Origin of the sequence: Polynucleobacter sp. JS-Polo-80-F4 (assembly GCF_018881965.1) — a bacterium.
In the GTDB taxonomy this organism is placed as follows: Bacteria; Pseudomonadota; Gammaproteobacteria; order Burkholderiales; family Burkholderiaceae; genus Polynucleobacter.
In genome coordinates, this window is the sequence record NZ_JACVPI010000001.1 from 1 (window position 1) to 57,671 (window position 57,671).

The following is a 57,671-nucleotide window of genomic DNA, read 5'->3' on the forward strand; positions in this document are numbered from 1 at the left end:
AACTATCCCAGTTCACTACCGCACGTTGCGTTGTTTGATTCACTGTCATTGCTGCTGAGGTGGGGGTTTGGGTTTGGGAAATGGATGCAGAGCCGGCGATGACTTGACCGTTGGTGGGGAGTGCATTAGCTACTGGAACTGGTGACGCTGCTTGGATGCATTGAGCAAAGCTGATCAGAAAAAAAGAAACAGTGAATACCTGCTTAATCTTGGTCGAAAAAGTAGCGTACGACTCATCAGGAGTATGGGACTGGAAAATCCCTGCAGGATTAATCAAATACTTGTATTTTTAAGCATAGATACTTGATTTTACGAGGAATTATCGTAAAAAGGAGCTCATATTGGGGGAAAAATCGCTAAAAAATCGAATTTAACGAGATATATGTCTAAGAGGTGGTGCCCGAGGCCGGAATCGAACCGGCACGACTTTTTTGAGTCGGCAGATTTTAAATCTGCTGTGTCTACCGATTTCACCACTCGGGCCCGCACTAGCAATAAAGCAGTGCTAAATAAATCAAGACAAACGAAATTTTAGCACGCAAGCCCCCTACAGACCCCTGTAGCTGCTTTCGACCCTCTACTCAAGGGCGGACCTAATAAAACATCTAGAATATATGCATGAATTTACCGGCAAAATCATCAGGAATTAGCAAACTAACGCGGGTCGGGCTTTTGCTAATAGGACTGTGTTTAGTGGCTGGTTTAGCCCTTGCTGTTGCCTATTTATATTCTGCGCAATCTAATGCTTCCGGCAAAAGGTCTATTAAAGGTCTTGGTGACTCGGTTTCTATTGCTTTTGATGAAGTAGACATCCCGCATATCAAAGCAAAAAGTCAGGCAGATGCGTACTTTGCCCTAGGCTACCTTCATGCCACTGAGCGTTCCTGGCAGATGGAAATGAATCGCCGTATTGCCAGTGGACGTCTCTCAGAAATTCTAGGTAACGACACAGTAAAAATTGATCGCTTTGTGCGCACGCTCGGCGTCAAGCGCGCAGCAGAGCGTCAGTTTGATCGCTACCCTGTTGCTGCCAAGCGTCTGTTACAAGCCTATGCCGATGGCGTCAATGCAGGTAACGCGCAATTGGGCTGGGCATTACCCATTGAATATTTTTTAACAGGATCAAAGCCAGGCCACTGGTCTCCAACTGATAGCGTTGCTTGGATGTTGATGATGGCTTATGACTTGGGTGGTAATTGGCATAAAGAATTACAAAGACTAGAGCTTTCTCAATACCTAACAACCAAACAAATTTGGGAAGTCATTCCAAGCTATGAGTCTAGCGAGCCAGTTAGTAATATGGATTTTTCCAAACTGTATCGAGAACTCAAAGTCTTTCACTCCTCTCCAGGGCCCGTTGAATCTAGACCCCAAAATCTTCCCTCTACAGAGTTAAGTCAATGGGAGCAAATGGGCGGCAGAGATGGCATTGGTTCCAATAACTGGGCCGTAAGTGGCAAGCTCAGCACTACAGGCAAGCCCCTACTGGCAAATGATCCCCATCTCGGGCTATCTGCCCCTGCAGTCTGGTATTTCGCCCATCTTGAGGCTCCCGGATTAAACATCATTGGCGGCACATTGCCCGGAATACCGGCGATTGTTTTAGGAAGAACCGATAAGTTTGCTTGGAGTTTCACCAACACAGGACCTGATGTACAAGATTTATATATTGAGCAAATCGATCCAAAGAATCCAGGAATGTATCGAGGACCAGATGGTCCACTTCCGTTCAAAGTGCATCAAGAGATCATTGACATCAAAGGATCGCCCTCTTTAACATTTCTTGTTAAAGAGACTCGACATGGTCCTGTTATCTCTGATTCTTATGCAAGAGCCAGACGTACGATTGATACTGATCGTTTTGCATTGGCTTTACGTTGGACGGCTCTAGACATTGAGAATCAATCTGTTGCTGGATTACTAGATATGAATCGTGCTGCCGACCTCGACCAATTTAAGCAAGCACTTCGAAAAAATTACGCACCAATGCAAAACGTTGTAATGGCAGATAGTGAAGGCAATATTGCCTATCAAGCAGCAGGTGTTGCACCCAAAAGGATTCTGCATCATGGCTTGTACGGCGTAGCGCCAGCACCAGGCTGGGAGCGCCAATACGATTGGAATGGCTACGTGCCTTTTGAGCAACTTCCTGCCAGCAATAATCCTGAGCAAGGATGGATCGCGACGGCCAATCAAAGAATTATTGCAGCCAACGATCCGAATCCACTAACGGGTGATTGGGATTTGCCAACGCGCTATGACCGCATTGTCGATCTTATTAAATCAAAAACCATTCATTCTGTAGATGATATGAAAACCATGCAAGGCGATACCCTATCGCTTGCTGCAACACCGCTATTGGAATTGTTTAAATCAAGTCAATCCACTCACCCCTTAAGCACCAAAGCAATGGAGATTGGCAAAAGCTTTGATGGGGATATGAAATTAGATAGCGCAGGGGCACTCATTTTTAATGCCTGGGCTGATCAACTTACACAAGCCCTCTTCTCAAGATTGAGCTACCTCTTTTCTGAAAATTATGGCTCTCGCAATTACCGCTCGCCATTAATTAATCAGGTTAAAAATCCCAATAGCCCGTGGTGTGATGACCCTAAAACTGAACAAGTTGAATCTTGCCAGGAATCATCCAACAAAGCCCTTGATAAGGCTTTGGAATATTTAAGCAAGGAATATGGCAATGACCCTAAATCTTGGGCCTGGGGCAAAGCGCATATTGCGATTTCTGAGCATCGCCCTTTCAGTAAAGTTCCGTTGCTTGGCAGTTTATTTAATGTCAGCACACCTTTTCCCGGAGACAGCTTTACAGTCAACGTCGGTAGGCTTGAGCTTGCTCAATCCAAAAACCCGTACGAAACACTTCAAGCCCCTAGCTTAAGAACCGTTTATGACTTATCTGACCTTGAAAAATCCCTCTTTGTTTATCAAACGGGTCAATCTGGATGGGTGCAAAGCAAGCTCTATCGGAATATGAACTCCTTATGGGCTAATAACGAATATCTGCCCCTGAGAATGAAATCTGAAAATATCAATCGTCAGCTTGAATTAAGGACGAAGTAGACGTTAGTAACTATTGCAAAATTTGATAGAAATATCAAGATATCGGTCTATGGTGGGTAAAATGATCCCATACTGTGACTGGAAAATTTAAGGGCTATTTACATGAAAAAAACTTCTATTCTTTTGTTAAGCACTGCATTGCTATGCTCTGGAAATGTACTTGCAGAATGGCAAGAGGTTGGTAAGACCGATCTATTTACACTTTATGTAGATCCTGCAACCATTCAAACCCAGGGTAATCTGTCTCAGATTATGTCGATGCTGGATTTTAAAAAGCCTGCTCAAAACCCTAAAACTAAAGAGAATGCTAGTTCTATTATTGGTCTGAATGAATATGAATGCAGCGCTGTGAAATATCGACCGATTGAATTTAAAGTATTTTCCGGAAATATGGGCAAAGGCAAAGTTGTAGAAGAACAAAAAACTCCAAGCAGTTCTTTTGAAAATATTGAAAATGGCTCATGGCCAGCTGGTGTCTATAACGTTGCCTGCAGCGGCAAGTAAAGCGAATGTTTTAATGCTGGGTACCCTTAGGTATTTAGCATTAGCTCTAACCATTTGCATTATTAACGGCTGCGCTGCGCCTTTAGCCTTACTAAGCAGCTCAAGCACTGCAGCAGCGAGCAGTGTTGGAGCGGCTGCAGTCGCTAACCCAAGCACTGCAGTGAGTTTGGCCTCTACAGCAACCACAGGAAAGTCCCCCTTAGAACATGCGGCTTCAGCTGCAACAAAAAAGGAGTGCAGCTTCTTTAATTTAATTGGTTCCAAGCCAATATGTATCGAAGTAGTGCTACCGCCTGTCACAGACAGAAGCGAGCCGTTACTAGGACCCACGGAAATCCCAAAAAAATCTGCTCAGCAATAGATTTATGGTTTTCCCTCGTAAATAGCGCTCATAACAGTCTAAAATCGACCTTTCATTAGCAATTATTGAACGATTTCACATGGCCACAGAAAACCATTACCTCACACTTACCTGCCCCAATAAACCCGGCATCGTTGCAGCAGTTTCTACCTATATATTTGAGCTTGGCGGAGACATTGAAGAGGCGCAACAATTTGATGACAAAGCATCTAAACGCTTTTTTATGCGTGTCAGCTTTAGCTGCCCTGCAAATGTCGACTCTCTCAGATCTGGCTTTTTGGAAATCGCGAAGCGCTTTGAACTGACTTGGGATTTGCGTGCAGTCAAGGATCTCAAGCGAGTCCTGATCATGGCTTCCAAGCTAGATCATTGCTTAGTTGATCTACTCTACCGCTGGCGCATCGGTGAGCTGCCTATGATTATTTGCGGCATCGTTTCGAATCATCCACGCGATGTCTATGCCAGTATCGATTTTGCTGATATTCCGTTCTACCATTTGCCGGTTACACCAGAGACCAAGCCAGCACAAGAAGCAAAGCTTCTAGAAATCGTTGCGGAGTCTAAGGTGGATATGGTGATTCTGGCGCGTTATATGCAAATCTTGTCAGATGATCTATCGACCAAACTTTCTGGCCGCTGCATCAACGTACACCATTCATTCTTGCCAAGCTTTAAAGGTGCTAAGCCTTACCACCAGGCACATGCGCGCGGTATTAAGCTGATTGGTGCAACCGCTCATTTTGTTACTAGCGATTTGGATGAAGGTCCGATCATTGAGCAAGACGTTACGCGCGTTACCCATGGCGATACACCCGATGATCTAGTGCGTAAAGGTCGTGACTTAGAGCGCACTGTTCTTTCAAGAGCCTTACGCTACTACCTACATGATCGCGTCCTCATTAATGGCGCAACTTCTGTAGTTTTCTCTGACTAATCAGAGTCATGCGTCTGCTTAAGGCCTGACCCCTGGGGACTCCATGGGTAGGCCTCTGGCACGCCACATCAAAAATAACTCTAGCTGAGCCATTTCTGGCGAGCCATACTCAAATTGTTGAGCCCTCACACCGCTCATGCAATTCCGCAGACGCCGTTGCAATGAACCTAAGGTCTGCCACTCCAGACGATAAATAGGATAAGCATTGGGATGACCTTGCGGTATGAAGCTCCCACCTAACTTTAGACCCGCCCTATCCTCATGACATTGCGCACAAGATAAATTAAGTTGTCCCATACGCTCATTAAATGAATGACGACCTTTTTTTAAGAAAGCGGTATTAGCTGGGGTTTCACTCACGGAGATTGGCATTCCTTTTGATTGAAAAGCAATCAATGCCGTTAGTGCAAGAAGGTCTTTACTCTCATACGCCAACGGAGCAGAAGATTGATTGCTTGCCCGGCATTGATTGATCTGCCCTTCTAAGGTCTGGAGCTTACCTTTGATGACCTTCGGAAACTGTGCCGCCACACCACGCATCGATTTTTTAACATCTCCATGACAGGTGCTACAAGATTTATTCTGTGACCCCAATTTTTGCTGCCACAATGCATCGCCATCACCAACCCAAAACATGGCGGGATTCAATGAAGGATCGTCCTGCATTGCCTTGTTTTCTGGTGTCATCAAATCATAACTAGATTGTTGTCGAGGCGTTGCGGCACTTGCTACCTCACTGGCAAAGAGGTTAGCGAGTACCAGATAAATACCACTCAGAAAAAAGAATGTTTGTTTTTTCACGTAACAGTAATGCGAGCCTGATTCACGGCCTCATATCCATCATCCCCCACCCATTTAAATTCTAGGGTTCCGTTCTCTACAGCAATAGTAGTAAAGATGATTAGGGGATTTGCACCTATACCGGAGTAGAAGTCTGCTTTAAATACTTCCACAGTGTTGTAGGTACAGGTAAAGGTGCGAATAATATCGCGAGGAATAAGTTTGCCTCCCTCGGTATAACGAAAACCTGATTCCATATCGTGTTGCGCAATTGCGCGAATCTCAATAATGGAATCTTTTTTTGCCGTTGCGGGCATTGTGATGGATGTGCGGGATGTTTTACTCATACCATCTCCGTACATGCTGAAAGGGTCACCAAAGTTTCAGCAGAGCCCTGCCAAAAACTTCCGTTACTCAACTGCGCAATGGCCCAGACCTTCTGGCTATCAGCTAAACGAACACGAGTTGTAATGTTTGCCGAGCCAGATCTAGGACTAAGGTAGACGGTAAAAATATTAGGCAAAGGATTTCCCTCTGCGATGACATGAATAGTCTTTACATAATCATTGGCTGTCATTGGGCTATCAACACTAACTTTGAGAACCACTAAGTTTCCGTTCTCCACCAGTGGCGGTATGGTTAGAATCACTTTACCTTCACGGATAGCGGCACCACCAGTAATTTTTTTAATCGCCTCATCAGCCTCTTCTTTTTTAGCAAAGGCAGTTATTGGATTTAAACAAAAACCTAAAGCTAATAGTCCAAGACCTTGGACTTGCTTAAGCCAATGTCGACGATAATTGTGAGCAATTTTTTTCATCTAGATTTCGGTTAATTTGAATTATTTAAGGTCATCAAGAAAGCAATGACATCCTCAATTTCTTGGCCATTCAAAATCGTTTGACCAGCAAATTTAGGAGCCACTCGATTGAGGTGGCTTGTTTGGTAATAGGCCGGCATGATGGTCTGCGGATTAAAGTGTGCTGAATTAACGATACGAGCCCTTAATTGAGGTACGTTTAAACGCGCAACACTCGCTTTGAGCTCAGGCGCCAAGTTCCCCTGAAAACGCTCCTCAGGAAAGGGTCCGTTATGACATAACAAGCATAGCCCCGTCTGACGGCTCACCACAATAGCTCTACCACGCACTGGATTGCCAGACTCAGTAGAAAGGGATTCGAATATCGAATCCCCCGTGATTACTTGTGCATGTGCATCGTTGAAATTGAGGAAGACTAGCAATAAAGATGCTAGTGCAATCCTCTTTTTCATCGACACAGTTTCACTATGAGCTAATTCTTAAACCAACTTGATGCCGCTGTTTTTCAATGGCACTGTGCGTAGGCGTTTACCAGTCGCACGATAAATTGCATTGAGGACAGCTGGTGCGGCTACAGCAATCGTTGGCTCACCCACTCCACCCCAGTCCTTGCCGCCACCCTGAATGATGATGGTTTCGACCTTAGGCATTTGGTAGAGGCGAATCGAGTTAAAGGTATCAAAGTTCTTTTGCACAACAGCACCTTTTTCAATCGTGATCTCTTCTTCGAATAAAGCAGACAAGCCGTAAACGAATGAACCAGATACTTGGCGAGCAACTTGAGCAGGATTCACTACATAACCTGGATCAGTTGCAGCAACAATACGATGAATCTTCACTTCATTGCCATTCGTCACTGATAGTTCGCAAGCTGCGGCAACATAGCTACCAAAAGAACGCATTTGAGCAACACCACGATACACGCCTGGTGCAGCTGGCTTAGTCCAACCAATACCATCAGCCACAGCATTAAGAACGGCTACAGCGCGTGGGAACTTCTCCATATGCTTGCGACGGAACTCTACTGCATCCATGCCAGTTGCCTCTGCCATCTCATCCATAAAGGTTTCGATAAAGATCGCGTTTTGGTTCACGTTTACACCACGCCAAAATCCGGGCGGCACGTGGGTATTACGCATTGCATGATCGATATTTAAATTCGGGAAGCTATAACAGATGCCATGCTCACCAAGAGGCTCAACCCCTTGGAATGCCAAAGGATCTTTACCTTTGTTTGCTGCCACAACGGCCGGACGAACAGCAGCCAAAATAGACTGACCGGATAAACGCATATTGACCGCTGTGACATTCTTCTTATCATCTATTGCAGCAGACATTTTGCACATCATGACTGGATGGTAGCGGCCTTGAGTCATATCCTCTGCACGAGTCCAGATCAATTTGATAGGGGTGCCTGGCATTTGTTTGGCGATATTTACCGCCTGCGTTGTGTAGTCCTGGAAAGCACCGCGACGTCCAAAGCCACCACCGAGGTTTACTTTATAAACATTACATTTTTCAGCCGGTAGACCAGAGGCAGCAATCACTGCAGCTAATGAAGCTTCGCCGTCTTGCGTTGGAACCCAAGCCTCACAAGAATCAGCAGTCCATTTAGCAGTTGCAGTTTGTGGCTCTAAGGTTGCATGATTTAAGAATGGATAGAAATAAGTAGCTTCTAGTGTCTTGGATGCGCCAGACATAGCCGCTTTAACATCGCCATTGGAATTGTGTACAAATGCGTCATCGGCATTTAGCCCCTCTTCCAACATCTTCTTAATAGATGCGCTAGATACATTCACATTAGGACCACTATCCCAAATAATGCTGACTTGGTCTAACGCTACCTTTGCCTGCCAGAAAGTCTCAGCAACAACTGCTACTGCAGTGTCGCCAACTTGAACAACCTTCTTCACACCCTTCATACTTTGCGCTTTAGCGGCATCATAACTCTTTACCTTGCCACCAAAGACCGGGGACTCCTGGATAGTTGCAACCAGCATGCCTGGCATTTTCAAGTCAATGGCGTATACCTGGCGGCCAGTAACCTTGTCTGCTACACCGTCAATACGATTGACAGACTTACCAATCAGTTTCCATTCTTTAGGATCCTTCAATGGAACTTCTTTTGGCACTTCTAACTGCGATGCCGCTACAGAGACTTTACCGAAAGTGGTTTTCTTTCCAGATGGAGTATGAGTAATCACACTGTCTTTTGCCACGCACTCTGCGGCTGGAACATTCCATTGATTCGCAGCAGCTTGAATCAACATCATTCGAGCAGCAGCACCACCTTTACGAACATACTGTTCTGAAGTGCGAATACCACGGCTACCGCCAGTAGAGTAACTACCCCAAGCTAGCTTGCGCTTTAAATTTTCGCCAGGTGATGGATAGTCATAGGAGACTTTTTTCCAATCACACTGCAATTCTTCAGCAACCAATTGGGCTAAGCCAGTAATAGTTCCTTGGCCCATTTCAGAACGCACGATACGAACGACAACATCATCATTAGGCTTAACCACAACCCAGATCCCAATTTCCGGTGTAGCCAATGGAGTCATAGCAGTAGTGCCAGTACCCATTGCTGCATGTGCAGTAGACATCAATGAGAGATCAAAGCCAATCGCTAGACCAGTTGCAATTGCGCTGGTGCCGATAACAAAGTGGCGGCGGGAAGTATTTGTATTTGTAGTCATTTATTTTCCCCTTAAGCCTTGCTTACCGCATGAATTGCTGCGCGCACTTCTTGGAAGGTTCCACAACGGCAGATATTAGTAACTGCTGCATCAATTTGTGCATCAGTAGGCTTTGGTGTATTGCGTAGTAGAGCAGTTGTTGCCATCACCATTCCGGACTGACAGTAACCGCACTGAGGCACCTGGTTCTCAACCCAAGCTTTTTGTACCTTAGAAAGCTGGCCATTTTTCTCCAGGCTTTCAATGGTCTCAATTTTTTTGCCTTCGGCAGCAGAAACTGGAATTGAACAGCTACGAATAGCTTGGCCTTCGAACAAAACGGTACAGGCACCACACTGACCAACTCCACAACCGTATTTAGTACCGGTCAACCCAACTTGTTCGCGAATAACCCAAAGTAATGGGGTATCGGGATCTACATCCACCTTGTACTTTTTACCGTTGACATTCAATTCAGCCATGAGTGCTCTCCTGTGTTTTCTTAATGAATTCTTTTATTGTTTTAGGGGCACTTTGATACCCCTGCTATCGGTGCGTTTATCTTAACCAAGAAATGATTTATTGCTATGCAACATAAATTGAGCTGCCCGATCCCATACAGGGCTGGGGTCCAATTAACGACTTTGCCAATCCTGGATTAAATCTGCAAATAACTGGGTTGCATCGGTAATTTTGTCGACGTAGCAAAATTCGTCCGTCTGATGGGCCATCTCTGGCTGCCCTGGCCCCAGAATCACTGTGGCAGGGTTACCAATTGCAGGCTTTAATGCTGAGGCGTCGGTAAAGTAAGAAACAGTCTTTTCTATCGGGCGAACGCCATTGGTCTTTTCACAAAAATCAAAAACGCTTGCCATCCAAGGGTCTGACGCAGGCGTGAATACACCTTCAATATCAATAATCGTATCTAAGCGTACGGTCGGACCAAGCGCTTTGCATAAGCATCCATAAATATGAGGGTGACTCTGCCCTGCTACCGTACGAATATCTAAAGTCATTTCAGCAGCATCAGGAACTGAGTTGATATTGATGCCTGATTTCGCGGTTCCCACATTGAGGGTTCCTTGACCCATTAATTCATGGGAAGGCGTATCAAAAGTAAACTTTTCTAAAGTGAGCGCTGCTTTAGCCAATTTATAGAAAGCATTGTCGCCACGCTCAGGCATTGAACCATGTGCGGTAATGCCATCAGTAGAGGCCTTTAACCAATAAGCCCCTTTATGACCAAGCAATGGTTCATTGGCTGTTGGCTCAGCAACAATCAAGCACCCTGCAGGCCCGAGAAAATCCAATATCTCTTGACTGGCAGCCAAGTGAAATGCGCCTTCACAGCCAGTTTCTTCACCCGCAGTAATAATCAAGCTAACACCTGCATGTTGCTTAGCGGAGCCTGCCATTTTCATCGCAGCCACAATAAAAGCAGCTACACCACTCTTCATGTCGCTGGAGCCTCGGCCGTATAACTTACCATCCTCAATCACACCAGCAAAAGGTTCGTGCTTCCAGGTGCGCGCCCCTAGAGGTACAACATCCACATGCCCAGTAAAGTAAATGCTGGGTTTTTCAGCAGAACATGCGCCAATTTTCGCAACCAGGCTCATGCGATGAGGAGCAAATTCTATCTTGCGGCACTCATAACCAACAGACTCCAAGAGTTTGGCTAAATAGTCGCAAACTTGATCTTCATTGCCCGGAGGATTAATCGTATTAAAACGAATAAGTTCTTGGGTTAACGTGACTGGATCGGGAATGGCATGTGTCATTTTGATTTATCCAAAATAAGCAGCTTGAACTTCGGCATTCTCAGCCAATGCAGTAGCACTTCCCTCGGCAACTACCTGACCTTTGGAAATGACATATCCACGATGGGCAATTGCCAGAGTTTGGCGGACATTTTGCTCAACCAATAAGACGGTCGTCCCCATCTGATTAATTTCTTTAATGATCTTGAAATTTTCTTTTACAAATAAAGGAGAAAGACCCAAAGAAGGCTCATCAAAAATGAGTAACTGGGGCGAGCTCATCAGACTCCGGCTAATAGCTAACATAGCCTGCTCACCACCTGACATGGTTCCCGCTAACTGGTTAGAACGTTCAGCTAAGCGTGGGAATAAATGCTTTACATGATCACGACGCTCTTCAATCACTTTTTTATCGGTCACCAAGTAGGCGCCAGCGGATAAATTTTCATCTACAGTCATGCGCGGAAATACACGACGCCCCTCAGGGACGCATGCAATCCCTGCTTCAATAATGCGGTGCGTTGGTAAATGCGCGATATCAACGCCGTTAAAAATAATCTTTCCGCGATTTGCCGGGGTTAATCCTAAGATAGAGCGAATTAAAGTCGACTTCCCGGCGCCATTAGCACCAAGAATGCAGGTGATTTCACCCTGCTCCACTTTGATGGAAACGTCCTCAAGAACATCAATCCGATCATAAGCGGTGTAAATGCGTTCAATCTCTAATAAGGCCATGATTATTCCTGCCCTAAATAAGCGACTTGTACTTCACGATTATTCACAATCTCATCATAAGTGCCCTCAGCAATCTTCTTGCCGTAGTTCAGCACGATGCATCGCTCAGTCATACGTTGAATTAAACCCATTTCATGCTCGATCAAAATAATGGTAAATGGTTTTATCTTGCTGCGGACCTGCAAAATGTCGTCCATTACTTCAGCAGTCTCATCATGCGTCATACCAGCAGATGGCTCATCCAATAGCAGCAGATCTGGCTGGCTGATAAGTGCTCGGCAAATTTCAATACGGCGGCGATCAATCATGGGGAGGCTGGCAACTGGCTCAAATATTTTGTCAGCCAACTTAGGATTAAACGTCAGTAGCAATTGCCTTACCTGCTCAACCAAACCTTCATACTCTTGCTTGAACTTTGCTCTTTGAAATAGATTAAAGATGAGTCCGGTATTTAATCGACGGTTATCGCCAATCGCAATGTTATCGAAGACGGTTAGCGGCAAGGATAAGCGTGAGCGCTGAAAGGTGCGAGTAATCGCGTGCAAATATACCTGCTGCGCAGTGGCGTCCGTCAAATCTTCACCGCGGAACGAGACACGGCCTGAGCTTGCTCGGTAAAGGCCAGTAATCACATTGAAGAAAGTTGTCTTCCCTGAACCATTTGGCCCTAGCAAACCTAACACTTCACCTTCATTTACATGAAGATCCAATGAGTCTAACGCTGTCACACCACCGAAACGCATCGTCAGTTTTTCAGCGACCAAAATCTGTTTTTTAGGAGAAGTTGAGCTCATTTCTGACCTCCCGCTTTATTGCCAGGAAAATATTCACGAATGCGTCTTGGTAATAGACCGTCTGGACGGAAAAGAAGAATCAAAATCACCACAATGGCATAGAGCAAAAAGCGGTACTCCTGAATAAATTGCAGCTTCTCTGGAAGGATGACAACAATCGCTGCTGCAGGAATAATTCCCCATGGGTTACCTATACCGCCCAAGATCACAATCGATACCAATATCAAAGAGTCGGCAAAAGTAAAGTTATTGGGAGCAACATAGGCAGTCATCATTCCGTAGAGTGCCCCTGCCATGCCGGCAATAAAGTTACCCAAGGTAAATGCCACTACTTTCCAGTGGGCAATATTGACACCAAAGGTAGAGGCAGCGATTTCATCAGTGCGAACCATGTCCATGCTTAAGCCAATCCATGAGCGCTCTAGATTACGAGTAATTCTGAAGCTAGCAATTAGCAGAATTAATGCAATCAGCAAGTAAGGGATATAAAAAGAGATCTCAAAGCCACCAATATCGAGGCCTTCAGATAAATTCCAGCCAAAAATAGTTAATGGGGGAATCTTCAGGCCCTGCGGTCCACCCAAGGTGTCATTCACTTCTAAGAAGTTACGGAATAGGATGCCAAATGCAATAGTCACCAGGGCTGCATAGTGCCCTCGCGTTCTTAGTACAGGGTAAATAAGGATCGACCCAATTAAGGCAGAAATACCCGCCGCAATAAACAATACGAGCAAATGCGGAACTGCAGTGTGAGTAGCCAAAATTGCCGCTGTGTAACTGCCAATACCAAAAAAGGCAGCGCCTGCGAAGTTCACAATACCTACATAACCAAATTGAATATTTAAGCCAAGGCAAACGATTGAATAAATCAACACTGTTGCCAGCATTAAAAGTGCAAAGTGGGAGTTGTGGAAGACCAACATGGTTACCAGCACACCAACAATGGAAGCATAAGCTGGGAATTTAGGATGCTGCCTTACAGCAACTGCCAGCTTTTCCATCAAGCCCATTTTCTTGCCAACTAAGCTCACCACAAAAGCGAGCACAACAAGAGCGCCAACCTCTAACTGATTTTCCGAGCCGAGTAAGAGAATGCTGTAAACCAAACATGCTACGAACGTTGATATTAATAACTTCATACTTAAACTCGCTCGCTGGATTTTTCAGAAATCAAGCCTGTAGGCTTTAATCCCATAATGATGATAATTACGGCGAAGGCAAAGACATCTTTGTATGCGCTGGGAACATTTGGCAAAATAGCCGGCAATAAAACAGCGCCAACAGTTTGTAAGCCCGCAAACAGAAAGCCGCCCACAATCGCGCCATAGAAATTACCCAGCCCGCCCACTACAGCAGCTGAGAAACCGATCACACCGAGCAATAAGCCCATACTGAAATTCACTTCGTTGTAGTAAAGGCCATTCATTAAGCCGGCTAGCGCAGCTAATGCTGAGCCCAACATGAAAGTGATTAAAACCACCCGATGAAAGTTAATGCCCATAATTCGCGCTGTTTCACTATCTTGCGCAACTGCACGAATGGCTAAGCCGATCTTGCTTTTAGTGATGAGGCGTTGAACAGCAACAATCGTCAGCACTCCAGTAATTAGCAAAATGAGGCTGTCTGAACGTAAGGTAAATTCGCCCATAGCAATACCATCGACTGGCAATAGCTTCGGGAAAGGCTTTGGATTAGATCCATTTGGATAAAACAAGCGCACCATTTCCCGCAACGCCAGACCCAGCATCAAAGTCACTAACAAGGTGTTGATGGGAGGCGCCTTTTGCAAAGGCAGAATGAGATAGCGCGCAATAACCGCACCAAGAAAGGCTGCCACGGCAAGACTTACTAGGATTAATACCAAAAGCTGTAGCCAAGGCGAAGTAAAAGTCTCGGCTATGCCAATGTAGGTGGTGAGACCCGCAAAGGCCCCCACCATAAGGATGTCACCGTGAGAAAACTTAATGACATCCAGAACACCGAAGTAGAGGGTAAATCCAACAGCCACGATTGCGTAAATCACGCCCAACATCAAACCATTGAGCAAGTACTGCAAAAAAATATCAAATGACATGCAAAGTTACCCTCTTCTACTACGTTTTATTACTGACCTAATTTACGCTGCTTCTTAGCATAGAGACTATCTTCCCAGAGAACCCATTTGCCATCTTGCGCAACATATTTAGAAATCAAAGGAACGATGTTTTGACGATGATCATCAAAACTTACCTTGCCAATAATGGTTTCTACGTTTTGCGTGTTGTTCAAGACTTCCATTACCTTCTTGCGATTTGGGCCTGCTTTTTCAATCGCTGCCATGATGAGGTTAGCAGCGGTATAAGCGAAAGGACCATAGGCTTCAGGCGCATCAGGATACTTCTGTTGTGCGTACTTAGCAGTGAACTCTAATCCGCCTGGGAGCTTTTCCCATGGAGCACCTTCAATAAAGGACAAAGAGCCTTCGGACAATTTACCCAAGCCCTCGATATAGGCATCAGACTTAATTCCAGAGGTACCTTCGAATACAGCTTTAATACCTAAGCGATCCATCTGCGTACGAATACGAATACCAATTGGAGTCAAGCCGCCAAAGTAAACCACTTCAGGATTGAGTTGCTTAATTTTGGTTAATTCGGCAGTGAAGTCTTGCTGATCAGCGGTTACACCAAATGTGCCGAGAATCTGGCCACCATTTTTAGTCAAGAATTGAGTGAAATACTTGTTATGACCTTTACCGTAATCGGTTGTGTCATGAATGATGACCCACTTCTTGTAGCCTAAACCGGTTAAAAATTTAGCGGCAACTTCATTTTGGTTAATCATCGTGCCATTCACACGATGAATTTCTTTATAGTCATTGCCATAGGTAATCTCCGGGAGAACCGCGCCCCAAACCATCACTGGCAAACCAAACTTGTGATAAACGTCAACAGTACTCATGGCCACTGCTGAGCAGTAGTGAGTTACGCCAGCAATGATGGAACTATCAGAAGCGATTTTTGTGGCTACCTGCACACCCACATTCGGCTTGCACTCATCATCGGCTGTAACCAACTCATATTTATATTTAGCGTTGGGGTCTTGGTTTTTGAGGCGAACTGCTAAGTCAGCAGAATTTCGGCCTCCAATACCATTGGCAGAAACACCTCCGGTCAAAGGCCCAATGTAGGCAATCTTGACAGTATCTTTAGCCGATACAGAGAAAGAAAGGCTGGAACACAAAGCAAGAAGCAAGCCAGATACGAGTGACTTCATGTTGAATCTCCTGTTTATTAATATGAACTGCTATTTTCAGACCAGTGTAGCAAGGTTTTGTAGGCAAGATATTGACTCAGCTCATCTGCCCGTTACCGCACGAACCAACTTTATCTTAGGACACCATAGCGGAGTGTCCAGGAAACCCCTTCTTTGGTGCCTAGAGCACTAAGATGGTCAGTTATACGCACCATTCAAGCAGGCGGTAAGATAGGCATATGATTTTCGGACTTGTTCAAATACTTCTCTTTCAATGTCTTGGCGAACTCATCTCCAAGTTTCTGCTACCCACTCTTCCGGGCCCAGTCATTGGATTGGTGCTTTTAGTTCTGTGGCTTGTTCTCCGTAAGGGGCTTAATGCAGAGTTAGCTATGGTGGCAGATGGTTTTAGTCAATATCTAGGTCTACTCTTTGTCCCTGCAGCAGTCGGCGTGGTGCTTTTCTTGCCTCAACTCAAGGCCAATGCTCTAGCCATTATTAGCGCCTTAATTGGCAGCGTCATCCTCACTATCGCAACCAGTGCTCTGGTTGCACGCTTTTTGAGCAAGAAAGAATCTCATGGGTGAAAAGCACTCCATTGTCGAGATTTGGGTCTATTTATCAGGCAGCCCCCTATTTGCTCTCTTCATCACGCTAGCCGCCTATCAAATTGGATTAAGTATTTACAAGGCCAGCCATCAAAATGCATTGGCTAACCCTGTGGCAATAGCCATCCTGATTGTGGCAACCACCATTCAATTGATAGAAATGCCCTACTCAACCTATTTTGAGGGCGCTCAGTTTATTCATTTCTTACTAGGCTCAGCAACAGTCTCACTTGCCATACCTATCTATCGAGGGTTAAGCAGTCTTAAGGGGCGATCCTTGCCATTAATTGCCTCGCTCTGCACCGGCGGTCTAGTCTCGATCATGAGCGCAGTAGGAATTGCCACCATGCTCGGTGCAGACTCCAGCATTACTGGTGCCATGTATCCAAAATCAGTTACGGCACCGATCGCCATGGGTATTGCTGAACGTATTGGAGTCTCACCTACTCTTACTGCGATCTTTGCAGTGAGCACCGGAATACTTGGGGCGATTTTGGCGCCTTTTGTTCTCAATGCATTAGGCATGAAGGCTTGGTGGCAAAGAGGTTTTGCCATTGGTATCGGCGCGCATGGTATCGGCACATCACGCGCCTTTAGCATTCACCCAGAAGCAGGCACCTATGCCAGCCTAGCCATGGGAATGAACGGTGTGGTGAGCGCCGTAGCCATTCCTATCATCTATCACCTGTTTAATAAGTAAAGTAACCCCCTTATTCAGACCTAACATTTGCAGCCTTTACGATAGGTGTGAAACGAATTAAGTCACCCTTGATTTGCTCTCCAAATTTCTCCGGCGTTCCAGGGGTTGGCGTGATACCCATAGCAAATAATCTAGCCTTGCCCTCTGTTGAATTAAGGATCTCATTGAGTGCTTGATTCAATTTCATGATGATAGGCTTTGGCGTTTTTGCAGGCGCTAATAACCCCACCCAATCATCAATGACAAAGTCTTTAACGCCACCCTCAATAAAGGTCGGCACATCGGGCATACCTGGACTTCTTTTTGCACTTGATACCGCTATAGCCTTAATGCGTCCAGAGCTTACATACTGATTTGCCCCGGCAACAGCTGTGTATACAAGGGGGATATTGCCACCCAACAAATCTAGCAATGCCTGACCCCCTCCCTTGTAGGGAATGTGAACCAAGTTTGCGCCTGATTTTTGTTTAAACAGTTCACCGGCAATATGTGGGGTACCCCCAGCGCCCGATGTTCCATAAGACAAGCCATTTGGATTCTTTTTGGATATTTCAATCACATCAGCCAAGCCCTTGCCAGCAAAATCATTGTTAGCAACCAAAATTAATATGGCATCACCAATTTTTCCGATGGGAGCAAAATCTTTAACGCTATCGAATGGAATCTTATCCGATAGCGTTGGGTTAATCGCTAGAGTGCCGGCGTAACCTAACAACAAGGTGTAGCCGTCTGGCTCTGCTGTAGCAACCATTTGAGTGCCGATATTTCCGGAGGCGCCCGGTTTATTATCTGCGATCACTTGCTGCCCTAACTTAAGGGAAAGCTGTTCAGCAATAAAACGTCCAGAGGTATCGGTAACACCACCCGGGGTAAATGGAATAATTAACCTTATGGGTCGATTGGGGTAATTAGATTGGGCGTATCCAAGCGAAGGAGTCAAAAACGCAAACGAGATAACGATGCATGCTAGCCAACGATGCAATTTCATAAATACCCCTTATTTAGTCTCGACAAAACGTTTTTCAAACTCCCATACATCCTCAAAACCCATCAACTTAGAGAGCTCACCAAAATCATATAAATCTACTGGATTGTTGATTGAAGAACCGGAATCTTTGAAATGCTCATAGACTTTCGTCATTGCCTGAACTGAGGCCAGCAAGGCTGTGACTGGAAAGATTGCAATCTTGTAACCCAATTCTTCTAGCTCAAGTTTTGATAGCACAGGCGTTCTACCCTTTTCAACCATATTGGCAATCAAGGGATGCTCAGGAAAGGTTTGGCCAATCCGCCTCATTTCATCCTGGTTCTCTGGGGATTCAATAAATAGAATATCTGCACCAGCGCGAGCATAAGCCTCGCCGCGTCGAAGTGCTTCATCCAATCCCAAGGTTGTCCTTGCATCAGTTCGAGCAATAATTTTGAACTGGGGATCAGTGCGAGTTGCTACCGCTACTTCAATTTTCCTCACCATATCTTGCATAGGAATGACTCTTCGTCCAGGTGTATGTCCGCATTTCTTTGGAAACTCCTGATCCTCTAGCTGAATTGCTACAGCACCTGCAGCCTCATAACCCCGGATGGTGTGGCGTACATTCAATAAACCCCCGTAACCGGTATCACCATCTGCAATTAAAGGAGTCTTTGCCATTCCTGCCATCGCAGTGACTCGGCCAACCATTTCCGTATAGGTTGCCAAGCCTGCATCTGGCAAGCCCAATAAAGAGGCAACAGTTCCATAGCCTGTCATGTAAAGGGCATCGAAATTCATGCGATCTGCAAGGCGTAATGAAACCATTTCATACACACCCGGCGCAACGATCAATCCAGGTTTAGCAAGTCTCTCTGAAAATAGTGTTCTTTGAGTAGTCATGTCTCTTCCGTTTTGGAAATATTTATTCTAATAAATGCTTACGCATTCATTTTCATTGCAGCATCAATAGCATCACCTAGCACGCTACACAAAAATTCCACTTCTTCGGGCTTAGAAATAAATGGCGGACCTACTGCAATGGCATCGCCTGCTACCCTCACCAGCGCACCTCTTTCGATACAGGCTTCTAAGACCTTCATAGCGCGAAGACCGGGCTTTCCAGGGACAGGATCAAGCTCAACAGCGCCGGATAAACCAAAGTTACGAATATCCAAAATACCTGACTTACCTTTTAAGGCATGCAGTCCATTCTCCAGAACTGGTTCAAGCGCCTTAGCCCGATTAACCAAATCATCAGACTCAAAAATATCGAGTACGGCATGACCTGCGGCTGCTGGTATGGGGTGCCCCGAATAGGTATAACCATGGAAAAATTCAATAGCTTGCTCTTGTCCACCGTTGGCAATGATGTTGTCATAAATATCGCCACGTACAATCACACCACCCATTGGAATGATGCCATTGGTGATTCCCTTAGCAAACGTAATCATGTCAGGAGTAACACCAAAGCGATCGGCACCAAAGTTTGCACCTAAGCGGCCAAAGCCCGTAATGACTTCATCAAAAATGAGCAAAATCCCGTGCTTAGTACAGATCTCACGAATCTTTTGCAAGTAACCATCTGGAGGAACAATCACTCCGGTCGATCCTTGTACTGGCTCCATGATGACGGCAGCGATTGTGTTGGCGTCATGCAAAGTAACAATTCTCTCTAACTCTTCCGCTAAGTGAGCGCCCCACTTTGGCTGACCTCTTGAGAAAGCCATTTGAGAAAGATTCAGGGTGTGAGGCAAATGATCCACTCCTGGAATCATCATGCTGGCAAACATTTTTCGATTGGCGACCATGCCACCCACTGATATGCCTGCAATACCAACGCCGTGATAAGCACGATCTCGCCCAATCAATCGAATACGAGATGCATTGCCCATGACGCGGTGGTAACCGATTGCAATCTTCAAGGCAGTATCGACAGCCTCTGAACCAGAGTTTGTAAAAAAGACTTTATCCAAGCCCTTTGGTGCCATTTTAGCAATCCGAGCAGCCAAGCTAAAAGTTGTTTCGCTGGCCATCTGAAACGCAGGGCAATAATCCATGGTTTCAAACTGTTTCTGAATGGCTGCACCAATACGTGGATCTGCATGCCCCAATGGTGAGCACCAAAGCCCTGATAAACCATCAAATAGCTTACGCCCCTGATCATCAAAGTAGTAAGCTCCTTTGGCGGATTGCATAATCTTTGGGTGATGCTGGAAATAGCGGTTTGGAGTGAACGGCAGCCAATAGGCTGACATATCAATTCCGCCTGATGTTTTATTCATTGTTGTCATATGTCTCTTTGGTTGATCTTTGCAAACCAGATTCTGAATTTCTAATACTATAGTACCCATCTTACATTTGGATCCATAAATGAACCTCGTTAAATCTTTACTCCTTGGCGCAATTGGCGCAGTAGCCTTTAGCAACTCAGCTCTGGCAGCTCCCGAAACAGATTGGCCTAAAAAACCGATTGTTGCGATCGTCTCATTTCCAGCGGGTGGCTCCACCGATATCTTTGCACGCAGCGTAACTGCCCCATTAGCTGAAGCCTTAGGTCAATCCATTGTTGTTGAGAACAAACCTGGGGCTGGCGGCATGATTGGCTTGCAAGCCGCAGCTAAAGCGGCGCCTGATGGCTACACTATCCACATTAGCGCATTGACTAACCAGTCAATCTCTTTAGCCTTATTTAAAAATCCGCCAGCTGATTTGCAAAAAGACTTTGCACCAGTTGCATTAATTGGAACGATTCCACACCTAATCGTTGTGAATCCAAGTGTTCCAGCAAAAAATCTCCCAGAGCTTATTGCCTTCATTAAGTCGAAAAAGGGTGACTTTAATTACGCATCACAAGGTAATGGCAGTCTCTCGCATTTAGAGTCCACTTTATTCATGCAACGTATCGGCGCAACTGGTACTCACATTCCATACAAAGGAAGCAGCTTCGCCTTGCCTGATTTGATTGCAGGCAACACTCTGATGATGTTTGACAGTGTGACAGCATCGCTCCCCCATATCCAAAGTGGCAAGCTACGTCCAATCGCCATAGCTGCTGCAGAACGCTCTCCTTTAATGCCAAACGTTCCTACCTTGGGGCAGGATGGCATGAAACAGTTTGATGTTGAAAATTTTTATGCCGTTTACGTGCCTAAGGCCACATCTCCTGCGATTATTGCTAAATTAGAAAGAGAGATCCGGAAGATTTTGACTAATCCAGATTTCAAAGCACGCATGGCAGCCCAAGGCATTCATCCGCAGTTTGCAAACTCTGAGAAATTATCTGAAATCACCGCAAGTGAGGCCAGTAAATGGGATAAGGCTGTAAAGTCAGCAAATATTAAGATTGACTGATACTAATCATTAGCCGCATTGAATAAGCAGAAAAATACTATGTTGATATCCCCACCCTTTGGCGGCGGTCGCGCGCCTGTTCTAGCCAGAAACACTGTTGCAAGCTCTCAACCACTTGCTACACAAGCTGGCATTGAAGCTTTGCAGAATGGGGGTAATGCTGTTGATGCTGCACTAGCAACCGCGATCACACTCACTGTTGTTGAGCCCACGATGAATGGTCTAGGTGGAGATGGTTTTGCAATTCTTTGGGATGGCAAGAAAATACATGGCTTAAATGCTTCTGGTCGCGCGCCAGCAGCCTGGAAGCCAGAATATTTTTCTGGTAAATCTGAAATGGATCTCATTGGCTGGAATACAGTCACCGTCCCCGGCATGGTTGCAGGCTGGATTGAGCTCTCCAGAAAGTTTGGCAAGCTACCCTTCGCTCAATTATTTACACGAGCAATCGACTATGCAGAAAATGGCTTTCCAGTCTCCCCTGTAATCGCCCGTCAATGGCGCGAAGCGATTCCAATTCTGAAAAATCAACCGGGCTTTACAGAATCTTTTTTGATTGAAGGTAAGTCACCTCAAGCAGGTCAGATCTGGAAATATCCTGCGCAAGCTAAGACCTTGAGAGAAATTGCTGCCACAGAAGGCGAATCCTTTTACAAAGGCCCCCTGGCACAGAGTATGGTGGACTTTGCGCAAGCTACTGGTGGTTGCTTCACCATGCAAGATTTTGCTGATAACAAGCCTGAGTGGGTAGAGCCTCTTGCATTTGACTATGGTGATTACACTCTGCTTGAGATACCACCCAACGGCTCAGGTATCGCTGCGCAAATTGCTTTAGGAATTTTGCAAGCAGCTAATGTGAAGCAATATCCAGCCAATTCAGCGCAACGTATCCACCTGCAAATTGAAGCGATGCGGATGGCATTTGCCGATGTCTATGCTTATGTCTCTGATGCGCGCTCCATGCAAATGCCAGTGAGCTCCCTATTGGATCGGGATTACTTAGCTAGTCGCGCCGCCCTCATTAATCACAACCAGGCTGGTAGCTATGGTCCAGGCGATCCGCACTCAGGAGGCACTGTTTATCTTTGCGCCGCCGATGCATCCGGCATGATGATTTCCTATATTCAGTCAAACTTTAAAGGCTTTGGTTCTGGCGTAGTAGCGCCAGGAGGTATTGCTTTTCATAATCGTGGCATGAGCTTCAGACTTGAAGATGGTCACCCCAATCAAGTTGGTCCAGGTAAACGCCCTTTCCACACCATTCTCCCTGCTTTCCTGACTAAGGACGGTAAACCGACTATGGCATTTGGTGTCATGGGCGGCAATATGCAGCCTCAAGGTCATATTCAGTTCGTGATGCGCTTTGTGGATGAGTACCTAAATCCACAAGCCTGTTCTGACGCGCCACGCTGGCGTATTGATGATGTAGGCAAACTCACCGTTGAAGCATCCATGCCATCCAGTGTTGTAGAGGGATTAAAAGCGCTAGGTCACGAAGTTGCCGTGCAACCTGCTAACAGTTTGGATTTTGGCAGTGCGCAAGCAATTGCAAAGCTTACTGAAGATACTGATTCAGCATTCATTGCTGGCAGCGATCACCGCAGAGATGGATTGGCGGCTGGGTTTTAGTTCGTGGATATAACTTCTATAGAGTGAATGCCCCTTGAAGAATACTCAAACTAGCGCCTAATATTTTACTGTTTACTGAGCCTAATCGCTTTACTAGGCGACCTTTATCAATCGTACGTATCTGATCAAGCATTACCAGTCCTTTTTTGCCGTCATGAGTGATGGGCAAACGAAAAGGTGCTGGGCGACCTTTTGTGGTCATTGGCGCAATGATGACTGTTCGCAAGAAATCATGCATCTCTTGAGGAGACACAATAATGCAAGGTCGAGTCTTTTTAATCTCGCTTCCTTTCGTTGGATCCAAATTAATGAGCCAAATATCTCCGCGTGTAACGATACTTTTTACCAAATCCAATCCTCATCACCCTCGTTCATGAAGTCGCCTAATACTAAGTGATCTTCTCCAGCCTCAGCGATTGCTTTTGAAGCCTCAGCCCAGCCTTCACGGGGATTTTTTTTGGGCTTACTTAACACCAGTCTGTTGTCCTCAACAATCAAATCCGCTTCATCCTCAAAACCAACTTGCTCAAGGATAGCCTTTGGAATAACCACTCCACGAGAGTTACCGATTTGGCGAATTTGGAGGTGCAACTGTTTTTTCATAGTAATAACAATGTTATTACATAAACAGACGAGCGTCAAATAGGGATGAATAACCCTATTTAGAGGGCAAACAGTTCATGTAGAAACGTTTGATCTCTTGATCGCAACTTACGTCCCTGGGCTCAATCGGTCGCTGCAATGTAATTCCCTCAATCGTTTTACAACGACTCAAAGCAACATAGACTTGGCCTGAGGCAAATGCACCCGATGAGAGATCGACCTTCACCTTATCAAGCGTCTTGCCCTGGCTTTTGTGAATTGTTACAGCCCAAGCCAACATCAACGGTATCTGCACATACGTTCCAATGATGCTCGGGGAAATCTTTCCTGACATCATGTCGTGATCGTATCGATACGATTCCCATTGATGGCCCGTCACTTCAACGGTGTTCGAGTAAGACCCGTTCTGAACCATCACTTTCACCTTGTCCGGCAGCATCTCTCGAACTACACCGATAGTGCCATTAACCCAACGCTTCGGAAATCCCGGATCTGTTGCTGTAAACATTACCTTGGCACCAACCTTGAGCACTAAGTTATTCGGCGAAGGCAAATTGCGCTCATCAATATTGAACTTGCCGGTCGACTTACCCGCGTAGACTTTGCCTTCAGTCGTAATGGCGCGTAGCCCCGCCCCATTAATCTGATCAGCACGCGCATTAGTCGTTGTCAGCGTAATGGTTTGCTCATCTACTTCAGCATCTTTTTGAAAGCACTGGGCATTCAGGATATCGATAGCCTCATCGACATCCTGATTAATCCGAATGCGATTAAGCAATCCCGCAAAGTGCTCATCTTTTTGGCGAAAGATCTTTGAGAGCTCCACCATCGTGACATCTTTGCGATGCAGCGCCATGGCACAAAAGAAATAAGGTCCTTCGTACCCTCTCTCCGATAACACTTGCATATCAGAGCTAGATACCACAGGAGGTAGCTGGAATAAGTCCCCCACAAACATTACCTGAATGCCGCCGAAAGGTTTTCCTTTCTGGGGACCATTCTCGCGAAGGAATAAATCCATGGCATCAACCACATCAGCGCGCACCATCGAGATCTCGTCAATGATCAACAGGCGAATATCTTTATAGAGGCGTTTATCACGTAAGGGCTTGATATCTTCTTCTGGAAAGATGAGTCGAGGAGGCAATCTAAAAAAGGAATGAATGGTCACCCCCTTAACCTGAAGTGCAGCTACACCAGTAGGGGCTACCACTACGACATTACCTGGAATGGTTTCCCGCAAATAGCCGATTAAGGTGGTTTTGCCTGTGCCCGCTTTGCCACTGACAAAGATATAAGGATCGTGGCGCTCAATGGCCTCAATTACCGCTTGGTAATCGGGGGTAATCTCAATTTCGGAGGAATCTACAACAGGACTAGTCATCCCCTATTGTTTCACGGCATCAGCCACGCACCGAAATCCGATATAAACCACCGCAATATCAGCGGGTTTATATTCCACATCGCCTTCTTGCTGTCGCTCAGGGCCATACCACCATGATGCGCCACGAGTGATGAAGCTGCCATTTCGCTCAGTAGAGGTCCACTCCCATACATTGCCACCCATGTCATACATGCCATTCACACCCGGCTTGGTACTTCCTGTGATGACATGCCCTGTGCCGCGATTGAGTGCTCCTGCTGGTGCCAAACCTTTGTAGTCGCCACAACCACTCAGGCAATGGGATGGCGAAGGATTAGCGCCACCTGGATAGGGATAGCGTTGCCCTTTTGTATACCCGGCTGGAGGATTTGCTCTTTGCTCTAAGAAAGCAGCATTGGCCCACTCTGAATCCGTTGGTAGGCGCTTGCCATAAAAACGACAGATAGATTCCGCCTCCTTTTGATTTAGCTGAACTGCTGGCTCAGTATCTTTTGCTGGCACACCGTATGGCGTTTTCCAAGTCCATCCTGGCTTTTGCACAAAGCCAGACTCATATGACAAGCCGCCACCCTTCTTTTCTGCTGCGCTGACAAAGCCTGTTGATGATGCGTAAGTCTTAACGTCAGCAATATTCATCTCAGTTTGATCCCAGATCAGGTTGCCGATTTGTACTGTGGGAATGGTTAAACTGGGCGCACTTTGGCTTGGCGTAGATCTGAGCATGAAATACAGCGCAATGGCAGAAAGTAGTAAACCAAAAAGAATGGTGGAAAAATCAAATTTTTTCATAAAAAAGTAACGTGTATCAAAAACTCAGCACCACATGGATCTTTAGATAAGGTCTTTAAGAATGGTTTTTACCGTACGATCGCCATAAATCACGATAGCATTTTTGCCCTTAGATTTGGCGGCATACATGGCTGCATCCGCGTTATTCATTAAATCAGTAGCATTAAGACCGTGGAACGGGAAAATGGCAATACCAATACTGGCGCTAGTGGTCAAGCTATAGCCATCAGCATCGATTGGATCCATCAGAGCAGAGCGAATTTTTTCTGCCACGATCATAGCCGCTTCCTCGGTTCCAACATCGGGCAATAGGACTATAAACTCATCCCCGCCGATACGCGCTACGGTATCCGATTCACGCAGACAAAGCTGCATGCGTTTTGCAACCTCAAGCAATACCGCATCTCCAGCAGTATGGCCACTAACGTCATTAATTGTCTTTAGGTTATCCAAATCGATAAAGAGCAAGGCTAGTTCAGACTGCTTACGCTTACATACAGTAAGGGCTGTTGAAAGGCGATCTGAAAATAATGTTCTATTCGGTAGCTGGGTTAATGAATCATGATGGGCACGGTACTCGTTCTCAGCACTCCTTCTGTAGGACAGCAGAAAAGTATAGGCCCCAATAAAAATAATGATGATGCTCAATACGCTGGCTATTAAAACGCCAAAGGCATTCTTATACCAATTGGATAAGTACAAAGTCTCCGGAACTACTACACCCACAATAAAAGGATATTGATTTACTTTTCGATAAGAAATCATCCGCATTACTGGCTCCGCATTCTGCCTAGAAAATCCGGTTTCAGATGAAAATACAACTCCATTGCCCTCCACTGCTGCCGCTAGGGATTGGTCAATAAACGGGTTGGTATTAACTTTGCCAATGAGGCTTTCAACCAAAGGCCAACGAGTCAGCAAGGTCTTATCAGTACGATAAAGTGTGATCCCAACGCCGTCACCAATATTGATGCCAATTCTTTCATAGAGCGATGAAAACACCTCGACAGAAACACCGGTCAGGATTACTCCTAAAAACTCATTATTTTTGCCATTAACTCTTTTCGCTAGATAGAAAACCCACTTGCCATTACCTTTATTGCGAACCGGAACACTATAAAAAGTTTCATCATCGTCATGAGTTTTTAAATAGGTGAAATAGTCACGATCTGATAAATTGATTTCTGGAGCGGGGAAGGAACGGGAAAAGTTAAGAACTTTGCCATCGCTACCAACAAATGTCGCAACATCCAATATGGGATTTGACTTAGTCTTTTCCGCTAGTAATTCGAAACTTTTTTTGCTTGAGGCAAATTCACGATAAGCTTTTTCATTCTGAATTCGCTCTAAAGCAATAACATCTTCGATACTTTGCAAAACGGTATTAGCTGAAAAAATGATCTGGGAAGTATGCTCGGCCAATATTAAAGAAAGGGTTGCTATTTGCTCCGCCCTATCGTCCACAGTGTTGCGGCGTAATAAGTATCCAGAAACGACTGCGTTAATGGCAAAGATGATTGCCAAAATAAGTGCGCCACCGACAATAAAGAAAGAATTACGTCGAATGATCGACTTTGGCTCAAAGCTAACACTCATCACGAGTCTCCATATAACTCGGAGATCTTCAAGAAATGATCTTTTTCCTGAATAAACGCCTCAACAATGCGTGGATCAAAACGTATGCCTTTTAAGCGAGTAATCTCTAAACAAGCTTCTTCATGGGTCCACTTCTTTTTATAAACCCGCTCATTAACTAAGGCGTCGTATGTATCAGCCAGCGACATAAGTCGTGCTGCCAAGGGGATTTCCTCACCCTTTAGACCGCTGGGATATCCAGAGCCATCCCAATTCTCATGATGTCCTCCGGCAATCCCAATTGCAGCATCCAAAACATGGGTATGCTTTGCATCCTTGAGTTTTGCGGCACTAAGGACATCCCGACCTAAATTGGCATGGGTTTTCATGATCTGCCACTCATCATCCGATAACGATCCGGGCTTTTTCAGGATGGTATCTGGGATACCCACCTTACCAATATCGTGTAATGGCGCAGCTTTCACAATATCTTCTATTGCTTTGAGAGTTAGCTGTTCTGTGTAGGCTCCGCTTGACCGTAATCTTTCAGCTAAAGCACGCACATAGTTTTTTGTGCGGAGGATGTGATTACCGGTTTCGTTATCTCGCACCATCGATAACGCATTTAGGCTGTGAAGCATTCCATCCTCAATGGCATGCGCGCTCCGGCGATATTCATGCCAAAGCTTTTCCATATAGTAATTGGTAATTAATATACAAATAGTGACAATCGACAGAATTGCAGCGATACGCATTGCAAAAGCCAAACCATCCTCCTGATACAAGGTTCCAGGATGATTCATTTCGTTTAGCGCTAAAAGTGATCGAATAATACGAGCGCAGAGTTGAAAAAACTCAACCCCAAGCAATAATTTAATTTGATAAGCATTATCTTTTTTTAATAGCTGGCCTAAAGAAATAATCTGCCAAACGCAAAAGAGACTGAGGGCAGTATTCATCAAATGAATACGATCTTGTGTTTGCCCAAAAAAATGCAGGTAGATGTAAATGGTGGAGGCAAATGCGAATATAACAAAAGCAGTCAGCTTGCTCGACTGTCTTAAGGCGCCGTTCCATACGCTAAACAATAAAGAAATATTCGCAACGCCTGCGATAAGGAAGATATTAGCCAAGGCCAATACAATCTTTCCACCCCACGGAGCAGTGGCATAACCCAACATGGAGGCCGCCAAAAAGCTTAGGCCGATTGGCCAGTAAATAACCCTAAATTGTGCGCGATCGTCATCCTTATTCGCCAGGAAACGGCCCATTAAGCCGACTAGGACGATGAATATGGCAAAGTAAAATGTTTGATTTGCTAACTGCATGAAATACCAAATAAATTGGGCTAATTAAAAGCCGTTACTCCATAATGTACTCTATTCCTTGATATTACAAATCATAATCAATTGCCAGCATATTATTTAACTAGATTCAATAATCCCATGACTTGGCATACCCTTCTTCGATATTGGCTCTTGAGTTTTATTCTTGGGTTGACCTGCGCGTCGACTGCCTATGGAGGCGAAGATTGGACACAATTTAAAGCCACCTATATTGAAAATGGTCGGGTGATTGATAAAGGCCAAAATGGTATTAGCCACACCGAAGGTCAAGGCATCGCTCTGCTGTTAGCGGTGCAAAACAACGACCCAGAAACTTTCTCCCAAATTTGGAATTGGACACAGCGCAATCTACAAGTTCGCGACGATAAATTGTTTGCCTGGAGCTGGTCACCCACGGTAGGCATTAATGACATGAATAACGCCAGTGATGGTGACTTATTTATAGCCTGGGCTTTATCGCGTGCCTATTCCAAATGGAATGAGCCTAGATACTTATTTGCCGCCATTCAAGTAAGTCAATCTATACGTGAAAAGCTCTTACGCAAAACCAATAAAGGAATTGTTTTACTCCCCGGAGCAATGGGTTTTGAAAAGACGGATGGCTTAAAACTCAACCTCTCCTACTGGGTCTTCCCGGCCATTACGAATCTTGCCAACCTTAATCCCGCTCCAGAGTGGGAAGAGTTGAGAGCAACAGGTTTGCAGCTCATTCAAGAGGCTCGATACGGACAATGGCAACTACCGCCCGACTGGGTAAAGCTTGATGGCGACAAACTGACACCCGTAGATGGAGAGCAGTTTGGATATGATGCAGTTCGAATTCCCCTGTATTTGATTTGGGATAAACAAGCCTCGCTATCCTCAATAAAGCCTTTTCAAAACTTCTGGGGCTCTTTTTCTGGCAAACCGCTTCTACCGGCCTGGGTAAACGTCAATACCGGCGAAATGGCAACGTACAATGCTTCTGCAGGCTTTTACAGTGTTGCAGCGATGACGCTTGCTTATCCCGATGTAGATTCAACCCAACTACCCAGCTTTAGTCCATCCCAAGGTTATTACTCCTCTATGCTGTCTTTATTTACCAAAATAGCTCTTGAGGATCTAAAAAAATAATATGGGAATTTGGAATTTTTATTTCCTCATCAAGATTATCCTGTTCTATACAGGCTATATTCACTTCCATTTTTTTGTAAACGCTGCCTTTGCGTTATTTCTGATTTTTTCCCATGCCAATCCGACCTTACTGCGAATTCGCAAATGGGTAGCGCTACCCATTGGTATCGTCATTCTGTATTTTGATAGTCCGCTACCGCCCCTTCGCAATATCATCCCCAAGATTAGTCAGCTACTTGATTTTAGTTATCAGTATTACTTGGAGCTCTTAACCCGAATTTTTGATTGGCGAGTCATTGCCATCTTGCTAGGTCTGTATCTTATTTACTTCCTGCTTTCTAAGAAGCTAAGAATGACAACCATTGCTTCTTTGGCAATCTTAAGCACCTTGCTCCCCTTGGGGGAAAATATGGCCCCCTTGGCCTACGACGCAGATGGGCAAGTTATTGGTCTGCCTAGCGATACAGCACTTACTGAATCTCTTGATGGCTTCTTTATAGAAGAAGCATCCCGCACCGCCTTTAATCGCTCACAAAAAGCGAGCGGAGCACCATTTGATGTCTTGGTGATTAATGTCTGCTCACTGGCTTGGGATGACCTGAAATACATCAAAGAAGATAACAACCCACTGTTCCAGCGCTTCCATTATTTATTCACCAACTTTAATTCAGCCTCTTCATATAGTGGCCCTTCGATTATTCGTTTATTGCGTGGTAGTCGTGGGCAACAAGACCAGCGCGATTTGTATAAGCCAGCCGTTGAAGATTCTCTGCTGTTTAACAATCTTAATAAAACCGGCTTTCAAGTACAGCTTGCCCTAAATCACGATGGAAAGTACGGCGACCTCTTAAAGGAAATCCGTAATGAAGGTGGAATGTCCGCCCCGCTATTTGATAACACGCAAGCCACTCCTTACTTAAGAGGCTTTGATGGCTCACAGATTTATGATGACTACTCCGTCCTATCCAACTGGTGGGATGCACGCATGAAGTCACCTAATGAAAGAGTTGCTCTCTTCTACAACACAATCTCTCTACATGATGGCAATCGCGCCTTAGACGGCAGTCGACTGGAAAACAGTGTCGAGACCTACTCTCGTAGAGCCCGTAAATTACTAACGGATATTGATCGCTTTTACACCAAGGTAAATAGTTCTGGTCGTCAAGTAGTAATTGTCTTCATACCTGAGCATGGTGCAGCAATACGCAGAAACAAAAATGAAATCGTTGGTATGCGCGAAATACCAAGTCCGAATGTGACTAATATCCCCGTGGGAATCATGTTTACCAGCAAAGCAGATACCCCAGTGAAAACAAATATCATCGAACAGCCATCGAGCTATCTTGCCGCCTCCGATTTGATCTCTAAGTTTGTAGGTAAGACTCCTTTTGGCGCCAACACCCCAAGCGCTGAGACTTATCTAAAAAATCTTCCGAGTACGCGCTTTGTTGCCGAGAATGAAGACTCTGTCATTATGAAATTTGGCTCCTCGTACTACTTCCGCTCCAACGATATCAACTGGAACCTCTTCGAAACCAATAACTAAGGTTTTGATTTGCTTGATGAGTCCGGCCATAGTGCTGGTATATCCACTAGTCGATCTGGGCTCACTGTATTGCCCAGGGCATCCAAGTAAATAACCTCACCACTCACCTGGATGGGGGATTTTTCTAGATCAATCTTCCGAACTAGCTCTAAATTCGCCTTGATATCAGGGCTGTGCGGATTTAATCGATACGCTCGCTCCAGAAGAATGACCGCTGTAGAGATATCGTTCTCTTTCAATGCGTAAAGCGCTCGTTCGTTTAGCTCTCCCGGCAAATAGGGATCAAACTGAGGAGCCATCGTCGAGGGCTGAGCTTTCAGCATCGAGCAAATAAGCAAGCTCATCACAAGCAGCAAGATAGAGGCGTAGGTACGATGAGTCATTATCTATAGCCCATTAAAAACGAGATGTCGGTATTACCGGCTGCGTTTGCAAAGGTACAGGATTTGGCGCTGTACCATCCAGCGCAATCCGGACATACAAAACAAAACTATTCGGAGCATAGTAAGGCGAGCGCTCCAACTTTAATCGGTTGCCAACAAAGACGGATGGCGTGACTTGATACTCCCAGGCACCCAATAATGAATAAGCACTGCCGGGACCTGAGCTTGCAGTGTAGGTATTTGTATTGCCCAATGAGGCTGCAGCAGCTTGATAGCCACTATTTGTTGGAAAGTATGGCGCAGCATCAGTGCGAGACCAGTTGGTTGAAACTGAACCGCCAAGCACATAAGAGAAGCGAGCAAAACGTTGCGCGTAATTTAGTGGTAGTGTCACAGAGCGGTAGCTTTGCGGACTGTAGTAACCACCCTGCCCATAAGTAAACTCACCAGCATTTCTCTTGAATCCCCAAAGCATGCCAGTCAGACCACTGGAGAGTTGGCGATCAGTCTCGTTAATGATTCGATAGTTCAGACCAGCCATAAACTGATTATCACTATTGCTCTGTACATTTGTGCCAGTGAGGCTGCGCGCTCGATAGTATGTCCAGCCTCCAAAGGTGCCACCCTGATCCAGACTTAAACCCACCGTTCCGCCAGTGGCAACCATGCCACCCCAGACTGAACCAGTAACAGGATCACGAGTGCCCGCATAAGAGAGCAAAGTACTTGTCATTGGGCGACGGGCTAATTCTAAGGAGACGCCCACGGGACCGAGATCCAACTTCTGCTTTACTCCGCCAATCCAGTTTTGAGTGAGGAAACCTAATGGAGTGGTACCAATATCAGCTTTAAAGTTTTGCTTCTCATACCCGATGTTCAGGGCGGTGCCGGATGCAGATTGATTTGAGTAACCAGTCGGGCATTTTCCGGTGCTAGCTGCACCTCCACAGACGGTGGCCATAGTGCCAAATGTTTTGACTTGATAAGAATTACCTGCATCAATCGTGCCGGCATTGATATTGACCTGGTCAGCCCTGAAAGTCACCCTTTCATCTGAACGCAATGGCATTTTCCATTCCAAGGGAATCTCAGTGGCGCGGTAATATGACTGTCCTTGCGTACCGTTCAGGGATAAATAATCGACAGCTGTATCAAGCCAATTAGTCCGCATATCAATCATGTCAGCCATCTGCTTATATTGGTATGCGCTGCCTGATGCGACAGCTGATGGCTCCAAGATTGGTGGCTCGATCTGAAATACAGAAACGCCTGATGGGCTTGCGACTGGCTTGAGTGTAGATAGGCTATGGTAGCTAGAGAGCGGCACTGGGGACTGGGCAAGTGCACGCTGTTCAATGTCGATTGCTTTATCTAGGTAACCTTCTCTTCTTTGGATCTGACTATCCAAATACATCATCTTGTAATTATTCGGCGTTACAGAAATCAGCGGTTGTAGCTTTTGTTTGGCTAACTGAATATCGCCAGACTGAATATATTGACCAATTGCCCTAAGCTCTGCTGCCTCCTGAAGATCGTCATAGTCTTGTTTTTGGCCTGGACTTAATTTTTGAGCGGCTACAAGTGCCATCTCCCTCTGAAATGCTTCTGGCTGATCATTATTGAGGAGGTAATTGGCATAACGCAAATGCCATTCAACAGAAAGATTTGGAGTGGATTGCTCTATCTTCGAAAAGAGCGCATTAGCCTGCTCTACTTTAACGATTTTGCCCCACATCAGCGCAACTAAGGAAGAAAGGTCGGGATCATTGGAGACTTCGATTTCGAGCGCGCTGAGCTGAGCGATTGCTTTTGCTTTATCTCCCTGGGCATTTAGTCTATTTACCTGGGTCAGTTGTAAATCAACCCACACACCCCTTTGAAAGCGGATGATTTTAGGGGTACGGTCTGCCGCTGGAATGCGCTCCAAGACCTTTAATGCTGGTTGATTTTGTTCGAGGCCAGACAAGAACAAAGCATAAGCGTATAAACCTTCAACACTATTGGGATGAGTCTTCAGAAAAGCATCAAATATTGCGATACCCTCTTTTGGGCGATGCAGCTTTGCGTATAAACGCGCCAAATCCAAGCGCAACCAAATCTCATCCTTGTCTAGTGCGATTGCCTGCTTTAGAAGAACGATGGCTTTTTGAGTATCGCCCGCTTTGAGCGCTTGGCGAATATCAAAATCAAGACGTATCTGAGTAAATTTGAGCTTATCACCAGCTGATAACTGGGCTTTGGCAAGTTGTTGCAGTACAGGGTTTAACTCATCATCACGTTGCAGGCGATTAAGTACGTTGGCATATGTTAAGCGGAGTGAATTTACATCTGCGGAAGGTTTGGATAGCGCACTGCGCATGAGACTTAATGCTTCTTCTGCCTTATCCGCACTCAATAAGAACAGTACGTTCGCATTTGTCATCTCGGGATCATTGGGGGCAAGTCGTAAGCCCTCTTTCATCACGGCTAAGCCCTTGTCGACTGATCCCAATCCCTCATATACTCCAGCCAATTGAAAGCGCAGCCAGGGGTTTGGTGGGTCCAGCTTTAATGCACGCTGTAGATAAGGAATAGCGGCCTCTCCTTGTCCCTTGCTCACCAATTCATCTGCCTGAGAACTCAAAATCTTGATTCGCAAATAATCATATCCTTTGCCAGCAGGGCTATTCTCGGGAGCCTGAGCATTAATCAAAGCTAGTGCTTCATCGCGTTTGCCAGCATTAATTAATAACTGAACCAAGCCTCGTAATGCAATGCCGTTATCTGATTCAATGGCTAAGGCTTCTCGAAATTGCTTTTCAGCTTCCTTGCTATTGCCACGATCAGCCTCAATGGTTCCTAATACAGCGATCGCCTCTGCACCTTGCGGTTCAAGATTGATGGCTGCACGGATTTTCTCCATTGCTAAGGAGTAATTCTTTTTATCTCTTGCGTCCTCAGCTTGATGAATTTGTCCCCAGTACTGACTCGTAGATATAAGACTCTTCCACTTGCCACTATTTTCAGGATTGAGCGCCAAGGCTTTCTGATAGTAAGCGGCGGCCTCTTCGTAGTTACCTTGCCTCATCCGAATGAGGCCCATGCCTCCTAACGCCAGATAATCTTTTGGACGCGCTTTAAGCGTATCCATCAGCGGCGCTTCCGCCCCTACGATGTCACCCTTGTCCAATAGATCTAGGCCAACTTGACGACGTCTGAGCAAAGGATCATTTGCAATACGTTTACGCTCTTCAAGCGCATCCTTCTCAAGAATCCAGCGACCGGTAATTTCTTGGTTATGAGGATCTAACTTTAGATATTGCTCATAAAGCGGAATCAGGTCGGGACCAATCTCTTGTGCATTGAGCACTTCTCGCCACACTTGAAGCACGCGCTGCTTATCCACTTTGCGAACTTGATAGGTTTCAGCCAAATTATGAATGGCAAGATCACGAGTCTCTCGCTTAGATCCCAATAAGGTATCTAAAGCTAAGGAGTACTGCAAGTTTTTTGGGTCGGATTTAACCAAGCTCTCTAACCCCGAACGTGCCTCATTCCAGCCGCCCGGCAAGCTAGCAATAATTTTGTAATATCCAACTGCTAGATCACCCGCAGGCGGTCCATTCGGGAACTTCTCTTTTAGAAATGCATTTGCCTCAGCTGGCTTGCCACTTTTTTGAAGAATAGTAGCTTGGGTCAATGCCCTTCTAGCCTCTGCAATCTCTTGCCTACTGAGGGTTGTTTCTGAAGCATAGACAAACTCTCCCACCCCAACTGAAGCAAGCAATGTAAGACTTAAGCAGAGATGAAGGACTTTAATTTTCAAAAGAATTATTTACTTATTTACTTGCTTAGGGACTTAGAAGATGAAGCGAGGCTCTTGCGCTCATCCTTTAGCTCGCCTGTGAAAAAGAGATAAGCCAGAATGCGCCTTAAATTCTGAATCGCCAAAGAAAATACCATTTTCGATCCTTGGCCATAAACAAAGCTCACAATCCTGAAGAAATTACTGTTGTCCACAATAAATTCAGCGCCCAAAATGACTTCGTCGCCCTCTTTTATGACGCGGCGAATCATGCAATCCATGCGCTGCTGTGTCTTTAATACACCAGACACAGAAACTTCTATCAATTCATTGTCATCAATCAGAAAAGGTAGGTTCACTTTAATGCCCACACCCGTTAGGGAGATATCAAAGAGCCAACCCTCCAAAGTAGCGTCCAACTTAGGAAAGTACACCGTCATCTTTTGGCCAGCCTGCAAGCGGGGGAAGGTTCGCGCCTTCTCATGGTCAACTAAGCCAATGGTATAGACAGCAAATAAATAGAATAGATAAATAATCCAATTGACTAGACCAGTGATTGCGTAAAACCAAAAGTAAGGGTTAAAGAGCATCGCGATAAAAATGCCAATGCTTTTTGTTATATACGCAAAATAACCAGCGGAGTTTTCGCGAATGGCACGAAAACCTAACTTGGTTAATAAGTACAGCTGAAGTTTTGAGTGCTTAAGTTCTGCGCTAGCATCCCATATCCGTTGCCAGCGGCCACTATCTCCATAGACATAAGCAATCGCTTCAGGACTACCAATTTGCTCAGGAACAAACTGGGTTCCACAAAAATAATGGTCGACTTCGCGTTGAAGTCGAACTACCTTTGCCTTGAATGAATATCCATTTCCATAACTATCATTTACGGCTAATTGAATAGATTCGCCAACTTTGAGATCCGTATTGAATGGAAGAACAAACCCAATGCCGCTTACCGAAACATCCTCCAAATTTGCTTCGATAACAGGTAGTCCGTTACCACGAAGCACTGTGACCGTTCCGCCTCCACCAATTCGGTAATAAGCTCTGACTTGGCGCTTTTCCCAAAATGCGCCCAGGGACATTAAGCCCAACCAAATATTGATGCAGCACCATATTGCGGTGATAACGATGTTGTCATGCCAAATGGGTTCGTAATGCCAGCGGAGGGCGGCAATAAGAATTGAAACGACATTGATGGTTACCAGGATAAATAATGGGAAGGCATCCCAGCTGAGCTGCTCTTTTTCTAAGGTGATTCCCTTTGGAGTTACCAAGAACTTTTGCTTCCAAGGATTTAAAAGTACGGGCATGAGCTCTCGAATCATCCTGAATCCTTTAACGGTTTCATAAATTTCTGAGAAGAAAAGTTGTCGCGAACCAGCAAAGAAGTAAGAGATCACCACCAAAATACTCAAGGCATAAGGAACTGTGAAATCCACCATCTCATGCCAATTGGCCGAATAAACATTAAGGCCCAAAATCAAGAATGCTGAAGGCGCCAAGAAAAAGATGTAGCGCGCGAATCCAAAAAGCCAAGAATACGATGAAGAAAAATAGGCCAAACGTTGCGGCAGACTCAGTCCGCGCATAAATAAGGGGTTGTAATGCATCAAGATCTGGAGCATCCCCTTGGCCCAGCGAGAATGCTGGGTTAGATAGTCAGACGGAGTCTCTGGGGAAAGACCGCAGACCATGGGCTTATTGATATAGCTGCTGTTATAGCCATGCGCATGCAGAATAAGTGAAGTCTCGCAATCTTCCGTAATTGTCTTAATGGCAATGCCACCTACTTCCATCAGGTAATTACGGCGCAGCAACGCTGCGGAGCCACAGAAAAACGCCGAATTCCAAAAATTCATGGCTGGCTGTATTTTGCGATAAAACATCTCGCTCTCATCCGGGCGATTAGAAACGCCAGTAATCACGTTATTGACTGGAGTTTCATTGATGAAGAAATGCGGTGTTTGCACCAAGAACATTTTGGGATCGCTTAAAAACTGCCCTACTGTGTTGTGCAAAATATCTTTTGTTGGTATTTGATCGCAATCCAAAATTAAAATCAGGTCGCCATTACTATGCTGCAAAGCGTGATTGATATTTCCGGCTTTAGCCTTCTGATTGGTGTCCCGCGTGATGTAATGCACACCCAGCTCTTTAGCAAGCTTTCTTAAGTTGTAATGGCGTCTCCAGGCTTGGTGCCCCTTTTCCTTGCTGCGACGCTTAGCATGAGTCCCGCCGTCGTCCAGGATATAAATATTGAGCTTTTCTTTAGGGTATTGAATCTGGGTGGCGGCTGTCACCGTCATGCGAACAATGCTTTCAGACTCATCGTAAGTAGGAATAAAGATATCCACTGATGGATAAGAAGACTCATCTTGAGATAAGGGAATAACTTCGCTAGACATTGGCGAGAAGTTCACAAACATATCTAGCAGGAATAAGGTGAATCCATATAGCTCCGCCAGGAACAACAGAGCGGTGCCGATAAAATCAAAGAAACCGGTATACGTTAAGGTGTCGAAGATCCGCCAGGCGATATATCGACAGCTAACGAATAGCGCCAGAACAATAAATAAAGAACGCCAAGGTTGATTGCGGAAATACTTAACTTTCGACATTAAGAAGATGACGAAGAAAGATCCCCAACCTAAATAGAGCTGGCCACCAAGATTGAGCAATTCCTCGGCAAAGTAAATCATGACACCAATGCCGAACGCAAACATGAACAAGCTTGCGGTAATCCTAAAATGACGATCGCGCATAAACATTAGCGATTCACCAAATATAAAAACCAGGCCCATAGCGCTTCATAGCCCACGGTAAGGAGGAGCACCCCAAAGAAGAGCAGCAGAATTCCCGCAACCAATTTCAAACCAAAAGAGCGAATAGGCTGAATCTCCATATCGATTGCATTGGGATCTTTATGCAATTTTCCAGGGTCAACCTCAGTTGGATTCCAAAACACTTCATAGGCATTGAGGGCTCTATCCTCGCCTGTCCTGAGCAATTGCCGCGTAAAGCGACAGAGAAGTGAATCTGGGTTTTTTAAGGAATCATGCGCGCCCTCAGATAGATAAAGTTCTCCAGGGCCAGCAGCCTCAGCCATGAACGATGCCAATTGGATCGAGCGCTCCTCTTCCCTCAAGCCAGTAAATGGATTAATCAGAGAAACAATCCCAATCGACGCCAAGCCAATGGGGGCTAAATGATTTTTTGCATTTAAGGCATCCGCCTCTATTTGAATGGCCATAGCAGCCTGGACCGCGAAACTGACTTGCTCAAATCCATAAATCAAAGTGTCTTGGGATTCTTCAGAGGCAGTGCCACGAAAATCTTTACAAATTTTTGCAATCAGAAGAATCAGCTTCTCGCGTTCAGCATGATTAGTTGTTTCATCCGATGACTCCACATCCATTCTAGGAATGATGTGTATATGAAAGGCGCTTAAAAAATTGCCCATTAAAAATATGGCGATAGGTAGCGGATAAAAATTAAGCCGATTGCGACCAAGATGATCATGACTGCTGCCGCACCAAGATCTTTAATCTTCTTAATCTCTGGATGCTCTTCTGGGGAAATCAAATCACAAATCTTTTCAATTGCAGTATTGAGGGCCTCAACCGCTAGTAGAACTAGCGACAGCACCGCAATTAATACTGTATATACATTGGGGCGATAGCAGAAAAAAACGATGGCAATGAGAACTAAAAGCAGTTCTCGGCGAGCCGCTTTTTGCAAGATGAGCTCTTTGATGCCATCAACTGCATTCATAGTGACATCAATAATGTTTCGCTTTTTTTGCATTGCTATGGGAATTAGAGGGAACAAAGCCTATTTTAGAGGTCTATTAGCTCCAAAGCTCAGTTCTATTGCGACCTTTTGACTTGGCTGAATACATGGCTTTGTCTGCCTTGGCATAAAAATCCCTCAAAACCACGCCTGCCTTGGTTTCACCATGGCTTATGGGGTTAAAGCTTGCCACCCCAATACTGATTGAAATAAAGATTTCTTTGCCTTTAGTAATAGCGCAAGGGGATAAAAGCACTTTTTTCCTTAAACGCTCAGCAACTTCAAACGCCGAATCAGCTCCATCACCAGGCAAAACCACGAAGAATTCCTCTCCCCCAACGCGCCCAAAGATATCAATTACACGGAGTTCTTCTTGGCAGAATTTGACCAGATTCGTCAGAACAATATCCCCCAATGGATGACCATACTCATCATTGATATTTTTAAAGTGGTCGATATCGAGCATGAGAAAGGCGACGGGGCCGCGATTACGAAGCGCTCTTTCTATTTCCAATTCAGCTCGCACAAACGTTTCTGATCGACTTAAGGCTTGCGTCAAAGAATCAGTTTTTGCATCACTATCGAGCATGAAGTTCTTCAACTCCAGTTCAAAAATAATTTTTTTGAACTGTGTTACACCAAGATATATAGACAGGGAGATAGCTAAGGCCAGTAGAGCATCCCAGACGTTGTAATAGGCATCAGCATAAAAATGCAATAGCGGTGAAATTCGCCTGCCGATCATAAGAGCAAAGGCAACAGCCAATGCGCCACTAGCTAAACGATAACTTTTTGATTTAAAAAATAGACTGAGTGCGCAAACTGCAGCGCAAATTTGAGCGACTACTGCCAAGACATAGGCGGCAATCGCTATATATTGAGAACTAATCATTGGTTTTCAACGATGTTTTGCAGCTCATTGTCATTTTCAATCAGCTTCAAAGCAGCTTCTACTACCTTGACATCCAACTTATCTCCAGACTCAGCTTTGATTTCCTCTAAAGCGGCATTCAACCCCTTGGCCGGGCGATATGGACGGTGCGTAGCCATTGCCTCGATGGTGTCGGCAACAGCCAGAACACGAGCCTCTTCGCAGATTTGTTCGCCTACCAGCTTGTTTGGATATCCACTGCCGTCTAAACGCTCGTGATGCTGATACACCATCTCAGCAATTGGCCAAGGAAAAGGAATATCTTTCAAAATTTGATAACCAGCTTCTACGTGACCTTGCACCAATTGCATTTCTATATCGTTTAAGCGCGATGGCTTTGTCAAGATTTCGGAAGGGACTGCCATCTTGCCAATATCGTGAACCATCGCGGCCATGTATAAGGCTTGGATACGCTCGTCATCCCAGCCTAATTGACGGGCAATCGCCATCGAGATCATGGCTACCCTCTTTTGATGGCCAGCTGTATAAGGATCGCGCCACTCCATGGTTTTAGACATCGCTTCAATCGTGGCTCGCAACGCTCCAGCGAGTCGCTCTTGCGTTAATTCCTTTTCGTGGATTTGATCGTCTAATTTATGCTGCCGCTCAATCGAGCGAAGACCAAAGCCAATCTCTTTCGCTAAACCTTCAAACAATTTAATTTCTGAATCCCCAAAACTATTAGGCAGTGTTGAATAAACCAATAGAGATCCATATGGAATGTCATCTTGGCCATCGGGTATGGGGCAACCGATTACAGAACGAATGCCAAACTGTTTTGCACGCTCACGCCAAGTAATAAATCCAGGATCCAATTCACCATCAACCACTACATAAGTTTGATTACTGCGAATGGATTTGCCTGCCGGTCCACTACCCGTAGACTCAGTCTCAGACCAACTAACAACAATATTCTCGATATAACCAACCGCAGAGCCAGCTGCTCCTACAACCCGAACGGTTTTAAATTCATCATGTACAGCCTCTCCTACCCAAGCTAGTTTATAAGGGCCTAGCAGCGCGATAGCATCACAAACTTCTTGTATTAATAACTCGGTAGAGGTTGCTCGTGCGAGGGTTGCTGCTGCCTCTGAAAACGCAGACAAAGCCCAACCACGCTTTTCCAGCTCCTCGCGCACAGACGCATCGGAAGATAGATCGGAGTCAATTGTGGACTTTGCATTCATATCTTAATTATGGATCTAAAACCTATAAAAACCTTGCTATTAATCATAAATAAGCGGACTATAAAAATGAAATTTCATCATTAAGGATCCATGAAAGACGATATAGAGAAAATTTACTCAAAGCTGATTAGCCTTGAGACAGAGGTCAGCAATCTAAGGCAGGGCTACATTACGGTAAACGCCCGCTATGCCGAGGCCTTGGGGACTTTAAAGGAACTGACCTCTAGCGCATTAGAGGCGGCTAAAAGAGCAGCTGTTTCTGCCGAAAAGGCTTCTCTCTCCGCAAAGAATTGCGCCACTGCCGCTAAGTTAGCTGCATCCGAGGCAATAGTAGATGCAGCAGAAGCTGCTGCTGATGCTGCTGCCGCCTCTGCTGAGGCTGCCATTGAGGCTGCTGCCGCTGCCTCTGCAGCAGCTGCTGCTGCTGCCGCCGCAGTCGCTCATCAGGCTGAAGAGTCATCTATCTTGGCTTCTGCCGAAGCAGCCGAGGCGACTAAACGAGCCGCGATAGCAGCCGCTGAAGCCGTGAAGATGTCTAATCTTGCTGCCGAGTCTGCAAGATCAGCTCGCAATAAGAAATAAGCGCTTATTGCCAAAAAGCAAAAAGCCCCAATTTAGGGGCTTTTTGCTTTAATACTGTGGGGCGAACGACGGGGCTCGAACCCGCGACAACCAGAATCACAATCTGGGACTCTACCAACTGAGCTACGTCCGCCACTGAAGACCTAGATTATAGCTTTTTGCCCAAAAACCTGTCAAAAACACCCCTTTACAGGCTGTGTTTAGGCACTTTCATAGTCAAAAGCGGCCCAATCCCCAAGACATAAGCTCGCATCTATGAAAAAGTCGGTGATCGCCGCCTTGCTCTGGACTTTGGCCAATGCATGATGATCCGAGAGGCGTTGACGCCAATACCGTGATCCTGCCCTGCCATGAGCTAGACCGAGAATGTGTCTTGTGAATGCGCCGATATAAAAAGGCTTACCTTTGGCCTGGCACTCATCAAACCAAGCGTGAACTTGTTTCACCAATGCAATTTGAATGCGGTGCCACTCGGTTTCACTAAAAAGATAACCAGCAGCATCGCCATCCGTGTTGATCATGTCATCCCAACCTAAAAGCAGCGCCGGAAAATGATATGCAGCTCTTCCAACCATGAAACCATCAAAGTCATTCCAGTGACCGGCAATTTGCTCATTCGTTTCTAAGCCACCGTTGAGCAACACTTTGAGATTTGGAAATTGCTTTTGTGCATCTAGCCTCAGTTTTGCAGCCACTTCATAACGTAATGGTGGTTTACTACGATTCTCTTTTGGCGATAAACCTTTAAGCACAGCATTACGAGCATGAATTGTTACTTGGCTTGCACCGGCATCTGCAACGGCCAGAATAAAGTTCAGCGCAAATTGATAATCGACCTCAGAATTCTCAGCATCCATCGAATCCAAGCCTAGACGATGCTTTACGGAAATTGGAATGTCTACTGCGCTTTTCATTGAGCGGACACACTCAGCCACTAAATTAGGCTCAGCCATTAAACATGCGCCGAAGGCCCCACGTTGCACGCGCTCTGATGGACAACCACAATTGAGATCAATTTCATCGTAGCCCCACTGCTGCGCTAGCTCGGCAGACTTTGCTAAATCGGAAGGCTCTGATCCACCTAACTGCAAAACGACTGGGTGTTGATCTTGAGAATAATCAAGATGACGCGGGACGTCCCCATGCATCAAGGCACCAGAAGTCACCATCTCCGTATAAAGAACGGCTTCTTTAGTAAGCGTGCGATGAAAAGAACGGCAATGACGATCCGTCCATTCCATCATGGGCGCTACTGCAAGACGTTTCTTTGGGGTATTGGTCATGAACTTCGGATAAATAAATATTGACCGTCATTTTAAATGCATAAGGGCAACCAAAGTTGCCCTTACTGTAAAACAAAAAAGCTACTTGATTAACGCAATTTAGCGAGTTTAGCCTCTAACTCAACCGCGAGATCCAAAGCCCCCATATAGCCGGATTTCAGATGATTTGGTAGATCAGGATCACCCACCATGGCGCCCAAGGTTTCCACCAGACTAAAGATGATTCCTTTGGCTGCCCCAGCCGCAATCGTATTGTTCGCAACAGCTTCATCAATATGATTTACTGCATCTAGAAAGTAATCATGTCCAGGGAGTCCATCTGGACCCAATTCTTCTTTAGCTGCTTTAGTCATTTGCAATTTCCCCTCATCTAACTGTTTGCGAAATTTAATCTATAACCAAATCATTACTATGAATTTGTAGCACGCCATTATGACTGTGTCCCTGAGTAATTTTGGCTTCAGCAACGGAAAGTAGTTTCAGTTGATGCTTTATAAAATGATCCAATGGGTCACCCAAGATACTATCGGGATCAACATCCTCCAGGGCCTCATAACTAAATTGGCACTCAAGATCCTTGCCATCGAGCTTTGCAAGATAACTGATGCCTAGATCAGCCATTAAAGTTGGCGGACCAATAAATTCAATTTTCATAACATCTGATCTGCTTTATAGAAAAACTTGCGTGCATAGGCAAGAATTTCTTTATCGCTCGGATGATCAACCGTTTCAATACCAACAATATTTTCAGCAATCTTGGCATCATGCTTATGCGCGTGTTTAATTAATTCTAATTTTGCAGAGCCTGGGCCAAGAATCAAAATTTCTTTAGATTCATTCACAGCATTAATCACTGAATGTAGGTACTTATGATCTAGAGCTAGTTTGCCACTGCCCACTTCATTTGCCTTATGGTGCAAATGCGCATGGGTAGTTTTGCTACGAATGATTTCGGCTTCACTAGCCTCTGCGCTCAAAAACATGACGTGAGCTTCTTTATGGTCAATCCAAATAACTGCGTGATTTAATGACATATTCTTCCTATTATTAATATGAACTACTCCTTTGAGAATACTCCTGCAATGCTTGAGAATCTCCGGAAAATCACTAATGAAGCACTATTTGGCTTGATTTAAGTCAAAATGTTTGGTTAGTATTCAATTCATATACTTAGTCCATCTACATTTAAGCTCATTATGGCCATATCCCCCAATAAATATCTACCGATTCGTTACATTCCTTTTGGACTTTGTATTATTGGGGCCGTAGCGAGCTTTGCCTCTATAGAGTTACACCAACAAGCCTATCGCCTCTTCATACTATTTGGTTTTCTAACTGTCGTCGGAATCTACGACCTTGTTCAAACCAAAGTCGCCATTCTTCGCAACTACCCCGTTATCGGTCACTTGCGTTTTATGCTGGAATTCATCCGCCCAGAAATTCGACAGTACTTTATCGAGGGTGATAACGATGAAACTCCCTTCTCCAAAGAACAGCGCACCTTAGTCTATTCACGAGCCAAAGCAGTTCCTGATCAAATTCCATTTGGCACTACATTAGATGTCATGGCCCCTGGCTATCAGTGGATTAATCAATCCTTAGCCCCAACCCACATTCCTAACCATGATTTCCGCATCGATATCGGCGGCAAGGATTGCACACAAAAATATTCAGCCAGCATCTTCAACATTTCAGCGATGAGCTTTGGCTCACTGAGTGCGAATGCTATTTTGGCTTTAAATCTTGGCGCCAAAAAAGGTGGCTTTGCTCATGACACCGGCGAAGGCTCGATTTCTCAATACCATCGCGTACATGGTGGTGACCTTATCTGGGAAATTGGATCTGGCTATTTTGGCTGCCGCAATTCTGATGGTAGTTTTAATGCAGAAAAATATACTGAGAATGCTCTAGATCCCCAGGTCAAAATGATCGAGATCAAACTGAGCCAAGGGGCTAAGCCTGGGCATGGTGGCATCCTACCCGGATCAAAGGTAACGGCTGAGATCGCCGCTGCAAGGGGTGTAAAGGAAGGTGAGGCTTGCATATCCCCAGCTTCACATAGCGCCTTCTCCACCCCGCTTGAACTCATGTACTTTGTAAAGAAATTACGTGATTTATCAGGCGGCAAGCCGGTTGGATTTAAGTTTTGCGTGGGTCACCCTTGGGAATGGTTTGGCATTGTTAAAGCAATGCTTGAGACGGGCATTCATCCAGACTTTATTGTGGTGGATGGCTCCGAAGGCGGCACTGGTGCATCACCAGTCGAGTTCACCAATCATGTGGGGACCCCGCTTCAAGAAGGTCTGCGCCTGGTTCACAACACCCTAATGGGTGCAAATTTACGCGATCAAATCAAAATTGGTTGTGCAGGAAAAATCATTAGCGCATTTGATATGGCAGTCGCTTTTGCACTGGGCGCCGATTGGTGTAATAGCGCCCGTGGTTTTATGTTCTCGATTGGCTGTATTCAGGCGCAGGTTTGCAATACGGGCAACTGCCCTACTGGCGTCACCACGCAAAATCCATTGCGTCAGAAAGCTTTAGTGGTCCCCAATAAGGCTGAGCGTGTTTATAACTTCCACAATGAAACACTCAAGACCCTAAAAGAGCTGGTCGAGGCAGCGGGCCTAAATCACCCCGGTGAAATTGATGCTCCTCATATCATCCGTCGTATTAATAAGCATGAGGTACGCCTTTTATCCTTTTTGCTACCTGAAATGCCTGCAGGCCTTCTACTCAAAGCGGAACATATAGATCCAAGCCTGAATCTACCAAGGGTATTTGAGTTGTATTGGCATCGCTCCCAAGCCCAAAGCTTTGCTGCCCTGAAAGCCTAAATCTGTAGAGCCTCAATGGATAACTCTATTTGAAGCATCTTATTGAGGATTTTTGCCTTCAGTTTTATGGCGATACATCTCTAAATCTACTTCATGCAGGATTTCTGAGACGGTTCGCGGTGTATCGCTGTATGTGGCCATACCGATACTTAAGGTTACCGGGTATGCAGAGTCATGCATCGTCTGGTTGACTGTTTTAACGATATCGCCACACATGCGATTCACTTCTTGCTCATTTACCTTTAATGCAACAATCAAAAACTCATCGCCACCCAGTCGGAAAAACATAACATTCTCAGATGAAAATTTCATCAAGGTATGCGCAATCTTTGTGAGCACCTGATCACCAACCAAATGCCCTCGAACATCATTAATCTTTTTAAAGTCATTAACATCAATCATCGCAACAGAAAATATCTCACTACGCCCCTCTAGACCTGCGATAGCCTGCTCTATCACGATACGAGCCCAGCGCCTATTCCATAAACCCGTTAATGAATCCGTATTTGCAAGCATGTTCACGCGTAATTGACTGCGCCTAAGCGACCTGGCTAGCCACATGATTAATAGGGTGGCCAGGAAGCGGATCAAGATGTTTAATACCTCTATCTTCGTAAAGTAGATGGGGAAATAGCCATCTCTAAGAAGGAAGTAATTTTCAAATAAGGTAGTGATAATTAGAGCTGCAATAACCACTTTCATTGACTTTGCATTCAATGCAATGATTGCAGCAGGAAATAGATAGAGCAAAACTAATCGATAATCATCAGGGGATAGAACATCGATCATTAAAATTAGAAATAGCGAAACAAATCCAAGTTGTACCGCTAATTTTGGCTTGATCCCAAATAGACTATCAATACTGTTCATTTGCATCATTCCCGATCAACCCAAGTAAGTGAATTTGCAGACACAGGCGTTAACCGATATACGTATGTTGCTCTTGGAGCCACCATAAATCCGTTGAGGTCATATAGAAATGATCTTTTGCGTGCTGCTAATTTATGCTTTACGAGCTTATCAAAATCACGACTTAATTGTGGGCAGCGAGGATAGTCATTGGTGCGGTAAAAAACTTTTGCTCCAGTTGCCCTGGAATACTCAACAATGAGATCGGGGCTGCACTCTTCCAGACCTGTTGGCTGGTGCCTCAAGCGATTCAACAGCCAGCGGTAACGGGGTTTAGACAACATGGCTGGCATATTAGCTTAAGAGCTAATACTTTACTAGAATCTATGCCTATTTTTGGTGCAATACCCTCTCCAAAGCCCCCAAATCAATGGTCTAGCGAACTAAAGTACTAGCTCTTGAGCGCTGCTAAAGGTCCTGTTTAGCCCATCTATGGGGTCTACAAAGGCTATTTCTTTTGCTAGCAGCTGTAAGGGCTTAGAAAAATCTAAGTCATATTCTTGATAAGGTGTCAGAACAGGATAGATCTGATCATTCTTAATCGGGACCTCAAGCACATTAAGGTGGCAGCGAAGCTGATGCTTTTTGCCACTACCAGGAGTGAGTCTGTATCTAGCCCATGGATTTTTTTCTTGAACGAGTTCAATGAGCGTATCCGTGTTTGAATCACCCTCCACTTCTTGCATTTGCAAAAAGTGTTCCGACTCTTCAATGCGGCTTTGATACGTCATTGGTAACTTCTTAGCTAGCGATTCAGAATATGGCGCTATAGCTTCATAGACTTTTTTAACTGCTCTATCTCTAAATAGGTTTTGATATTGAGCGCGTTCAGTTGGATTTACGGAAAAGATTACTAAGCCAGCAGTATCACGATCAATTCGATGAATCGGACTGAGTGTTTGTATGCCTGTTTTTTTCTTGACTCGACTTAACAAGGTCTGATGAAGATAAAGACCACTTGGTGTGACCGGTAAGAAATGGGGTTTATCCGCCACTAGGATATGTTCATCTTGGTAGAGGATCTCTTCTTCAAATGGAATCTCAGGCTCACGGGCAAGACGCCTAAAGTACAGTAGATGACTATTTGGTAGATAAGGGCTACTTGCCGTTAATGTTTGGCCATCTTGATCAAGAATAAGCCCTTCATTAAAGCGATTCACCCACTCATCTTCGGCAATGTGTGGAAATTGGGTAACAAAGAATGCCAGCAAGTTCAAATGAGCTTGATCAGCAGGCAAATATACCCGTGATGCTGAGACCCCTTCTGAATTGACTTTCATAAACTCCATTAGCAAATTACTGTATTTAGTTAGTTTAAATTACACCCTAAGTAGAGCAATAAAAAACCGCCCGAAGGCGGCTTTTATTAATGTGGGTCATTGATGCTTAGTCTGCGTAGATGCCAGCATTCTTAATGATTGGTGTCCACAAATCAATCTGCGCCTTCAAGTGCTTTTTAAAGGCCTCTGGAGTTGCATTTGCTTGGGATGGGATTTCTACACCCAACTCAGCCATGTGTTGCTTATAAAGCGGATCTTGAATAGCACCTTGCAATGCTTTAGCTAACTTATCCATCTCTGCCTTAGGAGTGCCTTTTGGTGCATAAACGCCATGCCAAACTTTCACTTCAAAGTTCTTCAATCCTTGCTCATTAAGCGTTGGAATCTTTTCAAAAGCTTTGATGCGCTGCATCGTAGTTGTTCCGTACGGCTTCACCGCGTTGGTTGCTAGCTGACCTGACAGGTTAGTTGTCTGGTCGCACATCAATTGCACTTGGCCGCCGATCAAATCGGTCAATGCAGGTGCAGTGCCTTTGTAAGGAACAGTTGTCAAATCCAACTGAATACGGCTCATGAACAACAAGCCGCACAAGTGACTAGCAGAACCTACGCCAGCATTGGCATAAGCAATCTTGCCTACGTTTGCCTTCATGTACGGGAGAAGCTCTTGATAGTTTTTCGGAGGCAAATCTTTATTGCCAACCAAAATCATGGGTACGTCAGCAACTTGACCAACATACTCGTAGTCATTCATTGGATCAAAGCCCAAGTTCTTATACAAAGCTGGGGCAGTAGACATACCAATGTGGTGAATCAATAATGTGTAACCATCGTTCTTGGAATTAATCACTCGCTTAGCAGCAATCGTACCGCCAGCACCTGGACTGTTATCGACAATCACCTGGCCTTTAAGTTGCTTACCCATTGCCAGAGCAAGTTCACGAGCTACCTTATCGGTTGGACCACCAGCAGAGAATGGCACCACCAAAGTGATTGGACGATCGCCAGGGAAATCAGCTGCTTTTGCAGCAGAAATACTAACGCCTAATGCGCACAGCGAAATTGCTGCAATGCGGAAAATAGATTGGGACATTCTCACGGTAATCCTTGTATTTTGTGATTAAACATTCAAAGTAGTAGTTTAGAGAATTTACTGGCCCATAGGGAGAAATTCTCTAAAAAGTACTATTTCTTAAGCTTCCCAAATGCAGCTGCCATTGCATTATTCATAGGAGGCGCCTGTCTTCTGTCTTCTTTTGGTTTTCTGGGTTCAGCTGACTTAGGACGATTGGAGGATCTTTGCTCTGGCTTTACTCCTGCTTTAGCGCCCTCCCTTGGAGCCTCATCACTTAAGCGCATCGTTAATGCAATGCGCTTGCGCTTTTCATCTACCTCCAGCACCTTAACCTTTACTACCTGCCCGGCCTTAACCACGGTATGAGGATCTTTTACGAAAGTATTGGACAGCGCAGAAATATGAACGAGGCCGTCTTGATGCACGCCAATATCAACAAAGGCGCCAAAGGCAGCAACGTTCGTGACTACGCCTTCCAAAATCATATCCACTTTGAGATCGCTAATTTTTTCTACGCCATCCTTAAAGGTTGCGGTAGTAAATTCTGGACGCGGATCACGACCTGGCTTTTCTAGTTCTTTAATAATGTCAGTCACTGTAGGAAGGCCGAACTGACCATCAGCATATTTTTCTGGCGAGAGTGATTTGAGTAAATTAGCATCGCCAATCACTTCTTTCACCCCCTTTTTAATATCCTTCAGAATCTTTTCTACCAAAGGATAGGATTCTGGATGAACTGCGGATGCGTCTAGTGGATCGTCGCCATCCATGATGCGTAAGAAGCCAGCAGCTTGCTCATACGTTTTTTCGCCGAGGCGTGGAACACTCTTGAGATCAGCCCTCGATTTAAATGCACCCTTGCTGTCACGGTACGCTACGATGCCCTCAGCAACAGTAGAGCTTAAGCCTGAGACCCTTGCTAGCAAAGGAGCAGAGGCTGTGTTGACATCTACACCTACCGCGTTCACACAATCCTCCACCACCGCTACTAATGATTTTGCTAATTGGGTTTGCATCACATCATGCTGATACTGGCCGACGCCAATCGATTTCGGATCAATCTTGACTAACTCTGCAAGCGGATCTTGCAATCTGCGTGCAATGGATACAGCGCCACGTAATGAGACGTCCATGCCTGGCAATTCTTTTGAAGCATATTCAGAAGCCGAGTAAACCGAAGCACCCGCTTCAGAGACCACGATCTTGGTGAGTTTGAGCTCTGGCTTGGCTTTAATGAGTTCTTGCGCCAATTTATCTGTTTCACGAGATGCGGTGCCATTACCAATCGAGATCAAGGTGGCATTATGTTTCTCAGCCAGCTTTGCCAGAGTATGTAATGAACCAGCCCAATCATTTTTGGGTTGATGTGGGTAAATGACATCGGTATCCACCACTTTGCCAGTGGCATCTACTACTGCTACCTTCACACCGGTACGCATACCAGGGTCAAGGCCAATGGTCACTCTTGGACCGGCAGGTGCCGCTAGAAGAAGATCTTTTAGATTGCGGGCAAATACGTTAATTGCCTCGGTTTCTGAGCGCTCACGCAGTGCTGTCATCAGCTCTGACTCTAAATGCAAAGAACACTTAATGCGCCAAGTCCAGCGGACAGTATCTGCTAACCAGGCATCAGCTGGACGACCGTCATTTTTAATCTTGAAATGATTAGCAATGCGGTTTTCACAAGGATTATGAGGGGCATCCCACTTGAGTTTTTCTTCTTCGGTATCTAAGCGTAGATTGACCATCAACATCTGCTCGCGACGACCTCTAAATAGGGCTAAGGCACGATGTGATGGAATCGCTTTGATTGGCTCGGAGTAATCAAAGTAATCAGCGAACTTCTCACCCTCTTGCTCTTTACCAGCAATCACCTTGGAATCTACTACACCATGATCTTGCAAGTAGATGCGAAGGGATTGCACTAATGCAGCATCCTCAGCAAAGCGCTCCATCAGAATTTGACGGGCACCTTCAAGGGCAGTTTTAGTATCCGGCACCCCAGGATTATCAGTGCCATCTACCTGAAACGCTTCCTTAAGATATTTAGCAGCCTCTATTTCTGGATCGAGATTCGGGTTATTGAGTAAATCATTTGCTAATGACTCCAAGCCAGCTTCTAGTGCGATTTGTGCCTTAGTTCTTCTCTTAGGCTTATATGGCAGGTAGAGATCTTCTAGACGTGTCTTATCTTCTGCCAGCATGATGGCCTTAAGTAAGTCTGGCGTCATCTTGCCCTGCTCTTCAATCGAAGCAACAATCGTTTTACGACGATCCTCTAGTTCGCGAAGGTAGCTAAGTCGCTCCTCTAGTAAACGTAATTGCGTGTCATCCAATCCGCCAGTAGCCTCTTTACGGTAACGAGCGATAAATGGTACGGTCGCACCCTCATCCATCAGGGCTATAGCTGCAGCCACTTGAGCAGGTTTAGCAGAAAGTTCTTGGGCAAGGCGTTGTTCTATCGATGGCAGCATGAGGATCTATTTTTACTTAATTTATTGATAACTATTAATAGTTAATTTGTTATTTTGATTTCAATGAAGAACAAAAGCCACCCTGAGGTGACTTTTGTTGTGTAGCCTGAGTGAGATTACTCGCGTGACGCTTTTTTACGCTCATGCTCCTTGAGGTAGCGCTTACGAATGCGAATGCTCTTCGGCGTTACTTCAACCAATTCATCATCATCAATAAACTCTACTGCGTATTCCAAGTTCATTGCGATTGGGGTAACAAGGCGAACCGCTTCGTCAGTACCAGAGGCGCGAACGTTGGTTAATTGCTTGCCCTTAATTGGGTTCACAACCAAGTCATTATCACGGCTATGAATACCGATCACCATACCTTCGTATAAAGGATCTCCAGGACTCACAAACATACGACCACGGTCTTGCAACTTCCACAATGCGTACGCAACTGCTTCACCATCATCTTGGCTAATCAATACGCCGTTATGACGCTCACCCAAGATACCGTCTTTGGCTGGCGCATAAGAATCAAATGTGTGGCTCATCAAACCGTTACCACGGGTCATGGTCATGAAATCGCCTTGGAAGCCGATCAAGCCACGCGCAGGGATACGGTACTCAAGACGTGTACGACCTTTACCGTCGCTCACCATGTCGAGTAATTCGCCCTTACGCTTACCCAAGTCTTCCATGACGGCGCCTTGAGTTGTATCCTCTAAGTCAACCGTTAAGTTTTCATACGGCTCCATCTTCACGCCATCTTCCTCATGGAACACAACGCGTGGACGAGAAACTGCTAATTCGTAACCTTCACGACGCATTGTTTCTACCAAGATAGTGAGATGCAATTCGCCACGACCAGAAACTTCAAATACAGTGTCGTCGTCAGTTTCTTTTACACGCAAAGCCATGTTGGACTTGAGTTCGCGATCAAGACGCTCACGAATCTGACGGCTAGTAACAAACTTACCTTCACGACCAGCCAATGGGCTTGTGTTCACCATGAAGTTCATGGTCAAGGTAGGCTCATCGATCTTCAGCATTGGCAATGCTTCTGGAACATCTGGTGCGCAGATCGTTGTACCGATTGCTAAATCTTCAATACCGTTTACCAATACGATGTCACCCGCTTGAGCTTCATCTACTAACTCACGCTCTAAGCCGCGGAACTTCAATACCTGGTTAATACGGCCCTTACGCTGAACGCCATCAGGACCATCCATAAATACTACGTCCATCAAAGGCTTCACAGTTCCGCGGTTTACACGGCCTACACCGATCTTACCAACGTATGTGCTGTATTCAATCGAGGTAATCTGTAATTGCAATGGGCCTTCTGGATTGTCATCACGAACTGGTACGTGCTTTAACACTGTGTCAAACAATGGGCGCATGTCGCCTTCACGAACGTCATCAGTCAAGCCAGCGTAACCGTTCAAACCAGATGCGTACACCACTGGGAAATCTAACTGCTCTTCAGTTGCGCCCAATTTATCGAACAGCTCAAAAGTAGCATTGATTACGTAGTCAGTTCGTGCGCCTGGACGGTCAACTTTGTTAATCACCACGATTGGCTTCAAACCTAAAGCCAAGGCTTTCTTAGTAACGAAGCGAGTTTGTGGCATTGGACCTTCAACCGCGTCAACCAAGAGCAATACGCCATCAACCATGGAGAGAACGCGCTCTACTTCACCACCGAAGTCCGCGTGTCCTGGGGTATCAACGATGTTGATGTGTGTGCCGTCATACTCAACCGCACAGTTCTTGGACAAAATAGTAATGCCACGCTCTTTTTCCAAATCGTTTGAGTCCATGACACGTTCGGTCATTTTTTCATTGGAGCGGAATGTGCCAGATTGGCGCAGAAGTTGGTCAACCAAAGTAGTTTTACCGTGGTCAACGTGGGCGATGATAGCAATGTTACGAAGTGCGCGTTTAGTCATGTGAAGCTTCTAAAGTTAAGAATATAAATTCGGGTTAATTAAGATTAGTGGGTGAATAAGTCAAATTTGTTTAATGGGCAGAAGAGATTAAGCGCTTGGGATGCAAAACGCCAGACCGCCAATCAGCAGTACCAATAAAGTTATGGGGAGCAGCAGTAGCGCGATAGATGCGTACTAGTGCCTCGATGGAAGGTAAATTGAGAGGAACACGCTGCCCCATCTCAAGACGTTTTGCTTGTTGCTCATCCACCGTTAAGTGGGGCAATGTTTGTAACAAGGCGTCAACAGGCAATATGTAGTTAGCGCTATTTTGCAAACCGCTTTGAATCGATTCAATCGTAAAGGACTGCTCCAAGTTCAAGTGTCCTACTTCAGTGCGGCGCAAACCTACTAAATGAGCACCGCAACCTAGAGTATTACCAATATCTTCGGCTAGCACACGAATATAAGTGCCTTTGCTACAGCTCACTTCTAAAGTGGCTTCAGGCCAAGCAATATTGGTCCAACGAATGGAGTGAATCGTAATATCTCGTGGAGCGCGCTCTAACTCAACGCCAGCACGAGCATATTCATACAAAGGCTTCCCATCACGCTTGAGCGCGGAATACATTGGTGGCACCTGAGAAATCGGGCCAGTAAATTTCGGGAGCAATGCTTCTAAGGCGATTTTTATTTCTGCGTCACTTGCAAATGCAGGCAAAGGCAGCTCTTCAATGATTTGACCTTCAGCATCACCAGTATCAGTACGCGAGCCAAACTTCACTTGTGCAATATAAGTTTTATCGGCCTCAAGCAAATCTTGTGAGTACTTCGTTGCTTCGCCCAGACAAATCGGAAGCAAGCCAGTTGCCATTGGGTCTAAGGTTCCAGTATGGCCAGCTTTGTCAGCATTAAAGGCACGCTTTACAGCAGTAACAGCACCCTGTGAACTCATTCCAGCGGGTTTATCTAGTAGCACTACGCCGTCGATCCGAATAGACATGAATTACTTGGTCTCGCCTACTTGATCACTGCTGCTGCGGTCACTATCCACAGCTTGATCGATCAATCGAGACATTTCTATGCCATGCTCAACTGAGCTGTCATAGTGAAAATGTAATGTAGGAACGGTATGGATATGCAAACGCTTAAACAATAGTGAGTGCAAGTACCCTGCTTTTTCTTGCAGCGCCTTTAAAGCATGCTCAGGTTCAGCACCCAAAACAGTAAAGAACACTTTAGCGTGAGCCAAGTCAGGGGTGAGTTCGATACTTTGTAAAGTAATCAAACCCAAGCTCGGACTACGCAATTCACGCGGAATAAGCTCGGCCAGGTCTCGCTGAATTTGATCTGCGAGACGCTGGTTACGATGGGGACTAGTCTTATGCATATTAATTAGAGTGAACGTGCAACTTCAGTGACTTCAAACACCTCAAGCTGATCACCCTCTTTAATATCGTTGTAGCCTTTCAATGACAGGCCGCATTCAACACCGGCACGAACTTCTTTAGCATCATCTTTGAAGCGCTTGAGAGAGTCCAGCTCACCAGTCCAAACAACAACGTTGTCACGCAAGAGACGGACACTAGATGTGCGTTTGATGATTCCATCAACAACCAAGCAACCAGCAATTGCACCAACCTTAGATACCAAGAAGACTTGACGAATCTCTACGAGACCAGTGATTTCTTCTTTCTTATCTGGAGTCAACATACCGCTTAAAGCTAACTTCACTTCATCTACTGCGTCATAGATGATGTTGTGATAACGAATATCTACGCCATTATTCTCAGCCAATTTGCGAGCTGCCGCATCTGCACGAGAGTTGAAGCCGAAAATAACAGCCTTCGAAGCAACAGCTAAGTTTACGTCAGTTTCAGTAATGCCACCAACGCCCGCGTGAACAATTTGAACCTTCACTTCTGGAGTGGAAAGCTTCATTAATGATTGAGCCAAAGCTTCTTGAGAGCCTTGCACGTCAGCTTTAATGATCAACGGCAATAACTTAGCTTCAACCGCACCCTCTTCCATGTTTTCCATCATGGTTTCAAGCTTGAATGCTTGCTGTTTAGCCAACTTCACATCACGGAATTTACCTTGACGGAAGAGTGCGATCTCACGAGCCTTACGCTCGTCAGGAACTACTTGCACTGACTCACCAGCAGCAGGAACATCGCCTAAACCTTGAATCTCTACCGGAATAGATGGGCCTGCTTCATTACATGGTTTACCGTTTTCATCCAACATGGCGCGGACGCGACCATAGGTTGAACCCGCCAACAACATATCGCCACGCTTTAATGTACCTGACTGAACCAAGATAGTTGCCACTGGGCCCTTACCTTTATCCAAGCGTGCCTCAATGACCAAGCCTTGTGCTGGCGCATCTTTAGGTGCTTTCAGTTCGAGAATCTCTGCTTGCAACAGAACGTTCTCAAGAAGCGCATCAATGCCTTCACCTGTTTTTGCAGATACTGGAATAAATGGCACATCGCCACCGTATTCTTCAGGAACCACTTGTTCTGCTACTAATTCAGTTTTAACGCGCTCTGAATTCGCTTCTGGCTTATCAATTTTGTTGATAGCCACAACAATAGGTACACCACCTGCGAGCGCATGGTGAATCGCTTCTTTTGTTTGCGGCATAACGCCGTCATCAGCAGCCACTACCAAGATCACAATATCGGTCGCCTTAGCACCACGAGCACGCATTGCCGTAAAGGCTTCGTGACCCGGAGTATCAAGGAAGGTAATCATGCCGCGTGGAGTTTCCACGTGGTATGCGCCGATGTGCTGAGTAATGCCACCAGCTTCACCAGTAGCTACTTTGGCAGCACGAATCTTATCGAGCAAGGAAGTTTTACCGTGGTCAACGTGACCCATCACCGTTACAACTGGAGGACGTGGCAATAACTCTGCGTCATGACCATCTGTACCGAGATCTAGATCTGGATCATCCAGTTTTGCAGCAAAGGCTTTGTGACCCATTTCTTCAACGATGATCATCGCCGTATCTTGGTCCAGCACTTGATTGATAGTGACCATTTGGCCCATACCCATCAGGAGCTTAATCACTTCTGCGCTCTTTACCGCCATTGCATGAGCTAACTCAGCAACAGTAATAGTTTCTGGTACGTGAACATCACGCACAATAGCTTCTGTTGGCACTTGGAAGTTGGTATCAACGTTCGCTTCTGCGATTTGACGTTGCTTCTTACGACCGCCGCCTGAGCGCCAACCACCGACACCACCAGATGAATCTCCACGAGTCTTTAAGCCTCCAGGTTTCTTAGCACCTTCTTCTTGCCAAGTGGAGGATGTCTCAGCAGATTTGATGGTCTTGCCGCCAACTTTAGCAACAGCCTTCTTCTTATCATCAGCACCTTCAACTTTGGCAGGCTTATGTAGAGTACCTTTTTTGGCTTCTTCAGCAGCAATTTCACTAGGCGCTTTGAGAACTCGAGCTGGAGCACTCATCATGTCGCGAATCGCTAATGCCTCAGCTTCAGCTGCAGCACGACGAACACGAATATCTGCCAATTCTTTTTCTTTGCTTGCAGCCAAATCTTTTGCAGCTTTATCTGCGACTGCCTTTTTCTCTGCAGCAGCTGCAGCAGCAGCTGGGGCTGCATCTAAAGGCGCTTCTTCTTTAACTACCGGAGCGGCAACTTCTTTTTGACGCGCCTCTTCGGCTGCTTTCATTTCCGCTTCTTGACGAGCCAATAGCTCGGCCTGGCGTGTCGCTTCAGCTGCGCGTTTCTCTAATTCTTCTTCAGAGATAACGGGTTTAGCTGGCGCAGCTTTAACTTCTGCTTTTTCTGGAGCAACTTCTGGTGCTACCTCAGGAGCTTTATCACCCGCTTTTACTAGTACACGCTTCTTACGAACCTCAACCTGCACTGTGCGAGTACGTCCAGCAGAATCTGCTTGACGAATTTCTGAGCTC

The 57,671-nt window shown here is 45.4% G+C and carries 54 protein-coding genes and 2 tRNA genes (1 of these 56 running past the window's edge); 11 read left to right on the plus strand and 45 right to left on the minus strand.

Annotated elements, in window-relative coordinates:
* Both ICN20_RS00005 and ICN20_RS00010 read right to left on the minus strand, forming a co-directional pair.
* The coding region (locus tag ICN20_RS00005; protein WP_216237068.1) for a hypothetical protein at nucleotides 1–277 on the minus strand (277 nt) is incomplete at its 3' end.
* Between the two features lie 117 nt (nucleotides 278–394).
* A tRNA-Leu gene (locus ICN20_RS00010) sits at nucleotides 395–483 on the minus strand.
* Between the two features lie 135 nt (nucleotides 484–618).
* Here ICN20_RS00010 and ICN20_RS00015 point away from each other — a divergent pair.
* Both ICN20_RS00015 and ICN20_RS00020 read left to right on the plus strand, forming a co-directional pair.
* Complete coding sequence (locus ICN20_RS00015; RefSeq protein ID WP_216237070.1) at nucleotides 619–3,078, plus strand: penicillin acylase family protein; 2,460 nt, start codon at nucleotides 619–621, stop codon at nucleotides 3,076–3,078.
* A gap of 102 nt (nucleotides 3,079–3,180) precedes the next feature.
* Nucleotides 3,181–3,582: a surface-adhesin E family protein gene (locus ICN20_RS00020; RefSeq protein WP_216237072.1), complete on the plus strand. Its 402-nt coding sequence runs from the start codon at nucleotides 3,181–3,183 to the stop codon at nucleotides 3,580–3,582.
* Here ICN20_RS00020 and ICN20_RS00025 read toward each other — a convergent pair.
* Complete coding sequence (locus ICN20_RS00025; protein WP_216237074.1) at nucleotides 3,538–3,912, minus strand: hypothetical protein; 375 nt, start codon at nucleotides 3,910–3,912, stop codon at nucleotides 3,538–3,540. The two genes, ICN20_RS00020 and ICN20_RS00025, sit on opposite strands and share 45 nt — an antisense overlap.
* Nucleotides 3,913–4,022: 110 nt before the next feature.
* Here ICN20_RS00025 and purU point away from each other — a divergent pair, with 110 nt between their 5' ends.
* A complete protein-coding gene (purU, locus tag ICN20_RS00030) occupies nucleotides 4,023–4,877 on the plus strand; it encodes a formyltetrahydrofolate deformylase (protein ID WP_216237076.1) in 855 nt (284 codons plus the stop codon).
* Nucleotides 4,878–4,895: 18 nt separating this feature from the next.
* On the opposite strand, the gene soxA is transcribed toward purU, so the two are convergent.
* The 12 genes from soxA to ICN20_RS00090 form a co-directional block, all read right to left on the minus strand.
* Nucleotides 4,896–5,678 carry a sulfur oxidation c-type cytochrome SoxA gene (gene soxA / locus ICN20_RS00035; RefSeq protein ID WP_216237078.1) on the minus strand — a complete coding sequence of 261 codons (783 nt, stop codon included), beginning with the start codon at nucleotides 5,676–5,678 and terminating at the stop codon, nucleotides 4,896–4,898.
* Nucleotides 5,675–6,004 (minus strand): thiosulfate oxidation carrier complex protein SoxZ, encoded by a 330-nt coding sequence (locus tag ICN20_RS00040; RefSeq protein WP_216237080.1) that lies wholly within the window; start codon nucleotides 6,002–6,004, stop codon nucleotides 5,675–5,677. Before ICN20_RS00040 ends, soxA begins: the two co-directional genes overlap by 4 nt.
* Nucleotides 6,001–6,477 (minus strand): SoxY-related AACIE arm protein, encoded by a 477-nt coding sequence (locus tag ICN20_RS00045; RefSeq protein WP_216237081.1) that lies wholly within the window; start codon nucleotides 6,475–6,477, stop codon nucleotides 6,001–6,003. The genes ICN20_RS00040 and ICN20_RS00045 overlap by 4 nt, the downstream gene beginning before the upstream one ends.
* Nucleotides 6,478–6,488: 11 nt before the next feature.
* Nucleotides 6,489–6,929 carry a sulfur oxidation c-type cytochrome SoxX gene (gene soxX / locus ICN20_RS00050; protein WP_216237083.1) on the minus strand — a complete coding sequence of 147 codons (441 nt, stop codon included), beginning with the start codon at nucleotides 6,927–6,929 and terminating at the stop codon, nucleotides 6,489–6,491.
* Nucleotides 6,930–6,956: 27 nt separating this feature from the next.
* Nucleotides 6,957–9,173, minus strand: coding sequence for a molybdopterin cofactor-binding domain-containing protein (locus tag ICN20_RS00055; protein WP_216237085.1), 2,217 nt, complete (start codon nucleotides 9,171–9,173; stop codon nucleotides 6,957–6,959).
* A gap of 11 nt (nucleotides 9,174–9,184) precedes the next feature.
* Complete coding sequence (locus ICN20_RS00060; protein WP_216237087.1) at nucleotides 9,185–9,634, minus strand: (2Fe-2S)-binding protein; 450 nt, start codon at nucleotides 9,632–9,634, stop codon at nucleotides 9,185–9,187.
* Nucleotides 9,635–9,787: 153 nt separating this feature from the next.
* The gene (locus tag ICN20_RS00065; protein ID WP_216237088.1) at nucleotides 9,788–10,933 is read right to left on the minus strand and encodes a M20 family metallopeptidase; all 1,146 of its coding nucleotides are present in this window, start codon (nucleotides 10,931–10,933) and stop codon (nucleotides 9,788–9,790) included.
* Between the two features lie 6 nt (nucleotides 10,934–10,939).
* Nucleotides 10,940–11,647: an ABC transporter ATP-binding protein gene (locus tag ICN20_RS00070; protein ID WP_216237090.1), complete on the minus strand. Its 708-nt coding sequence runs from the start codon at nucleotides 11,645–11,647 to the stop codon at nucleotides 10,940–10,942.
* Between the two features lie 2 nt (nucleotides 11,648–11,649).
* A complete protein-coding gene (locus tag ICN20_RS00075; RefSeq protein WP_216237097.1) occupies nucleotides 11,650–12,441 on the minus strand; it encodes an ABC transporter ATP-binding protein in 792 nt (263 codons plus the stop codon).
* Complete coding sequence (locus tag ICN20_RS00080) at nucleotides 12,438–13,580, minus strand: branched-chain amino acid ABC transporter permease (protein ID WP_216237099.1); 1,143 nt, start codon at nucleotides 13,578–13,580, stop codon at nucleotides 12,438–12,440. The genes ICN20_RS00075 and ICN20_RS00080 overlap by 4 nt, the downstream gene beginning before the upstream one ends.
* 2 nt (nucleotides 13,581–13,582) lie before the next feature.
* Nucleotides 13,583–14,515, minus strand: a complete 933-nt coding sequence (locus ICN20_RS00085; RefSeq protein ID WP_216237102.1) for a branched-chain amino acid ABC transporter permease — start codon at nucleotides 14,513–14,515, stop codon at nucleotides 13,583–13,585.
* Between the two features lie 29 nt (nucleotides 14,516–14,544).
* Complete coding sequence (locus ICN20_RS00090) at nucleotides 14,545–15,696, minus strand: branched-chain amino acid ABC transporter substrate-binding protein (protein WP_216237103.1); 1,152 nt, start codon at nucleotides 15,694–15,696, stop codon at nucleotides 14,545–14,547.
* 218 nt (nucleotides 15,697–15,914) lie between these two features.
* Here ICN20_RS00090 and ICN20_RS00095 point away from each other — a divergent pair, with 218 nt between their 5' ends.
* Nucleotides 15,915–16,262: a CidA/LrgA family protein gene (locus ICN20_RS00095; protein ID WP_216237107.1), complete on the plus strand. Its 348-nt coding sequence runs from the start codon at nucleotides 15,915–15,917 to the stop codon at nucleotides 16,260–16,262.
* A complete protein-coding gene (locus tag ICN20_RS00100) occupies nucleotides 16,255–16,983 on the plus strand; it encodes an LrgB family protein (protein ID WP_216237109.1) in 729 nt (242 codons plus the stop codon). Before ICN20_RS00095 ends, ICN20_RS00100 begins: the two co-directional genes overlap by 8 nt.
* A 10-nt stretch (nucleotides 16,984–16,993) precedes the next feature.
* On the opposite strand, the gene ICN20_RS00105 is transcribed toward ICN20_RS00100, so the two are convergent.
* Genes ICN20_RS00105 through ICN20_RS00115 form a run of 3 tightly spaced genes read right to left on the minus strand, consistent with a single transcriptional unit; the run spans nucleotide 16,994 to nucleotide 20,238 of the window.
* Nucleotides 16,994–17,971, minus strand: coding sequence for a tripartite tricarboxylate transporter substrate binding protein (locus ICN20_RS00105; protein ID WP_216237118.1), 978 nt, complete (start codon nucleotides 17,969–17,971; stop codon nucleotides 16,994–16,996).
* 9 nt (nucleotides 17,972–17,980) lie between these two features.
* On the minus strand, nucleotides 17,981–18,856 hold the full coding sequence (locus ICN20_RS00110) for an oxaloacetate decarboxylase (protein ID WP_216237120.1): 876 nt from the start codon (nucleotides 18,854–18,856) through the stop codon (nucleotides 17,981–17,983).
* A 38-nt stretch (nucleotides 18,857–18,894) separates the two neighbouring features.
* A complete protein-coding gene (locus ICN20_RS00115; RefSeq protein ID WP_216240092.1) occupies nucleotides 18,895–20,238 on the minus strand; it encodes an aspartate aminotransferase family protein in 1,344 nt (447 codons plus the stop codon).
* A gap of 88 nt (nucleotides 20,239–20,326) precedes the next feature.
* On the opposite strand from ICN20_RS00115, the gene ICN20_RS00120 reads away from it, so the two are divergent.
* Both ICN20_RS00120 and ICN20_RS00125 read left to right on the plus strand, forming a co-directional pair.
* Entirely contained in the window at nucleotides 20,327–21,307 is a 981-nt protein-coding gene (locus ICN20_RS00120; RefSeq protein ID WP_216237121.1) for a tripartite tricarboxylate transporter substrate binding protein, read from the plus strand.
* 39 nt (nucleotides 21,308–21,346) lie between these two features.
* A complete protein-coding gene (locus ICN20_RS00125) occupies nucleotides 21,347–22,936 on the plus strand; it encodes a gamma-glutamyltransferase family protein (protein WP_216237124.1) in 1,590 nt (529 codons plus the stop codon).
* 16 nt (nucleotides 22,937–22,952) lie between these two features.
* Here the strand turns inward: ICN20_RS00125 and ICN20_RS00130 are convergent, their stop codons facing one another.
* The 6 genes from ICN20_RS00130 to ICN20_RS00155 are packed head-to-tail and all read right to left on the minus strand — an operon-like array spanning nucleotide 22,953 to nucleotide 28,615.
* Entirely contained in the window at nucleotides 22,953–23,273 is a 321-nt protein-coding gene (locus tag ICN20_RS00130) for a type II toxin-antitoxin system PemK/MazF family toxin (protein ID WP_216240094.1), read from the minus strand.
* Nucleotides 23,274–23,278: 5 nt separating this feature from the next.
* Entirely contained in the window at nucleotides 23,279–23,539 is a 261-nt protein-coding gene (locus tag ICN20_RS00135; protein WP_370624511.1) for an AbrB/MazE/SpoVT family DNA-binding domain-containing protein, read from the minus strand.
* A 55-nt stretch (nucleotides 23,540–23,594) separates the two neighbouring features.
* On the minus strand, nucleotides 23,595–24,923 hold the full coding sequence (locus ICN20_RS10315) for an ATP-dependent RecD-like DNA helicase (protein WP_216237126.1): 1,329 nt from the start codon (nucleotides 24,921–24,923) through the stop codon (nucleotides 23,595–23,597).
* 3 nt (nucleotides 24,924–24,926) lie between these two features.
* On the minus strand, nucleotides 24,927–25,712 hold the full coding sequence (locus ICN20_RS00145) for an SUMF1/EgtB/PvdO family nonheme iron enzyme (protein WP_216237127.1): 786 nt from the start codon (nucleotides 25,710–25,712) through the stop codon (nucleotides 24,927–24,929).
* A gap of 42 nt (nucleotides 25,713–25,754) precedes the next feature.
* A complete protein-coding gene (locus tag ICN20_RS00150) occupies nucleotides 25,755–27,308 on the minus strand; it encodes a sensor domain-containing diguanylate cyclase (RefSeq protein WP_216237129.1) in 1,554 nt (517 codons plus the stop codon).
* Nucleotides 27,308–28,615: an HD-GYP domain-containing protein gene (locus ICN20_RS00155; protein WP_216237132.1), complete on the minus strand. Its 1,308-nt coding sequence runs from the start codon at nucleotides 28,613–28,615 to the stop codon at nucleotides 27,308–27,310. Before ICN20_RS00155 ends, ICN20_RS00150 begins: the two co-directional genes overlap by 1 nt.
* Before the next feature lie 117 nt (nucleotides 28,616–28,732).
* Between ICN20_RS00155 and ICN20_RS00160 the strand changes: the two genes are divergently transcribed.
* The gene (locus ICN20_RS00160) at nucleotides 28,733–29,746 is read left to right on the plus strand and encodes a glycosyl hydrolase family 8 (RefSeq protein WP_216237135.1); all 1,014 of its coding nucleotides are present in this window, start codon (nucleotides 28,733–28,735) and stop codon (nucleotides 29,744–29,746) included.
* A gap of 1 nt (nucleotide 29,747) precedes the next feature.
* The gene (gene bcsG, locus ICN20_RS00165) at nucleotides 29,748–31,292 is read left to right on the plus strand and encodes a cellulose biosynthesis protein BcsG (protein WP_216237144.1); all 1,545 of its coding nucleotides are present in this window, start codon (nucleotides 29,748–29,750) and stop codon (nucleotides 31,290–31,292) included.
* On the opposite strand, the gene ICN20_RS00170 is transcribed toward bcsG, so the two are convergent.
* From ICN20_RS00170 to ICN20_RS00200, 7 genes are read right to left on the minus strand one after another with little or no spacing between them, the layout of a single operon-like run.
* Nucleotides 31,289–31,675 (minus strand): tetratricopeptide repeat protein, encoded by a 387-nt coding sequence (locus ICN20_RS00170; protein ID WP_216237146.1) that lies wholly within the window; start codon nucleotides 31,673–31,675, stop codon nucleotides 31,289–31,291. The two genes, bcsG and ICN20_RS00170, sit on opposite strands and share 4 nt — an antisense overlap.
* A gap of 13 nt (nucleotides 31,676–31,688) precedes the next feature.
* Entirely contained in the window at nucleotides 31,689–35,480 is a 3,792-nt protein-coding gene (locus ICN20_RS00175; protein ID WP_216237148.1) for a cellulose synthase subunit BcsC-related outer membrane protein, read from the minus strand.
* Nucleotides 35,481–35,497: 17 nt separating this feature from the next.
* Nucleotides 35,498–38,227: a UDP-forming cellulose synthase catalytic subunit gene (gene bcsA, locus ICN20_RS00180; protein ID WP_216237150.1), complete on the minus strand. Its 2,730-nt coding sequence runs from the start codon at nucleotides 38,225–38,227 to the stop codon at nucleotides 35,498–35,500.
* 5 nt (nucleotides 38,228–38,232) lie between these two features.
* Nucleotides 38,233–38,925: a hypothetical protein gene (locus ICN20_RS00185; RefSeq protein ID WP_216237152.1), complete on the minus strand. Its 693-nt coding sequence runs from the start codon at nucleotides 38,923–38,925 to the stop codon at nucleotides 38,233–38,235.
* On the minus strand, nucleotides 38,925–39,269 hold the full coding sequence (locus ICN20_RS00190; protein ID WP_216237154.1) for a diacylglycerol kinase: 345 nt from the start codon (nucleotides 39,267–39,269) through the stop codon (nucleotides 38,925–38,927). Before ICN20_RS00190 ends, ICN20_RS00185 begins: the two co-directional genes overlap by 1 nt.
* Before the next feature lie 43 nt (nucleotides 39,270–39,312).
* On the minus strand, nucleotides 39,313–40,146 hold the full coding sequence (locus ICN20_RS00195) for a GGDEF domain-containing protein (RefSeq protein WP_216237163.1): 834 nt from the start codon (nucleotides 40,144–40,146) through the stop codon (nucleotides 39,313–39,315).
* Nucleotides 40,143–41,372 carry an HD domain-containing phosphohydrolase gene (locus ICN20_RS00200; protein WP_255534568.1) on the minus strand — a complete coding sequence of 410 codons (1,230 nt, stop codon included), beginning with the start codon at nucleotides 41,370–41,372 and terminating at the stop codon, nucleotides 40,143–40,145. The genes ICN20_RS00195 and ICN20_RS00200 overlap by 4 nt, the downstream gene beginning before the upstream one ends.
* 90 nt (nucleotides 41,373–41,462) lie before the next feature.
* Between ICN20_RS00200 and ICN20_RS00205 the strand changes: the two genes are divergently transcribed.
* Nucleotides 41,463–41,954: a hypothetical protein gene (locus tag ICN20_RS00205; RefSeq protein ID WP_216237165.1), complete on the plus strand. Its 492-nt coding sequence runs from the start codon at nucleotides 41,463–41,465 to the stop codon at nucleotides 41,952–41,954.
* Nucleotides 41,955–42,011: 57 nt separating this feature from the next.
* On the opposite strand, the gene ICN20_RS00210 is transcribed toward ICN20_RS00205, so the two are convergent.
* The 5 genes from ICN20_RS00210 to ICN20_RS00230 all read right to left on the minus strand — a co-directional run bounded on the left by ICN20_RS00210 (nucleotide 42,012) and on the right by ICN20_RS00230 (nucleotide 44,271).
* Nucleotides 42,012–42,087, minus strand: a tRNA-His gene (locus ICN20_RS00210).
* 67 nt (nucleotides 42,088–42,154) lie between these two features.
* The gene (dusA, locus tag ICN20_RS00215; protein ID WP_216237168.1) at nucleotides 42,155–43,237 is read right to left on the minus strand and encodes a tRNA dihydrouridine(20/20a) synthase DusA; all 1,083 of its coding nucleotides are present in this window, start codon (nucleotides 43,235–43,237) and stop codon (nucleotides 42,155–42,157) included.
* A gap of 89 nt (nucleotides 43,238–43,326) precedes the next feature.
* Nucleotides 43,327–43,590, minus strand: a complete 264-nt coding sequence (locus ICN20_RS00220) for a hypothetical protein (protein ID WP_216237170.1) — start codon at nucleotides 43,588–43,590, stop codon at nucleotides 43,327–43,329.
* A 34-nt stretch (nucleotides 43,591–43,624) separates the two neighbouring features.
* Nucleotides 43,625–43,891 (minus strand): DUF1488 family protein, encoded by a 267-nt coding sequence (locus ICN20_RS00225; RefSeq protein ID WP_216237171.1) that lies wholly within the window; start codon nucleotides 43,889–43,891, stop codon nucleotides 43,625–43,627.
* Nucleotides 43,888–44,271, minus strand: coding sequence for a translational machinery protein (locus ICN20_RS00230; RefSeq protein ID WP_216237173.1), 384 nt, complete (start codon nucleotides 44,269–44,271; stop codon nucleotides 43,888–43,890). The genes ICN20_RS00225 and ICN20_RS00230 overlap by 4 nt, the downstream gene beginning before the upstream one ends.
* Before the next feature lie 162 nt (nucleotides 44,272–44,433).
* Between ICN20_RS00230 and ICN20_RS00235 the strand changes: the two genes are divergently transcribed.
* Nucleotides 44,434–46,074 carry an FMN-binding glutamate synthase family protein gene (locus tag ICN20_RS00235; RefSeq protein ID WP_216237183.1) on the plus strand — a complete coding sequence of 547 codons (1,641 nt, stop codon included), beginning with the start codon at nucleotides 44,434–44,436 and terminating at the stop codon, nucleotides 46,072–46,074.
* A 39-nt stretch (nucleotides 46,075–46,113) separates the two neighbouring features.
* Here the strand turns inward: ICN20_RS00235 and ICN20_RS00240 are convergent, their stop codons facing one another.
* The 9 genes from ICN20_RS00240 to infB form a co-directional block, all read right to left on the minus strand.
* Nucleotides 46,114–46,953 (minus strand): GGDEF domain-containing protein, encoded by an 840-nt coding sequence (locus ICN20_RS00240; RefSeq protein ID WP_216237184.1) that lies wholly within the window; start codon nucleotides 46,951–46,953, stop codon nucleotides 46,114–46,116.
* On the minus strand, nucleotides 46,950–47,267 hold the full coding sequence (locus ICN20_RS00245) for a hypothetical protein (RefSeq protein ID WP_216237186.1): 318 nt from the start codon (nucleotides 47,265–47,267) through the stop codon (nucleotides 46,950–46,952). The genes ICN20_RS00240 and ICN20_RS00245 overlap by 4 nt, the downstream gene beginning before the upstream one ends.
* A gap of 99 nt (nucleotides 47,268–47,366) precedes the next feature.
* The gene (locus ICN20_RS00250; RefSeq protein WP_216237193.1) at nucleotides 47,367–48,263 is read right to left on the minus strand and encodes a pseudouridine synthase; all 897 of its coding nucleotides are present in this window, start codon (nucleotides 48,261–48,263) and stop codon (nucleotides 47,367–47,369) included.
* A gap of 106 nt (nucleotides 48,264–48,369) precedes the next feature.
* Nucleotides 48,370–49,356 carry a tripartite tricarboxylate transporter substrate-binding protein gene (locus tag ICN20_RS00255; protein ID WP_216237195.1) on the minus strand — a complete coding sequence of 329 codons (987 nt, stop codon included), beginning with the start codon at nucleotides 49,354–49,356 and terminating at the stop codon, nucleotides 48,370–48,372.
* Nucleotides 49,357–49,448: 92 nt separating this feature from the next.
* Nucleotides 49,449–51,812 carry a Tex family protein gene (locus ICN20_RS00260; RefSeq protein ID WP_216237197.1) on the minus strand — a complete coding sequence of 788 codons (2,364 nt, stop codon included), beginning with the start codon at nucleotides 51,810–51,812 and terminating at the stop codon, nucleotides 49,449–49,451.
* Between the two features lie 116 nt (nucleotides 51,813–51,928).
* On the minus strand, nucleotides 51,929–53,746 hold the full coding sequence (gene typA, locus ICN20_RS00265) for a translational GTPase TypA (protein WP_216237206.1): 1,818 nt from the start codon (nucleotides 53,744–53,746) through the stop codon (nucleotides 51,929–51,931).
* Nucleotides 53,747–53,816: 70 nt separating this feature from the next.
* Nucleotides 53,817–54,728 (minus strand): tRNA pseudouridine(55) synthase TruB, encoded by a 912-nt coding sequence (gene truB / locus ICN20_RS00270; protein ID WP_216237209.1) that lies wholly within the window; start codon nucleotides 54,726–54,728, stop codon nucleotides 53,817–53,819.
* Nucleotides 54,729–54,731: 3 nt separating this feature from the next.
* The gene (gene rbfA, locus ICN20_RS00275) at nucleotides 54,732–55,115 is read right to left on the minus strand and encodes a 30S ribosome-binding factor RbfA (protein ID WP_216237210.1); all 384 of its coding nucleotides are present in this window, start codon (nucleotides 55,113–55,115) and stop codon (nucleotides 54,732–54,734) included.
* Between the two features lie 5 nt (nucleotides 55,116–55,120).
* On the minus strand, nucleotides 55,121–57,671 hold the 3' portion of the coding sequence (gene infB, locus ICN20_RS00280) for a translation initiation factor IF-2 (protein WP_216237213.1). 209 nt of this gene lie beyond the right edge of the window; 2,551 of the gene's 2,760 nt are visible here — the last part of the coding sequence; its start codon lies beyond the right edge, outside the window; its stop codon occupies nucleotides 55,121–55,123.

What these genes read in the sequence shown, in the direction of transcription:
- ICN20_RS00110 (WP_216237120.1), bottom strand. Translation starts at nt 18,856, where the DNA reads ATGACTACTCAAAGAACACTATTTTCAGAGAGACTTGCTAAACCTGGA.
- ICN20_RS00075 (WP_216237097.1), bottom strand. Translation starts at nt 12,441, where the DNA reads ATGAGCTCAACTTCTCCTAAAAAACAGATTTTGGTCGCTGAAAAACTG.
- ICN20_RS00085 (WP_216237102.1), bottom strand. Translation starts at nt 14,515, where the DNA reads ATGTCATTTGATATTTTTTTGCAGTACTTGCTCAATGGTTTGATGTTG.
- ICN20_RS00150 (WP_216237129.1), bottom strand. Translation starts at nt 27,308, where the DNA reads ATGAGTGTTAGCTTTGAGCCAAAGTCGATCATTCGACGTAATTCTTTC.
- truB (WP_216237209.1), bottom strand. Translation starts at nt 54,728, where the DNA reads ATGTCTATTCGGATCGACGGCGTAGTGCTACTAGATAAACCCGCTGGA.
- ICN20_RS00245 (WP_216237186.1), bottom strand. Translation starts at nt 47,267, where the DNA reads ATGTTGTCTAAACCCCGTTACCGCTGGCTGTTGAATCGCTTGAGGCAC.
- ICN20_RS00225 (WP_216237171.1), bottom strand. Translation starts at nt 43,891, where the DNA reads ATGAAAATTGAATTTATTGGTCCGCCAACTTTAATGGCTGATCTAGGC.
- bcsA (WP_216237150.1), bottom strand. Translation starts at nt 38,227, where the DNA reads ATGCGCGATCGTCATTTTAGGATTACCGCAAGCTTGTTCATGTTTGCG.
- ICN20_RS00090 (WP_216237103.1), bottom strand. Translation starts at nt 15,696, where the DNA reads ATGAAGTCACTCGTATCTGGCTTGCTTCTTGCTTTGTGTTCCAGCCTT.
- ICN20_RS00220 (WP_216237170.1), bottom strand. Translation starts at nt 43,590, where the DNA reads ATGACTAAAGCAGCTAAAGAAGAATTGGGTCCAGATGGACTCCCTGGA.
- ICN20_RS00170 (WP_216237146.1), bottom strand. Translation starts at nt 31,675, where the DNA reads ATGACTCATCGTACCTACGCCTCTATCTTGCTGCTTGTGATGAGCTTG.
- ICN20_RS00115 (WP_216240092.1), bottom strand. Translation starts at nt 20,238, where the DNA reads ATGAATAAAACATCAGGCGGAATTGATATGTCAGCCTATTGGCTGCCG.
- soxX (WP_216237083.1), bottom strand. Translation starts at nt 6,929, where the DNA reads ATGAAAAAGAGGATTGCACTAGCATCTTTATTGCTAGTCTTCCTCAAT.
- bcsG (WP_216237144.1), top strand. Translation starts at nt 29,748, where the DNA reads ATGGGAATTTGGAATTTTTATTTCCTCATCAAGATTATCCTGTTCTAT.
- ICN20_RS00200 (WP_255534568.1), bottom strand. Translation starts at nt 41,372, where the DNA reads ATGAATGCAAAGTCCACAATTGACTCCGATCTATCTTCCGATGCGTCT.
- ICN20_RS00145 (WP_216237127.1), bottom strand. Translation starts at nt 25,712, where the DNA reads ATGAAAAAATTTGATTTTTCCACCATTCTTTTTGGTTTACTACTTTCT.
- ICN20_RS00155 (WP_216237132.1), bottom strand. Translation starts at nt 28,615, where the DNA reads ATGCAGTTAGCAAATCAAACATTTTACTTTGCCATATTCATCGTCCTA.
- ICN20_RS00230 (WP_216237173.1), bottom strand. Translation starts at nt 44,271, where the DNA reads ATGTCATTAAATCACGCAGTTATTTGGATTGACCATAAAGAAGCTCAC.
- ICN20_RS00045 (WP_216237081.1), bottom strand. Translation starts at nt 6,477, where the DNA reads ATGAAAAAAATTGCTCACAATTATCGTCGACATTGGCTTAAGCAAGTC.
- ICN20_RS00015 (WP_216237070.1), top strand. Translation starts at nt 619, where the DNA reads ATGAATTTACCGGCAAAATCATCAGGAATTAGCAAACTAACGCGGGTC.
- ICN20_RS00105 (WP_216237118.1), bottom strand. Translation starts at nt 17,971, where the DNA reads ATGAAATTGCATCGTTGGCTAGCATGCATCGTTATCTCGTTTGCGTTT.
- ICN20_RS00040 (WP_216237080.1), bottom strand. Translation starts at nt 6,004, where the DNA reads ATGAGTAAAACATCCCGCACATCCATCACAATGCCCGCAACGGCAAAA.
- ICN20_RS00120 (WP_216237121.1), top strand. Translation starts at nt 20,327, where the DNA reads ATGAACCTCGTTAAATCTTTACTCCTTGGCGCAATTGGCGCAGTAGCC.
- dusA (WP_216237168.1), bottom strand. Translation starts at nt 43,237, where the DNA reads ATGACCAATACCCCAAAGAAACGTCTTGCAGTAGCGCCCATGATGGAA.
- ICN20_RS00070 (WP_216237090.1), bottom strand. Translation starts at nt 11,647, where the DNA reads ATGGCCTTATTAGAGATTGAACGCATTTACACCGCTTATGATCGGATT.
- ICN20_RS00080 (WP_216237099.1), bottom strand. Translation starts at nt 13,580, where the DNA reads ATGAAGTTATTAATATCAACGTTCGTAGCATGTTTGGTTTACAGCATT.
- typA (WP_216237206.1), bottom strand. Translation starts at nt 53,746, where the DNA reads ATGACTAAACGCGCACTTCGTAACATTGCTATCATCGCCCACGTTGAC.
- ICN20_RS00185 (WP_216237152.1), bottom strand. Translation starts at nt 38,925, where the DNA reads ATGGGCAATTTTTTAAGCGCCTTTCATATACACATCATTCCTAGAATG.
- ICN20_RS00160 (WP_216237135.1), top strand. Translation starts at nt 28,733, where the DNA reads ATGACTTGGCATACCCTTCTTCGATATTGGCTCTTGAGTTTTATTCTT.
- ICN20_RS00250 (WP_216237193.1), bottom strand. Translation starts at nt 48,263, where the DNA reads ATGAAAGTCAATTCAGAAGGGGTCTCAGCATCACGGGTATATTTGCCT.
- purU (WP_216237076.1), top strand. Translation starts at nt 4,023, where the DNA reads ATGGCCACAGAAAACCATTACCTCACACTTACCTGCCCCAATAAACCC.
- ICN20_RS00100 (WP_216237109.1), top strand. Translation starts at nt 16,255, where the DNA reads ATGGGTGAAAAGCACTCCATTGTCGAGATTTGGGTCTATTTATCAGGC.
- ICN20_RS00135 (WP_370624511.1), bottom strand. Translation starts at nt 23,539, where the DNA reads ATGAAAAAACAGTTGCACCTCCAAATTCGCCAAATCGGTAACTCTCGT.
- ICN20_RS00240 (WP_216237184.1), bottom strand. Translation starts at nt 46,953, where the DNA reads ATGATGCAAATGAACAGTATTGATAGTCTATTTGGGATCAAGCCAAAA.
- ICN20_RS00055 (WP_216237085.1), bottom strand. Translation starts at nt 9,173, where the DNA reads ATGACTACAAATACAAATACTTCCCGCCGCCACTTTGTTATCGGCACC.
- ICN20_RS00065 (WP_216237088.1), bottom strand. Translation starts at nt 10,933, where the DNA reads ATGACACATGCCATTCCCGATCCAGTCACGTTAACCCAAGAACTTATT.
- ICN20_RS00260 (WP_216237197.1), bottom strand. Translation starts at nt 51,812, where the DNA reads ATGCTGCCATCGATAGAACAACGCCTTGCCCAAGAACTTTCTGCTAAA.
- ICN20_RS00205 (WP_216237165.1), top strand. Translation starts at nt 41,463, where the DNA reads ATGAAAGACGATATAGAGAAAATTTACTCAAAGCTGATTAGCCTTGAG.
- ICN20_RS00060 (WP_216237087.1), bottom strand. Translation starts at nt 9,634, where the DNA reads ATGGCTGAATTGAATGTCAACGGTAAAAAGTACAAGGTGGATGTAGAT.
- ICN20_RS00255 (WP_216237195.1), bottom strand. Translation starts at nt 49,356, where the DNA reads ATGTCCCAATCTATTTTCCGCATTGCAGCAATTTCGCTGTGCGCATTA.
- ICN20_RS00235 (WP_216237183.1), top strand. Translation starts at nt 44,434, where the DNA reads ATGGCCATATCCCCCAATAAATATCTACCGATTCGTTACATTCCTTTT.
- ICN20_RS10315 (WP_216237126.1), bottom strand. Translation starts at nt 24,923, where the DNA reads ATGACTAGTCCTGTTGTAGATTCCTCCGAAATTGAGATTACCCCCGAT.
- ICN20_RS00190 (WP_216237154.1), bottom strand. Translation starts at nt 39,269, where the DNA reads ATGCAAAAAAAGCGAAACATTATTGATGTCACTATGAATGCAGTTGAT.
- rbfA (WP_216237210.1), bottom strand. Translation starts at nt 55,115, where the DNA reads ATGCATAAGACTAGTCCCCATCGTAACCAGCGTCTCGCAGATCAAATT.
- ICN20_RS00125 (WP_216237124.1), top strand. Translation starts at nt 21,347, where the DNA reads ATGTTGATATCCCCACCCTTTGGCGGCGGTCGCGCGCCTGTTCTAGCC.
- ICN20_RS00020 (WP_216237072.1), top strand. Translation starts at nt 3,181, where the DNA reads ATGAAAAAAACTTCTATTCTTTTGTTAAGCACTGCATTGCTATGCTCT.
- ICN20_RS00095 (WP_216237107.1), top strand. Translation starts at nt 15,915, where the DNA reads ATGATTTTCGGACTTGTTCAAATACTTCTCTTTCAATGTCTTGGCGAA.
- ICN20_RS00195 (WP_216237163.1), bottom strand. Translation starts at nt 40,146, where the DNA reads ATGATTAGTTCTCAATATATAGCGATTGCCGCCTATGTCTTGGCAGTA.